General features: G+C 37.5%; 48 protein-coding genes (1 of these 48 running past the window's edge). 28 read left to right on the top strand and 20 right to left on the bottom strand.

The annotated features are described in order from the left end of the window. A protein-coding gene (locus tag AAFN87_RS18580) for a hypothetical protein (RefSeq protein ID WP_347792552.1) crosses the window boundary here: on the bottom strand, positions 1–102 show its start. It extends 621 nt beyond the left edge of the window; 102 of the gene's 723 nt are visible here — the first part of the coding sequence; it begins with the start codon at positions 100–102; its stop codon lies off the left edge, out of view. A gap of 331 nt (positions 103–433) precedes the next feature. Between AAFN87_RS18580 and AAFN87_RS18585 the strand changes: the two genes are divergently transcribed. From AAFN87_RS18585 to AAFN87_RS18595, 3 genes are read left to right on the top strand one after another with little or no spacing between them, the layout of a single operon-like run. Further along, positions 434–1,249, top strand: a complete 816-nt coding sequence (locus AAFN87_RS18585; protein WP_347792553.1) for a polyphosphate kinase 2 family protein — start codon at positions 434–436, stop codon at positions 1,247–1,249. Positions 1,250–1,263: 14 nt separating this feature from the next. Further along, complete coding sequence (locus AAFN87_RS18590; RefSeq protein WP_347792554.1) at positions 1,264–3,066, top strand: M3 family oligoendopeptidase; 1,803 nt, start codon at positions 1,264–1,266, stop codon at positions 3,064–3,066. 4 nt (positions 3,067–3,070) lie between these two features. Then, on the top strand, positions 3,071–3,628 hold the full coding sequence (locus AAFN87_RS18595) for a GNAT family N-acetyltransferase (protein ID WP_481886497.1): 558 nt from the start codon (positions 3,071–3,073) through the stop codon (positions 3,626–3,628). 20 nt (positions 3,629–3,648) lie between these two features. On the opposite strand, the gene AAFN87_RS18600 is transcribed toward AAFN87_RS18595, so the two are convergent. The 3 genes from AAFN87_RS18600 to AAFN87_RS18610 form a co-directional block, all read right to left on the bottom strand. After that, positions 3,649–4,215 (bottom strand): beta-class carbonic anhydrase, encoded by a 567-nt coding sequence (locus AAFN87_RS18600; RefSeq protein WP_347792556.1) that lies wholly within the window; start codon positions 4,213–4,215, stop codon positions 3,649–3,651. Between the two features lie 163 nt (positions 4,216–4,378). Continuing rightward, positions 4,379–4,528: a hypothetical protein gene (locus tag AAFN87_RS18605; protein WP_347792557.1), complete on the bottom strand. Its 150-nt coding sequence runs from the start codon at positions 4,526–4,528 to the stop codon at positions 4,379–4,381. Between the two features lie 131 nt (positions 4,529–4,659). Then, positions 4,660–5,895: an aminopeptidase gene (locus tag AAFN87_RS18610; RefSeq protein WP_347792558.1), complete on the bottom strand. Its 1,236-nt coding sequence runs from the start codon at positions 5,893–5,895 to the stop codon at positions 4,660–4,662. 199 nt (positions 5,896–6,094) lie between these two features. Here AAFN87_RS18610 and motA point away from each other — a divergent pair, with 199 nt between their 5' ends. From motA to AAFN87_RS18630, 4 genes are all read left to right on the top strand, one after another. Continuing rightward, complete coding sequence (gene motA, locus AAFN87_RS18615) at positions 6,095–6,895, top strand: flagellar motor stator protein MotA (RefSeq protein WP_347792559.1); 801 nt, start codon at positions 6,095–6,097, stop codon at positions 6,893–6,895. Continuing rightward, positions 6,879–7,646, top strand: coding sequence for a flagellar motor protein MotB (gene motB, locus AAFN87_RS18620; RefSeq protein WP_347792560.1), 768 nt, complete (start codon positions 6,879–6,881; stop codon positions 7,644–7,646). The genes motA and motB overlap by 17 nt, the downstream gene beginning before the upstream one ends. Before the next feature lie 101 nt (positions 7,647–7,747). Then, positions 7,748–8,836 carry a carbohydrate kinase gene (locus tag AAFN87_RS18625; protein ID WP_347792602.1) on the top strand — a complete coding sequence of 363 codons (1,089 nt, stop codon included), beginning with the start codon at positions 7,748–7,750 and terminating at the stop codon, positions 8,834–8,836. Continuing rightward, positions 8,833–9,741 carry a pseudouridine-5'-phosphate glycosidase gene (locus tag AAFN87_RS18630; RefSeq protein ID WP_347792561.1) on the top strand — a complete coding sequence of 303 codons (909 nt, stop codon included), beginning with the start codon at positions 8,833–8,835 and terminating at the stop codon, positions 9,739–9,741. The genes AAFN87_RS18625 and AAFN87_RS18630 overlap by 4 nt, the downstream gene beginning before the upstream one ends. A 78-nt stretch (positions 9,742–9,819) precedes the next feature. Here the strand turns inward: AAFN87_RS18630 and AAFN87_RS18635 are convergent, their stop codons facing one another. After that, positions 9,820–10,041: a DUF1128 domain-containing protein gene (locus tag AAFN87_RS18635; RefSeq protein ID WP_347792562.1), complete on the bottom strand. Its 222-nt coding sequence runs from the start codon at positions 10,039–10,041 to the stop codon at positions 9,820–9,822. A gap of 178 nt (positions 10,042–10,219) precedes the next feature. Between AAFN87_RS18635 and AAFN87_RS18640 the strand changes: the two genes are divergently transcribed. Further along, positions 10,220–10,543, top strand: a complete 324-nt coding sequence (locus tag AAFN87_RS18640; RefSeq protein ID WP_347792563.1) for a YtxH domain-containing protein — start codon at positions 10,220–10,222, stop codon at positions 10,541–10,543. A gap of 62 nt (positions 10,544–10,605) precedes the next feature. Next, the gene (locus AAFN87_RS18645; protein ID WP_347792564.1) at positions 10,606–11,505 is read left to right on the top strand and encodes a YihY/virulence factor BrkB family protein; all 900 of its coding nucleotides are present in this window, start codon (positions 10,606–10,608) and stop codon (positions 11,503–11,505) included. 284 nt (positions 11,506–11,789) lie between these two features. Here the strand turns inward: AAFN87_RS18645 and AAFN87_RS18650 are convergent, their stop codons facing one another. The 5 genes from AAFN87_RS18650 to AAFN87_RS18670 all read right to left on the bottom strand — a co-directional run bounded on the left by AAFN87_RS18650 (position 11,790) and on the right by AAFN87_RS18670 (position 18,272). Continuing rightward, positions 11,790–12,134 (bottom strand): hypothetical protein, encoded by a 345-nt coding sequence (locus tag AAFN87_RS18650; protein WP_347792565.1) that lies wholly within the window; start codon positions 12,132–12,134, stop codon positions 11,790–11,792. A gap of 98 nt (positions 12,135–12,232) precedes the next feature. Further along, positions 12,233–13,327, bottom strand: coding sequence for an NADH-dependent flavin oxidoreductase (locus AAFN87_RS18655; protein ID WP_347792566.1), 1,095 nt, complete (start codon positions 13,325–13,327; stop codon positions 12,233–12,235). 403 nt (positions 13,328–13,730) lie between these two features. Then, complete coding sequence (locus tag AAFN87_RS18660) at positions 13,731–15,629, bottom strand: heavy metal translocating P-type ATPase (RefSeq protein ID WP_347792567.1); 1,899 nt, start codon at positions 15,627–15,629, stop codon at positions 13,731–13,733. Positions 15,630–16,306: 677 nt separating this feature from the next. Further along, positions 16,307–17,842: a fumarate hydratase gene (locus AAFN87_RS18665; protein WP_347792568.1), complete on the bottom strand. Its 1,536-nt coding sequence runs from the start codon at positions 17,840–17,842 to the stop codon at positions 16,307–16,309. A gap of 238 nt (positions 17,843–18,080) precedes the next feature. After that, positions 18,081–18,272, bottom strand: coding sequence for an SE1561 family protein (locus tag AAFN87_RS18670; protein ID WP_347792569.1), 192 nt, complete (start codon positions 18,270–18,272; stop codon positions 18,081–18,083). Positions 18,273–18,754: 482 nt separating this feature from the next. Between AAFN87_RS18670 and AAFN87_RS18675 the strand changes: the two genes are divergently transcribed. Continuing rightward, a complete protein-coding gene (locus AAFN87_RS18675; RefSeq protein WP_347792570.1) occupies positions 18,755–19,933 on the top strand; it encodes an MFS transporter in 1,179 nt (392 codons plus the stop codon). 17 nt (positions 19,934–19,950) lie between these two features. On the opposite strand, the gene AAFN87_RS18680 is transcribed toward AAFN87_RS18675, so the two are convergent. Beyond that, positions 19,951–20,187, bottom strand: a complete 237-nt coding sequence (locus AAFN87_RS18680; RefSeq protein WP_347792571.1) for a carboxypeptidase — start codon at positions 20,185–20,187, stop codon at positions 19,951–19,953. Between the two features lie 159 nt (positions 20,188–20,346). On the opposite strand from AAFN87_RS18680, the gene AAFN87_RS18685 reads away from it, so the two are divergent. Beyond that, the gene (locus AAFN87_RS18685) at positions 20,347–22,062 is read left to right on the top strand and encodes an ABC transporter ATP-binding protein (RefSeq protein WP_347792572.1); all 1,716 of its coding nucleotides are present in this window, start codon (positions 20,347–20,349) and stop codon (positions 22,060–22,062) included. A gap of 185 nt (positions 22,063–22,247) precedes the next feature. On the opposite strand, the gene AAFN87_RS18690 is transcribed toward AAFN87_RS18685, so the two are convergent. Beyond that, the gene (locus AAFN87_RS18690; protein WP_347792573.1) at positions 22,248–22,643 is read right to left on the bottom strand and encodes a VOC family protein; all 396 of its coding nucleotides are present in this window, start codon (positions 22,641–22,643) and stop codon (positions 22,248–22,250) included. A gap of 175 nt (positions 22,644–22,818) precedes the next feature. Beyond that, entirely contained in the window at positions 22,819–23,424 is a 606-nt protein-coding gene (locus tag AAFN87_RS18695; RefSeq protein ID WP_347792574.1) for a C39 family peptidase, read from the bottom strand. Positions 23,425–23,723: 299 nt separating this feature from the next. Here AAFN87_RS18695 and AAFN87_RS18700 point away from each other — a divergent pair, with 299 nt between their 5' ends. Beyond that, a complete protein-coding gene (locus tag AAFN87_RS18700) occupies positions 23,724–24,407 on the top strand; it encodes a hypothetical protein (RefSeq protein ID WP_347792575.1) in 684 nt (227 codons plus the stop codon). Between the two features lie 236 nt (positions 24,408–24,643). Here the strand turns inward: AAFN87_RS18700 and rlmD are convergent, their stop codons facing one another. From rlmD to AAFN87_RS18715, 3 genes are all read right to left on the bottom strand, one after another. Continuing rightward, a complete protein-coding gene (gene rlmD / locus AAFN87_RS18705) occupies positions 24,644–26,023 on the bottom strand; it encodes a 23S rRNA (uracil(1939)-C(5))-methyltransferase RlmD (RefSeq protein ID WP_347792576.1) in 1,380 nt (459 codons plus the stop codon). Positions 26,024–26,210: 187 nt separating this feature from the next. Next, positions 26,211–27,011, bottom strand: coding sequence for a polysaccharide deacetylase family protein (locus AAFN87_RS18710; RefSeq protein WP_347792577.1), 801 nt, complete (start codon positions 27,009–27,011; stop codon positions 26,211–26,213). A 41-nt stretch (positions 27,012–27,052) separates the two neighbouring features. Further along, a complete protein-coding gene (locus AAFN87_RS18715; protein ID WP_347792578.1) occupies positions 27,053–27,949 on the bottom strand; it encodes a TIGR01777 family oxidoreductase in 897 nt (298 codons plus the stop codon). A gap of 116 nt (positions 27,950–28,065) precedes the next feature. Between AAFN87_RS18715 and recX the strand changes: the two genes are divergently transcribed. The 3 genes from recX to AAFN87_RS18730 are packed head-to-tail and all read left to right on the top strand — an operon-like array spanning position 28,066 to position 29,466. Then, complete coding sequence (gene recX, locus AAFN87_RS18720; RefSeq protein ID WP_347792579.1) at positions 28,066–28,869, top strand: recombination regulator RecX; 804 nt, start codon at positions 28,066–28,068, stop codon at positions 28,867–28,869. Continuing rightward, entirely contained in the window at positions 28,866–29,195 is a 330-nt protein-coding gene (locus AAFN87_RS18725) for a YfhH family protein (RefSeq protein ID WP_347792580.1), read from the top strand. The genes recX and AAFN87_RS18725 overlap by 4 nt, the downstream gene beginning before the upstream one ends. A gap of 1 nt (position 29,196) precedes the next feature. Then, the gene (locus AAFN87_RS18730) at positions 29,197–29,466 is read left to right on the top strand and encodes a YfhJ family protein (RefSeq protein WP_347792581.1); all 270 of its coding nucleotides are present in this window, start codon (positions 29,197–29,199) and stop codon (positions 29,464–29,466) included. Between the two features lie 137 nt (positions 29,467–29,603). On the opposite strand, the gene AAFN87_RS18735 is transcribed toward AAFN87_RS18730, so the two are convergent. Beyond that, positions 29,604–30,590: a metal-dependent hydrolase gene (locus AAFN87_RS18735; RefSeq protein WP_347792582.1), complete on the bottom strand. Its 987-nt coding sequence runs from the start codon at positions 30,588–30,590 to the stop codon at positions 29,604–29,606. Between the two features lie 129 nt (positions 30,591–30,719). Between AAFN87_RS18735 and mutY the strand changes: the two genes are divergently transcribed. The 9 genes from mutY to AAFN87_RS18780 all read left to right on the top strand — a co-directional run bounded on the left by mutY (position 30,720) and on the right by AAFN87_RS18780 (position 40,564). Next, complete coding sequence (gene mutY / locus AAFN87_RS18740) at positions 30,720–31,754, top strand: A/G-specific adenine glycosylase (protein WP_347792583.1); 1,035 nt, start codon at positions 30,720–30,722, stop codon at positions 31,752–31,754. 56 nt (positions 31,755–31,810) lie between these two features. Continuing rightward, a complete protein-coding gene (locus AAFN87_RS18745) occupies positions 31,811–31,996 on the top strand; it encodes a gamma-type small acid-soluble spore protein (protein WP_347792584.1) in 186 nt (61 codons plus the stop codon). A gap of 322 nt (positions 31,997–32,318) precedes the next feature. Further along, positions 32,319–32,903 (top strand): nucleoside tri-diphosphate phosphatase, encoded by a 585-nt coding sequence (gene ntdP / locus AAFN87_RS18750; RefSeq protein ID WP_347792585.1) that lies wholly within the window; start codon positions 32,319–32,321, stop codon positions 32,901–32,903. A 102-nt stretch (positions 32,904–33,005) separates the two neighbouring features. Beyond that, positions 33,006–34,751 (top strand): ABC transporter ATP-binding protein, encoded by a 1,746-nt coding sequence (locus tag AAFN87_RS18755; RefSeq protein WP_347792586.1) that lies wholly within the window; start codon positions 33,006–33,008, stop codon positions 34,749–34,751. A gap of 159 nt (positions 34,752–34,910) precedes the next feature. Next, a complete protein-coding gene (locus AAFN87_RS18760; RefSeq protein ID WP_347792587.1) occupies positions 34,911–35,924 on the top strand; it encodes an ABC transporter ATP-binding protein in 1,014 nt (337 codons plus the stop codon). Continuing rightward, the gene (locus AAFN87_RS18765; protein WP_347792588.1) at positions 35,899–36,873 is read left to right on the top strand and encodes an ABC transporter ATP-binding protein; all 975 of its coding nucleotides are present in this window, start codon (positions 35,899–35,901) and stop codon (positions 36,871–36,873) included. Before AAFN87_RS18760 ends, AAFN87_RS18765 begins: the two co-directional genes overlap by 26 nt. Positions 36,874–36,951: 78 nt before the next feature. Continuing rightward, on the top strand, positions 36,952–38,559 hold the full coding sequence (locus AAFN87_RS18770) for an ABC transporter substrate-binding protein (RefSeq protein WP_347792603.1): 1,608 nt from the start codon (positions 36,952–36,954) through the stop codon (positions 38,557–38,559). An 89-nt stretch (positions 38,560–38,648) separates the two neighbouring features. Next, positions 38,649–39,653, top strand: coding sequence for an ABC transporter permease (locus tag AAFN87_RS18775; protein WP_347792589.1), 1,005 nt, complete (start codon positions 38,649–38,651; stop codon positions 39,651–39,653). 14 nt (positions 39,654–39,667) lie between these two features. Next, positions 39,668–40,564, top strand: coding sequence for an ABC transporter permease (locus AAFN87_RS18780; RefSeq protein ID WP_347792590.1), 897 nt, complete (start codon positions 39,668–39,670; stop codon positions 40,562–40,564). 33 nt (positions 40,565–40,597) lie between these two features. On the opposite strand, the gene AAFN87_RS18785 is transcribed toward AAFN87_RS18780, so the two are convergent. Next, a complete protein-coding gene (locus tag AAFN87_RS18785; RefSeq protein ID WP_347792591.1) occupies positions 40,598–41,689 on the bottom strand; it encodes an FUSC family protein in 1,092 nt (363 codons plus the stop codon). Positions 41,690–41,777: 88 nt separating this feature from the next. Next, positions 41,778–43,064 carry a glutamate-1-semialdehyde 2,1-aminomutase gene (locus AAFN87_RS18790; RefSeq protein WP_347792592.1) on the bottom strand — a complete coding sequence of 429 codons (1,287 nt, stop codon included), beginning with the start codon at positions 43,062–43,064 and terminating at the stop codon, positions 41,778–41,780. A 114-nt stretch (positions 43,065–43,178) separates the two neighbouring features. Between AAFN87_RS18790 and bcp the strand changes: the two genes are divergently transcribed. From bcp to perR, 3 genes are all read left to right on the top strand, one after another. Next, entirely contained in the window at positions 43,179–43,646 is a 468-nt protein-coding gene (gene bcp, locus AAFN87_RS18795; protein ID WP_347792593.1) for a thioredoxin-dependent thiol peroxidase, read from the top strand. 1 nt (position 43,647) lies between these two features. Beyond that, positions 43,648–44,592, top strand: coding sequence for a D-2-hydroxyacid dehydrogenase (locus AAFN87_RS18800; protein WP_347792594.1), 945 nt, complete (start codon positions 43,648–43,650; stop codon positions 44,590–44,592). A gap of 203 nt (positions 44,593–44,795) precedes the next feature. Continuing rightward, positions 44,796–45,242 carry a peroxide-responsive transcriptional repressor PerR gene (perR, locus tag AAFN87_RS18805; RefSeq protein WP_347792595.1) on the top strand — a complete coding sequence of 149 codons (447 nt, stop codon included), beginning with the start codon at positions 44,796–44,798 and terminating at the stop codon, positions 45,240–45,242. 94 nt (positions 45,243–45,336) lie between these two features. Here perR and AAFN87_RS18810 read toward each other — a convergent pair whose 3' ends face one another. Then, positions 45,337–45,690, bottom strand: a complete 354-nt coding sequence (locus AAFN87_RS18810) for a YgzB family protein (protein WP_347792596.1) — start codon at positions 45,688–45,690, stop codon at positions 45,337–45,339. Between the two features lie 139 nt (positions 45,691–45,829). Here AAFN87_RS18810 and AAFN87_RS18815 point away from each other — a divergent pair, with 139 nt between their 5' ends. Further along, positions 45,830–46,723, top strand: a complete 894-nt coding sequence (locus tag AAFN87_RS18815; protein ID WP_347792597.1) for a nucleotidyltransferase-like protein — start codon at positions 45,830–45,832, stop codon at positions 46,721–46,723. The last annotated feature ends 339 nt before the right edge of the window (positions 46,724–47,062 follow it).

Raw genomic sequence — 47,062 nt, forward strand, 5'->3', positions numbered from 1 at the left:
AAGCTCAATTGTCGATTTTCCACTTAAACTACGCCAAAATGTTTGAATTGTAAATGCTGACATCACTAGTAAAAAACTAAAAAGTATTAAAATACGGCCCATTAAGCCCTCTCCTTTCTCTAGAATTATATACATTTCAACAGTTTTCAACAACAAATACAAAGTAAAATAATGATAGCATAAAATGATATTTCCATTTGAGGAGAGCTCTATTCGTGAAGTCATAATAAAAAGGTGTATTACCCCGTGAAACTTCTATCGGTGTAGAATACTTTCATCTACACCGATAGTTAGTAGAACCAATCGGACATTTACAGGCAGTTAAAAAAATCTGAAAATAAAGTTAAATATTTAGTTAATTACAAGTAAAAGGGTATTACTACCAGTTAATCTGCGATAAAATAGAAATAATACATAAAAAAGGGGGGATAAGATGGTGAAATTGAAAGATTTAGATTTGTCATTAGAGCTCGATAAAAAAATGTATAAAAAGAAAATAAAAGTCCTTCAATATGAAATGTTAAACGCGCAACAATTTTTGTTCAACAATAAGATTGGTTTAATTTTAGTATTTGAAGGTATGGATGCAGCTGGTAAAGGTGGGGCCATTAAACGATTAACGGAACGAATAGATCCACGTGGTTTGATTGTCCATCCAATTTCAGCGCCGCAGCCACATGAACTACGCTATAACTACATGCACCGCTTTTGGCGAAAGCTGCCACAGCACGGACAAATTGCAATTTTTGACCGCTCTTGGTACGGGCGTGTATTAGTGGAGCGCATTGAAGGCTTCGCTACAAAAGAAGAGTGGAGTCGTGCATACGATGAAATTAATGACTTTGAAAAATTATTAACTGATGGCGATTATATCGTGATGAAATTCTGGATACATATCGATTCAGATGAACAATTGAAACGCTTTAATGAACGTGCCGAAGATCCGTATAAAGCGTGGAAGCTAACAGATGAAGATTGGCGCAATCGTGAAAAATTTGATGATTATGTTGTAGCGGCAAATGAAATGTTCAAAAAAACGGACACTGAAAATGCACCATGGATTGTAGTACCAGGTAATGATAAATTGCATGCGCGTGTACAAGTATTGAAAGAGACGATTGCGCATATAGAAAAAGAAGCAACACGTCGAGGACTAAGCTTGACGAACATGTTAAATAAAGAGCAAGAAGAAGTGCAGGAGCAAGAAAGTACAAAAGAAAAAAGAAAACAAAAAAATAAGAGCATTTAATGGAGGAAAAAACAATGACAAAAACACTTTATCCAGAAGTATGGGACTTAGATGTATTTTTCCCTGGTGGTAGTCACTCGAAAGAATTTCACGCTTTTATTAATGCAATTCCAGAAAAGATTGCTACGTTAACGGCGCATGTCCAAGGCCTACAAGTACCAACTTCGAAAATTGAAGCAAATATTTTAGCGGATACACTTGAAAAATTTAAAGAAGTGAACGCAAATATGGGACAAGCTGGAGGCGTTTTATCTTGTTTAACAGCACAAGATATGACTGATCGACAAGCGCTATTATTACAAAGCCAGCTTAGTGCAATCGGTGCTACTGTTGCACCTGCTGCATTACGTTTTCACCAATTGCTAGGTGAAATTGATTCTGAAGTATTTGAAGAACTATTAACAACAGAAGAGCTTAGCGATTTCGCTTTCGTATTAACTGAATGGCGTGAAAAATCAAAACAAAGACTTTCTGAACAGGAAGAAGCATTAATTGCATCACTCGGAGTCGATGGTTACTCATCTTGGGGCCAAATGTACAATTTATTAATTGGTGATATTAAAGTTGAAGTCGAAGTGGATGGTGAAGTAAAGCAGCTATCTGTTGGACAAGCAAATAATTTAAGCTCACATCCTAATGCACAAGTTCGCCAAGCAGCTTTCGAGGCTCTTGAAAAAGTATTCACAGAAAAAGAAGAGTTTTTTGCAAAGACATTAAATCACTTAGCTGGATTCCGTCTAGCGACATATAAAAAACGTGGTTGGGAAGAAGTATTACAAGAACCATTACAAATTAATCGTATGAAACAAGAAACATTAGATGCAATGTGGGGAGCAATTACGGACAATAAAGAACCGTTTGCAAAATTCCTTACACATAAGGCGCAAATGCTTGGAAAAGAAAAGATGGACTTTTATGATTTTGATGCTCCGGTAACAACATCAACAGCAAAGCTATCTTATCAACAAGGGGCTGAATTTATTTTAAAGCAATTCGGTAAATTCGGACCGGAATTAGAAAAATTTGCACGTATGGCATTTGAAGACGGCTGGATTGAAGCAGAAGATCGTGATAATAAACGACCAGGTGGCTTCTGTACAGGTATGCCACTTGCCAATCAATCACGCATTTTCATGACTTATTCGGGTTCAATGTCAAACGTTTCGACGCTTGCACATGAATTAGGACATGCATTCCACTCATATGCATTACGTCCAGTGCATATGTTAAATCGTGGTTATGCGATGAACGTAGCAGAAACAGCATCCACATTTGCTGAAATGATTGTAGCGGATGCAGCAGTAAATGAAGCAGCTACTAAGGAAGAAAAAATTGCGTTACTAGAAGATAAAGTTCAACGTTCAGTAGCGTTCTTTATGAATATTCATGCGCGCTTCTTATTTGAAACACGTTTCTATGAGGAGCGTAAAGGTGGCATAGTATCGTCAGCTCGTTTAAATGAGTTAATGGAAGAGGCGCAACGTGAAGCATATGCAGGTGCACTTGGAGAAGCACATCCGCATTTCTGGGCATCTAAAATGCATTTCTATATTACAGGTGTACCGTTCTATAACTTCCCGTACACTTTTGGTTACTTATTCTCGTTAAGCATTTACGCAAAAGCACGAGAAGAAGGTAGCAACTTTGAAGAAAAGTATATAGCGTTATTACGTGATACAGCAGTGATGACAGTAGAAGATTTAGCAATGAAGCATTTAGGGGAAGATATAACGAAACGTGATTTCTGGGAGAAGGGCATTGCTCTATGTATAACAGATGTTGAAGAGTTTATTGAGCTTACTTCAAAAGAAGGGTGATTCAGTGATTGCAATCGAATGTGATCAGTGCGATTTACGTACTTTAGTTGAGTCTGATGCAACAAGTTTAGCGATACTTCTTTCTGATAATAAATATTTTTGGTCAACGTATGAACCGCTACATCGGCCGGATTTTTATACGGTAGAGGCACAGCGTAGAAAGATTGCTGAGAACTTAATGTTACTAGCTGAAAAACGCGAATTTTCATTTGGTATTTTTGCAAAAGGTACGAATAAATTAATTGGCCATATTTCGTTGTATGCGGTGAAACGCTTACCTTATTCAAGCGCATTTGTTGGCTATTCGATGGATGAACGATATGCAGGGCGGGGAATTGCGACGGCTGCAACACGAGCAGTTGTGCAGTTTGCATTTAATCAAGTAGGAGTGCATCGTGTAGAGGCGTATGTTTCACCGAGAAATGAGGCATCTATTCGCGTATTAGAAAAGACTGGATTTACTAGGGAAGGATTGCTACGTAAACTTCTTTTTATAAACGGCGAATGGGTCGACCATTTTATGTATGCGATATTGCAGGAAGATGAAAACGCGCGGAGATAGTTTCCGCGCGTTTTTCTTATTTAAAGATATTCACTACCATTTTGTACTAAATCTAGGCGTCCTGTGCTAGGGTCAATAACAAGACCATGTACAGGTATTCCTTTTGGCATTAGTGGATGTTTACGCACTAAGTCTACACTTTTTACTACACTTGTCGTTACATCGCCAAAGCCACGCAACCATTCGCGTAAATCAAATACCGAATAATTCACAGTGTCAATTGTCTCTTGTTTAATGCCGCGTTCTTTCATATGACTAAGCATCACATCAGGATCGATGGCGCTCATCCCACAATCATAGTGACCAATAACGTATACTTCTTCTGCTTGAAGCTCATATACCGCTACTAACAGACTGCGCATAATTCCTCCGAATGGATGATTAACGATTGCCCCTGCGCTTTTTACGATTTTTACGTCGCCATTCCGTAAATTCATAGCTTTCGGTAATAGCTCGACTAATCGCGTATCCATACAAGAAAGAATTACAATTTTTTTATCTGGATACTTTGTTGTAATAAAAGGTTCGTACTTTTTATCTGTTACGAACACTTCGTTAAAGCTTAAAATTTCTTGCAGTGAAGTCATTTCCTTACCCCTTTCCTTACATTACAATTTTAAAGCAAAAGAAAGAGAATTCAAACTATATCGACATATATGAGAAAATTTCTTGTGAAAATCGAGCGAACATTTATTAAAAAAGCATATAAATGAAAAAAAACAGTCGCTAAAACGCGACTGTTTTAAATAATTATTTTTTAGGATCGATACGTACAGAATCAGAAGAATTTAAACCTACTTGTAAGAAATGGATAAAGAACCATAAACAAATAAGAATAACTACCGAGAAACCTAGTACAGTTGTGTAGTACTCAGGTCCAAATGGATGGTGATGATTCATAATAGTGAGCCCCTCCAAAAATATATTTATTACAATAATTATACATTAAACAATCTAGCAATTGTAGTAGATTTTCGTATTAGTTAAATTTTACTAGCGTAACTGTGACGACATTATGAAAGAAGAGACAGCTAAAATGCCCAATTGCCTTTACGGAATACTGGTTCACTTTGACCATCAGCTGTAATTCCGTCGATGTTCATATCTCCAGAACCAATCATAAAGTCAACATGTGTAATACTTTGGTTTAAGCCATTTGCAGCTAGCTCATCTTGCGACATCGTTTTGCCACCTTCTAAACAAAACGCATAGGCGCTACCGATTGCTAAATGGTTCGATGCATTTTCATCAAATAATGTATTGAAGAATAATAAGTTAGAAGCAGAAATAGGTGATCCATGTGGTACTAATGCCACTTCGCCTAAATAGTGTGAGCCCTCATCTGTTTCTACAAGCGCTTTTAACACTTCTTCTCCTTGCTCTGCCTCAACATTTACGATGCGACCATTTTCAAATGTTACTTTAAAATTGTCGATAATATTGCCGCCGTAGCTTAGTGGCTTTGTACTCGATACATACCCATTTACGCCTGTCTTATTCGGCACAGTAAAAACTTCCTCTGTCGGCATATTTGCCATAAACTCATGACCACGTTCATTGACACTACCAGCACCACACCATAAATGTCCTTTAGGTAATTCGATTGTTAAATCTGTACCAGGAGCAGTGTAATGTAGCTTTGCATAATTTTTATTATTTAGGTAAGCTACTTTTTCATGTAAAGTTTCATCGTGCTTCTTCCATTCCTCAATAGGGTTTGCTAAATCTGCACGTGTCGCCTTGAAGATCGCATCCCATAAAGCATCTACTTGTTCGTTTTCTGGAAGAGCAGGGAATACTTTAGCTGCCCACTTTGCAGATGGTGCTGCAATAACAGTCCAGCTTATTTTGTCAGATTGAACGTACTGGCGGTATTTATTAAGAGCTGTTCCCGTTGCTTTTTGGTTAGCTGCAATACGCTTTGAGTCAATCCCTTTTAATAAATCCGGGCTTTGTGAAACGACAGACATAAAAGCAGCACCTTGCTCAGCTAACGACTCACGCTCTAATATTTTCCATTCAGGGAAGTAGTCGAATGAATCTTCGGGCGCTAATTCGTAACGAAGACGAGCGATTTCATCATCAGTAAAATCAACAAATACTTGCTTGGCTCCATTTTCATATGCCACCTTCGTTACTAAACGAACAAATGGTACAGTTTCAGTTGAAGCTTGGATATAAAGGTATTGGTCCTTTTGAATATTTATTCCTACCTTTACTGCTAATTCAGCATACTTTAATAAATTTTCATCAAAATTTGAGCTCATTGGTTTATTACCTCCGTTTTGGATTAATATAATTTTTGAAATATTGATTCTATATAATTAAATATACCGAATTTTACAAGAAAAAACATTAATACATCGAAAAAACATTGAATTGCTATTATACTAGATGAATAGAACTATTAAAAAACTGAAAATATGACCGAAGTAAATACAGAAATAGTAATTGGAGGTAGTACATATGGATATATCATCGGTTATAGGGATAGTAATCGCCTTTGCTGCATTACTAACAGGTATGGTGTTAAAAGGTGTTGGACTTGGTGCATTAATGAATCCAGCAGCTATTTTAATTATCATCTTCGGGACGATTGCGGCAGTAACTATTGCATTCCCTATGAAAGAACTAAAACGAGTACCAAAATTATTTAAAATCCTATTTACAGAAACAAAATTAGCAAATGATATTGATATTATTAAAATGTTCTCACAGTGGGCGGATTTAGCTCGTCGTGAAGGATTATTAGCACTCGAAAGTAAAGCAGCAGAAGTGGAAGATCCGTTTTTGAAAAATGGCTTAACACTTGCTATTGATGGACAAAACGCCGACTATATTCGTGATGTATTAACAGAAGAAGTAGAGGCGATGGAAGACCGTCATGCTAGTGGCGCAGGGATTTTCTCACAAGCTGGTACATATGCTCCAACTCTTGGGGTACTCGGAGCTGTAATTGGATTAATTGCAGCGTTAAAAGATATGAATGATATTGAAAAACTAGGACATGCCATTTCAGCCGCTTTCGTAGCAACATTACTAGGTATCTTTACTGGTTATGTATTATGGCATCCATTTGCAAACAAGCTGAAACGAAAATCAGCTATCGAAGTAAAACAAAAACAAATGATGATAGAAGGTATTTTATCTGTTCTTGAAGGGGAAGCACCACGTGTAATTGAGCAAAAACTTGCTTCTTACTTAACAATGGAAGAACGTAAGCAAATTACGGAAAGCGGGGCGGGTGGCCTTGGCAAAGAAGCATAAAAAGCATAAAAAGCACGAAGAACATATGGACGAGTCCTGGTTAGTACCGTATGCCGATATACTAACATTACTACTAGCTTTATTTATCGTACTATTTGCCTCCAGTTCTGTCGATCAAGAGAAAATGGATCAGATGGCAGCTGTATTCGGTCAAGTTTTTAATGGCGGTTCCGGTGTGATGGAAAACTCAGCAGTAGTACCGAATCCAAATGCGTCAAGCGAGCAACTTAACGATGCAGTTACTAAATACTTAGAAGACCAGGAAGAATTGCAACAAATTCAAGGCCGAGTAGATGAATTTATTGCTGTAAATGAGTTAGAAGAGCAGTTTGAATCAAAAATGACCGACGAGGGCTTGCTCATTACGATTCGTGATAGCGTTTTATTTGATCCAGGGAAAGCAAACGTCAAACAAGAGTATTTACCAATTGCCACGGAGCTTTCGAAAATTTTAGTATTTAATCCACAGCGCAATGTGGTTGTAACAGGTCATACGGATAATGTACCGATGAATAATGCAGAATTCAGGTCAAACTGGGAATTATCTGTAATGCGTGCAGTGAATTTCTTGAAAATTATTGTAGATAGTAATCAAGAGCTCGATTCAAAATACTTTAGCGTAAAAGGCTTCGGGGAATTTAATCCAATCGAATCTAATGATACTGCTGAGGGACGTGCGAAAAACCGCCGTGTAGAAGTACTTATACAACCATTAATTGCTGAAGATGGTACGGCAATTGTAGATCAATAATGAAAACAACATGTATCAATTTATTTTGATACATGTTATTTTTTTGACTTTATAAAAACAAAAGTTTATAATCTAAACAAATGTTCAAAAGGAGATACATGATGAATGAAAAAGAAAAACTAGTATTGCAATGTATTCATGATAATCCTTATTTATCTCAGCAGGAAATGGCGGATAATCTTAATATGTCTCGACCGGCCCTTGCCAATACTATTTCCAGCCTAATAAAAAAGGGAGAGATTATTGGACGTGCGTATGTGCTACCTCATAAGGGCACAATAGTTGCAATTGGTGGAGCAAATGTAGATAGAAAATTTCATATTACTGATGAAGTTCAGCTTGCCACTTCAAATCCTGCTACTGCAACTGAAAGCGTCGGTGGTGTAGCGCGAAACATTGCTGAAAATCTTGGCCGTTTAGGTAGTAAAGTAAAGCTATTAACAACAGTTGGGCATGACCAAGATGCAGAAATGATTGAACGTGCAAGTAGTGCATTTATCGAATTAGATTTAGTAGAAAAGCTAGAAGCGCAGCAAACAGGTTCTTATACAGCTGTATTAGACCGTGATGGCGAACTTGTCATTGCGCTTGCTAATATGGAAATTTATAATGCACTAACCCCGGCTATTTTACAAAAAAACGAGGCGACATTAATGAACGCATCGGGCATTATTATTGATTTAAACTGTCCGAAAGAAACAGTCATATACGTTCAGCAATTAGCACGAGATCGTGGTATTCCACTTACAATTGTCCCTGTTTCATCACCGAAAATGAATCGCATGCCAAATGATTTAACAGGTGTTACGTATTTCATTTGTAATCGAGATGAAGTAGAAGCTTATTTACAAGTCCAGCTTAGCGATGAAGCAAGCTATTTTGAGGCAGTAAGAAAGCTTCTAGAAAAAGGTGCTAAACATGTTGTATTAACGCTTGGAAATAAAGGAGTCATCGCAGGTAGTAAAGACGATTTGCAGCATTATCCTGCCTATAGTGTAGATCATATTATTGACGTAACAGGTGCAGGTGACGCATTTGTTAGTGCTTGTTTACACGGCATTATGCAAGAAGATGCGTTTAGTGATGCCATTGAATTTGGTTTATATCATGCAGCGAATACGTTACAAGCAGATACGACAGTGCGCCAAGTTGCACAAGACGAATATAAAAACTGGAGGAATTTAAAATGAAACAATATTTATCATATTCACAAGAAGTACTAGAGGCAAAGGAAAAAGGACTACCAATCGTAGCACTTGAATCTACAATTATTTCACACGGTATGCCATATCCGCAAAACGTAAAAACAGCGCGTGAAGTAGAACAAATTATCCGTGACAACGGTGCAGTTCCAGCTACAATTGCACTAATCGACGGTAAAATCAAAATCGGTTTATCTGATGAAGAATTAGAAATGTTCGGTAATGCACAAGGGGTAGCAAAAGCTTCTCGCCGTGACTTAGGTTACTTACTAGCTACGAAAAAACTAGGTGCGACAACAGTTGCTGCGACGATGATTTGTGCAGAACTTGCAGGTATTGAGCTATTCGTAACAGGCGGTATCGGTGGGGTACACCGTGGAGCTGAAACAACAATGGACATTTCAGCTGACTTAGAAGAATTAGCGATGACAAATGTTGCAGTAGTTTGTGCTGGTGCAAAATCAATTTTAGACATTGGCTTAACTTTAGAATACTTAGAAACAAAAGGTGTACCAGTTATCGGTTACGAAACGGATGTATTACCAGCATTCTACACACGTGAAAGCGATTTTAATGTCAATTTCCGTGCTGATTCAGCTGAAGAAGTAGCTGCAATGATGCGTGCGAAATGGGATTTAGGTTTACGTGGTGGAGCGATTATTGCAAACCCAATTCCAGTGGAGCATTCAATGGAGGCAAGCTTCATTAACGGCATTATTGCTACAGCTTTAAAAGAAGCAGAAGAACAAGGTATTGCAGGTAAAAACGTAACACCATTTTTATTAGGTAAAGTAAAAGAATTAACTGAAGGCAAATCTTTAGACGCAAATATTGCATTAGTTAAACATAATGCAAAAGTTGGCGCAGGCATTGCCGTTGCTTTAAACAAGTAATTATTTTGAAAGTCGCCGGTAAACCAAGAAAACTCAAATATAACAAAAAAATTGTGGACTCCCTAGAGTCCACAATTTTTATTTACGTAAAGAACCAAGCTCTGTTGCAATTGCTTGCATTTCGCTAGGGCTAAATGAATCGCGTTTCATAACCATTTCAAATAAATATAGTAAATCCTCGTAATGTTCTTCATTGAAGTTATCAGACTTCATCGCATCTACATTTACCATACGTAATTTCTCTTTAATTTGTTCTACCATATAAATCACGTTTTCTTGTGATGGTGTTGTTAAATTCATACGTTTACCTACCTTTCGATGTATACGAAAACATCATTTCATTTTGCTGGAACGTTGTCAACTGCTACTTTTATGTGTTCACTTTCAAAAACGGCGGAAGTTAGTTAAAATAAAAGTAGTAAAAGTTGTACATTATACAATATCGGGAATAATTCAGTATATATAGGAGGAGAAATTAATGAAGAGTAAATTAATACCAGCGATTATTTTAGGAGCTATAACTGGGGCTGCTGTTAGTATGTTTGACAAGAAAACACGTGAGCATACGGTTGATACATCGAAAAAGGTAAAAGAAACAGTATCTTACTATGCACAAAATCGCGATGAGTTGCAAACACTAATCGAAACAAAAATAGAGCAGGCACAATCGTTGTATACTACTACTTCGACGAATATAAACTCAATTATGAGCCATCTTGAAGATGCAAAAGAATTGCCTAAAACAGTGATGAGTTTAGTATCGGAAACAAAACAAGCCTTTTCAAATGATAACGTGCAGTGAATAAAAGGGGTTGAGGCTTTATAAAAGTGCGCAATAAAAACTCATCCAAGGTTATTACCTTCGTGAAATCCTTTGTTTCACCGAATGAGTCTGAAGTCGACGTAACAACGATAAAAGGCTTTACTATTGATATAGTGAATCGAATTAATCGTGCGGATATTTTAGGCATGGGAGCACAACTGGCATACTATTTTTTACTATCCATTTTTCCACTACTTATTTTTATAGTAACATTGTTGCCTTATTTAAAATTACAGCATCATCAAGTGTTTGCATTTTTAGGAGATATAATGCCTGCCGAAGTATATATGTTAACAGAAGATATCATTGTAGATGCTTTAACGAATCAAAATAGTGGGCTTTTATCTTTAGGTTTTATCGGGACTATGTGGTCAGCTTCAAGAGGTGTGAATGCGCTCATAAAAGGATTAAATCGAGCGTACGATGTTGAGGGGAAATCTGGATTTATAAATCGTTTTTGGTCAATAATCTTTACTGTATCTCTTGTAGTACTCATTTTTATTGCACTTATTTTCCCGGTTTTTGGTCAACAGCTTGGTAATCTGTTATTTTCCTATATGGGTATTGAAAGTTCATTCGAGTCAGTTTGGACATTTATACGTTGGATTACGCCAGTTGCTTTAATTATTACTGTCGTATCCGTTATGTATTGGATTGTGCCAAATACAGACCCACGGTTGACATTTAGTAGTATTATACCAGGCACTGTATTTGCAACACTAGGGTGGGTTATATTAACGTATGGCTTTTCATTTTATGTTAATAATTTTGCTAACTATAGTGCAACATACGGCAGTATTGCAGGGGTCATTGTACTAATGCTATGGCTGTATTTTACAGGCATTATTTTAATTTCAGGTGGATTATTAAATGCAGCCCTCCAAAATCGACAAATTGTGAAAATGGACAAACAAAAAGGGAATCTAAATATAGAGGGATAGGCATAATCAGTCTATTCCTCTTTTTTCTTTTTGCTGTCGAAAAGATTGTTGCTAATTAACTAACGAAGCAGTAGTTTAATAATCGTATTTAGTTTTGTTCAACAATAAGGCCAGATTATTGAATAACAACCTTTTATGAAAGGTTACCTAACGTTGATTTGGTAGCCTCTATAGAATCTCGAGGATAAGAAAAATAAAAAAACAGATAGAACGGTATCAATAAATAATACTTGTTCTACCCGTTTCATTAATCAAACTTTTCTTACCTCTAACTATACTGAATATTAAGCTACTGTTTTTGCCTGTAATAAATTGCGGTAATCCAGTAAATGCTTCACCATTAATACAACATTCATTAAGAAAATGCTGTATGCAGGGCAGCCTGTGAATGGCACTAAGAATAAATGAAACATCACCATATTAACAGATAGTGACATGAAAATAATTAACGCAAATGGCATAAAACGCTTTGTTATAAATGAAATCCCACAAATGATTTCGACAATCACTAGCATCGGTGCAAAATAACCTGTCGCCTCCATCGTATTCATATAGTATTGAGCTGTTTCGTTTTCATGTTCAGTTGGGAAGCCACCAGCGACAAACATAAAAATGCCTGATTCAATCATAATCAAACCAAGTACGAAACAGATAATCGTAGATAGTTTGTTCTTTATGTTGTCTTTTTTTAGGTCAGTTCGTCATAGCGTTTCCTTATTTTTTGCAATTATTTTACGCCAGGCACCCAACCAACATTACGTTTCATCATGTTCATTAGTGACTCTGGAATGTTATTATCACGACTCATATCCATTTCAGTAATAACTGGTTCACCAGCTGCTACTTTTTCTACCCAGTGTGGTTCAATTAATAACTCACGACCAAGTGCAAGTAAATCAGCACCTGTTTCCATCGCTTCTTTCGCATCTTCTGGTGAATAAATTGAACCAACACCGATAAACGGTACACGACCGTCAATCACGCGTTTTAAAATTTTAATACGGTTTTCTTTTTCACCGCTATAACGACGCGCTTCTGCACGGAAATCCCCTAATGAAATGTGTAAGTAATCGAGCTTTTCATCTGCTAAACGATCTACAAGTTGAACCGTTTCATCTAGAGTGATACCGTCTTCTTCAGGCTCTTCTGGGCTAAAACGATAACCAACGATAAATTGGTCATCGGCATATTGCGCTTTTGCACGGTTTACACTATCGATAGTTTCTAATAAGAATGTCATACGTTTTTCAACAGAGCCACCGTAACGGTCTGTACGTTTATTTGTAAAGCCTGAGAAGAATTGTTGGAATAAATATGTATTGGCACCGTGAATTTCCACACCGTCAAATCCTGCTTCAATTGCGCGACGTGTCGTTTCACCAAATGCTACGACTATTTCCTCAATTTCTTCTACCGTTAATGCACGAGCCACACCGCCATCTGCTGCAACGGTTTCACTTGCGCTTACGACATCGCCATTTGGCACTAGGTCACGTACTGCTTGGCGCCCACCATGATAAATTTGTAAAATTGCTTTTGCGCCACCGTCATGAATCGCATCTGCAATACGTTTTAAGCTCGGAATGTATTCATCGCTATGCGCCGAGATTTGACCTGGGAAGCCTTTCCCATTGGGAATCACGTAAGCACATGCTGTAATCACCGCACCGACGCCATATGAGCGCTCACGGTAATATGTAATCTCCGCATCTGATACTGTATCATCAGCATTTGCTGAGTAAGTTGTCATTGGCGCCATCACGTAACGATTACGAATAGTGACGCCGTTATTAAAAGTAAATGGTGTTAAATAAGTTGTCATGTGATTCACTCCTTCTAAAACAAGAGTAAATTTATCGGATTTAAAAGTCAAAGATCGCGCTTTACTACTACCTTTTATTTTCTGAATCATAATGAAAAAAGCAACAGAAAGGATGATTGTATAGAGAAAATTGCACGGCTTGCTGATTGGATGCGAGAGGCAAAAAGTAAGGTAAGATTTAATAGAAGGAAGAAGGAGATTAAGAAATGAAGAATAAGAATATGTTAAGCTTTCTTATTGTTGGATTAATAGGTATATTGATTGGTATGTTTATAGTGAGCCCATTAGTGAATTTATTCTCTTGAGATGTTTTTAAATATATATAATGAATTAGACCCTGATTAGACATACTTTTTTGTGTCACTAATCGGGGTCTAGTTCCTTTTTTTATTTTATTTCCCGTTTATACATTTTTCAACATACGTAACCCATTCAAAATAACTAAAATTGTACTGCCTTCGTGTCCGATAACGCCAAGAGGTAAATCAATCGCTTGAAAGAAGTTAGATGCGATTAATAACGTAATGACTGAAATCGAGAATATGATATTTTGCTTGACGATCCGTTGCATTTTACGTGATAGCTTTACTGCATAAGCAATTTTTGATAAATCATTTTTCATTAATACGACATCAGCAGTTTCTAATGCGACGTCAGTTCCGCCTCCCATTGCGATTCCGACCGATGCAGTTGCAAGTGCAGGTGCGTCGTTAATGCCATCTCCGACCATACCGACAGTTTTGTATTTTTCCATATATGATTTTATATAGTCGACTTTTGTTTCAGGTAAGCATTCGGCAATATAGTGATTAACGCCGGATTCAGCAGCGATGGCTTTTGCTGTTTTTTCATTGTCGCCTGTTAGCATCATAACGTCGATTCCAAGTTCTTGTAGCATAGAGACTGCTTTTTTTGCTTCCTCGCGCACTGTATCTTGCAACGCAACAAGTGCGCTAATACCTTCTTCGTCCTTAAGGAAAATAACCGTTTTCCCTTGTGCAGCGAGTTTTTCAGCGGCACTGTTAGCGAAAGTCTGTGATGACTCATAGCCTACAAAATCAGGTTTCCCAATACTATACATTTTGCCATCAATTGTTGCTTTAATGCCATAACCCGGAACGTCCTCAATCACTGCGTCGATAGAAGTAGCATGCTGTGCTTTCGCAAAAGCAGTAATGGCTTTTGCGAGAGGGTGATTCGATTGTGATTCAATCGCTGCTATAACTGCTAATGTATGTGTGCGATTTTTCTCGTCACGTACAATAAAATCTGTCACAACAGGTGTCCCTTGGGTTAATGTTCCTGTTTTATCAACAGCAAGTGCACGCAATATGCTTAAATGTTCTAAATGTAAACCGCCTTTAAATAATATCCCATTACGTGCACCGTTCGAAATAGATGCAAGAGTAGCAGGCATAATAGAGGCGACTAAAGCACATGGAGAAGCGACAACTAAAAGTACCATCGCGCGATAAAATGTCGTTGTCCAGTCCCAACCAAGTAAGTAGTAAGGCAGTACCATCATAATAGCAACTGCTGTTAATACTAATTTTACATATGTCCCTTCAAAACGCTCGATAAATTGTTGAGAAGGGGATTTTTCACTTTGTGCTGATTGTACGAGTGTAATAATTTTTTGGAATAGCGTTTCGGAACTTTGCTTTGTAACGTTAATTGTTAATACACCATTTAAATTTACCGTTCCTGCAAATACATCGTCGCCAACAATTTTAGTAATCGGCATTGATTCACCAGTAATTGCTGCTTCGTCCACATTGGAAGCACCTTTAAAAATAGTGCCATCTGCTGAAATACGCTCACCTGGTTTAACTAAAATATGGTCGCCAACCTTTAAAGAAGAAACAGCTACTTTAATCGGTTCAAAGCCACCCCGCACTAGCCAAGCTTCCTCGGGTTGTAATTCCATTAGCGCAGAAATTTCGCGATGGCTTTTGTTCATTGCGTATGTTTCAAGCGCACCACTTACTGCAAAAATGAATATTAGGATGGCACCTTCAGCCCAAAAACCGATAATGGCAGAACCAGTTGCAGCCAAAATCATTAATATTTCTACGTTGAGTGATTTGTTTTCGATCGTATCTTCTATGCCTTCTTTGGCTTTTGCATAACCACCAATCGCAAATGCACTTAAGTAAGCAATTATGGCAGCAGTCGTTTGTCCGTTTTTATCCATAAGCCATGCCAACCCGATAATAAATCCAGCGACAAGTGCGGCAATCAGTTCTTTATGTTCTATTATTTTCTCATTTACACTAACGTTTTCTCGATTAGAATACTCCATACTATACCTCCTTGATAATGATATTCACTATCAATAGCTAAATGAATTGATATTTGATAATGTTTATCATTTAGATTGGTTTTATTTCTAAGTTAGAATTATTATAATTAAGAGTATACGAGAGTACGGAAGTAAATGCAATATAAAAAAGCTTACGAATGGAAAATTTCCCTTCGCAAGCTTTTTTAGGAGCTCAAAGCGAATGCAGTTTTCGTAAAATTATTACGCGAATGCCCAACACCAACTATTAAAATGTAGACATAAATTATATGGTTCTACGTTAAATGTGGGGGGGCTGATTTTGAGGAATTAAAATTTATTGCACCCTTTTTGAATAGGGGCGTTGATTTCCATTCTGGGGTGGGCGCTTTCCTGGGGGCACGTCTCCAACTAAATTGTTTCGGATGGGACCGAAACAATTGGATTTTCCGCACGTGCGACTGTCGCTAAGCTTTCGCCGCAATAAACATTGCTTATCCCCAAGGAGTCACCGCCCCTCCATTCCAATCAACGCATCCTTAACCAAGATGAACGCCTACTTCTTTATATTCATGATCGGGTAAAAACTTTGCTTTTTTATGGACAAAATTGTGTGCATACCACAACAATTATAGAACCAATTATATACCAAAAGGGCCGCCTCATTTATGAGACAGCCCTAATTAAGGATTTAAGTATTAAAATACTCTTTCTGAGTACTGAGATAATTTCTCTAATGAAGATTTTTCTACATCGGCGTGTAATGAGTTACCGTGAGAGTCCATTGTTACAACTGCTGTAAAGCCTTCAACATTTAAGTGCCACATTGCTTCTGGAATACCGAATTCCATTAAGTCTACGCCGTCAACACCTTTAATGCAGTCTGCGTAGTACTGAGCCGCGCCACCGATTGCATTTAAGTATACGCCACCGTGCTCTTGTAGGGCAGCAAGTGTTTTTGGTCCCATACCGCCTTTACCAATTACAGCGCGGATACCGAATTTTTTCATAATGTCGCCTTGGTATGGCTCCTCGCGAATAGAAGTAGTTGGTCCAGCAGCTTTTACTGTCCAGTTTCCTGCTTCGTCTTTTGCCATTACAGGTCCACAGTGATAAATCACTTGTCCGTTTAAATCAACAGGTGCATCGTGGCTCATTAAGTGGTGGTGAATTGCGTCACGGCCAGTGAACATACGACCGTTAATTTTAACAACATCCCCAACTTTAAGTGCACGAATTTGTTCTTCAGAAATTGGAGCAGTTAATTCAACTAGTTCATTATCTGTAGATGCCGCTGTCTGTTCTTCGTCACGGAATGTAATTTTTTCTCCGTCTTGATAATGCCATTTAATAATTTCACCTGTAGCAGGATCGATATCAACAGCCATACGACGGTATGCCCAGCAGTTATAAGCTACTGATACATAGAATGAAGCTGGAATACGGTGCATCACGCCGATTTTACAGCCAAGTAAAGTTGCTTCACCGCCGAAGCCCATAGTACCAACGCCAAATGTATTTGATTTTTCTACGATATATTCTTCTAATTTTGCAAGATCTGGATTTGGGTTTGTATCTTCAACATTACGGAATAATTGCTCTTTTGCTAAATCATAGCCAGAAGAACGGTCGCCACCGATACCAACACCGATAAAGCCTGCAGAACAGCCTTGACCTTGTGCTTGCCATACTGAGTGAAGGATACATTTACGAATACCGTCTAAATCACGACCTGCACGGCCAAGACCTTCTAATTCTGTCGGTAAGCTATATTGAATGTTTTTGTTTTCACAGCCGCCACCTTTAAGAATTAGCTTAATTGTAATGTAATCGTTTTCCCATTGTTCAAACTTGATAACAGGAAGTCCGTCTCCTAAGTTGTTACCGCTATTTGCACCAGTTAGTGAATCTACTGCATTTGGACGTAATTTTGCATCAGCTGTAGTAGAAACGATTGCTTTTTTAATGGCTGCTTTAATTTCAAGTTGGTTTACGCCAATAGGAGTATACACTTTAAATGTAGGAAGGCCAGTATCTTGGCATATTGGTGATACGTTATCTTCGGCCATGACGATATTATTGGAAATAGTGTCTAAACTCATCGCAGCACGAGTACCTGCGTTTTCAGCTTGCTTCGCTTTTTTGATTGCACGGCGAACATCTTTTGGTAAGTTTGTAGACGTTTCAGTAACTAAGTTATAAAGACTTTTCTCTAATGTTTCTAAGTATGCCATGTTATTTTTCCCCCCAGAAAAATATAATAATATGAGTATTCACTCAAATATTATACTCTTTAAATGACATGAAAAAAAGGGGGTGTCCAGAAAGTAAACTTTCCTGACACCCCCGTCTCTCCTTAGTAATTATCCATAAAGACATATTGCTCCTGCGGTGGTCGCATCAAAATGCCACCGCCTTGCGAGCAGAGAATCCGTCTCAAAATCCTTTTTCAGACGGAACCTTTACGCCTCATTATTCAGTCGTTTCATTACGATGCTGGAATTGATCCATTTTTTCTTCAAGGTCATCCATCATTTGAATTAAACGATCGATATCTTCGAGTTCCGTTGTTTCCGGATCAATTGCGTCTAATACTTCTAGGAAAATTTCAAGACGCTCTTTTAAATACGTCACTTGCTGTTCTTTGTTTGTAATTGGATTCATAGTTGTCCCCTTATCAAATGATAAATGGGGTCCCTCCTTCACGATTAACATAGCTACATTATACATAGATTTTTGATGAATTGCTGTGTAGAAGTGAAGATTGGTGTAAAAAAATGCAGAAAATTGTGATGGATATGTAATGTTTTTTTACCTAAATACCAATTATGGAAAAACGTTGGGTCTTAATTACCCTTTTCAGAATATCTGTATTCTGAATATTTACATTATTCCGACTGTGTGTTAAAGTAAATTTAACAAATAGCGAAAGGGGCTGGTCGGAAAAAACATGTACTCACCTATACTTAATGTAAGGGAGGGAGTTTAAACTTTTTTCGGCAACATCAGCCGAGATGTAGTTTATACAAACGTAAGTGTATATAAGTGATATTTAAAACCCTAGTGAACTTTTAGAGATAAAGTTTACTGGGGTTTTGTGTTGTCTGCTATACTAATTTGTAGCAATTATTTTGGGGGCAACTATAGTGACAGCATCTTATGAACAGCGTAGATTTTGGATTTTAGTAATTATCGTATCTATTTCAGGTTTTTCACAAGGGATGTTACTACCGCTCATTTCAGTAATTTTTGAAACAGACGGAGTATCATCTACTTTAAACGGATTAAATGCTACTGGACTTTACATAGGGACATTGCTTATTTCACCATTTATAGAGCAGCCGTTACGAAAATATGGCTACAAACCGGTAATTATTGTAGGTGGGGCAATTGTCTTTTTATCGCTTGCAATGTTCCCATTATGGAAAAGTGTACTCTTTTGGTTCGCACTACGGATGCTCATAGGAATCGGTGATCACGCACTGCATTTTGCAACACAAACGTGGATTACTTCATCTACACCGCATGGTAATTTAGGGAAGAGCATGTCGATTTACGGCTTATCGTTCAGCATTGGCTTTGCAGTAGGTCCATTATTCGTCCCGCTTGTTAAAATTTCAGAAATATTCCCGTTTGTCATATCATCTGCAATGTGTTTACTTGCATGGTCACTCGTATTTTTTGTGGGCAATGAACGACCGGATGTCATTAAAGGAAATGTAGATAATCAAGGGAGCTTTACACGCTATAAAATGGCGTTCAAATTTGGTTGGATAGCTTTTTTACCGCCATTTATTTATGGATTTTTGGAGTCCTCACTAAATGCTTTATTCCCTGTATATGCACTACGTAAAGGTTTTGATGTGCCAATGGTTTCTGTTATGTTAGCAGCCTTTTCCGTAGGGGCAATTTTAACTCAGCTCCCACTAGGAATGCTTGGTGATAAAATTGGTCGACGCAAAGTAATTTTAGGTGGACTTTTTAGTGGTTCGGTGTTGTTTGCCGTTTGTAGCTTTTTTGAGTATTCAGCGACGATTGTAGCAGTATTATTTGCAATTACGGGAATGTGTATTGGTTCTATGTTCTCGCTCGGCATTACGTATATGACTGATTTAACACCAAAAGAGCTACTTCCTACTGGCAATTTAATTTGTGGGATTTTCTTTAGCTTAGGTAGTTTAAGTGGACCATTTTTAGGCGGACTATATTTACAACTAGTGAAAAATATAAGTTTTTTAATTTTAATAAGCGCTATGTTAATGATAATTTTTATTATTATTGCTAGCGCTCGGAAATTCGTACCTAAGAAACAGCTAGAAGTATAAAAAAAGCAGGCGTTCAATTACTTTGAACGTCTGCTTTTTAATGTAAAGAAGATAATGGAAGTTATAGCCATCGCTAACAAGATGTATATAAACTCCATTAAAAAGTTAATTCCACCAAATGTAACAGCTGATTGAAGCATAGAGCCACTTTGTGGCGAAGCCTCATGGTTAGATGTAATGACTAGTCCTGAAAGCCATTGAAGACCTAAAAAAGATAGAATAAAGATAACGGATACGATTAAGAAATTTTTCATTATGTATATACCTCCAATACTCTGCTTAATTTTACATGAAATTGTCTGAAATGTATTAAAGAAAGGTTCAAAAAATGAGAGTTGTTTTCGTGGACCTATAGTAAAACTATTACTTAATAGGTTATTATAGTAAATACGAATCTTAGAAAGGACTTTATTATGCTATCAAAATTTTTCTCTTATTATAAACCACATAAGCGTTTGTTTATGATCGACTTTTCGAGCGCAATTATCGTAGCTGTTTTAGAACTTGCTTTTCCGCTCGCTGTGCAGTGGTTCATTGATGAGCTATTGCCAGATGGGGATTGGGGCATGATTGTTAAGGTAAGTGTACTGTTATTATTTGTTTATATATTAAGTGCGGTACTAAACTTTATCGTCAATTATTTAGGTCATAAGCTCGGTATTAATATTGAAACGGATATGCGTCAGGAATTGTTTAATCATGTTCAAAGGCAATCATTCCGCTTCTTTGATAATACAAAAACAGGTCATATTATGAGTCGAATTACGAATGATTTATTTGATATTGGTGAGTTTGCTCATCATGGACCAGAAGATTTTTTCATTGCAATTATGACATTTATCGGTGCGTTTGCAATTATGTTCAACGTTAACCCGACACTTGCACTTATAGCTATTGTAATGGTGCCGTTTTTAACATGGCTTGTTACATTTAGTAATATGAAAATGAACAAAGCTTGGAAAGATATGTACGGTAAAATCGCTGATGTTAATGGGCGTGTAGAAGACAGCGTGTCTGGCGTGCGCGTTGTAAAATCTTTTACTAATGAAGAGTTTGAAATGGCTCGTTTCCGCGAACAAAATGGCTTCTTCCGTACAGCAAAGCTATATGCTTATAAAATAATGGCGGGCACACATTCAAGCATTTATATGATGACACGATTGTTAACGCTTGTTGTACTCATTGTAGGTGCATGGTTAAGTTTTAATGGCAAATTAAGTTACGGAGAGTTAGTAAGCTTCGTGTTATACACAAATGTTTTAATTAAACCAATCGATAAAATTAGCGCGTTACTCGAGTTGTATCCAAAAGGGATGGCAGGCTTTAAACGTTTCCGTGATTTAATCGAACAAGAGCCTGAAGTGCAGGACAAGCCAGATGCAATTGCTGTTTATGAATTGCAAGGCGATATTTCATTTAACCATGTAGATTTCTATTATGATTCATCAAAACAGGTGTTAAAAGATATTTCATTTTCTTTAAAAGCAGGGGAGACAATTGCCTTCGTTGGACCATCTGGAGCAGGGAAAACGACGATTTGTTCATTAATTCCTAGGTTTTATGATGTGAGCAGCGGGGCCATTACAATTGACGATATTGATATTCGTGATATGACTCAACAATCGCTGCGAGAGCAAATCGGGATTGTTCAGCAAGATGTATTTTTATTTACAGGTACAATTCGTGAAAATATTGCGTACGGTAAGCTAGATGCGTCTTTTGAGGACATTAAATCGGCTGCAGAAAGAGCACATTTAAAGTCATTTATTGAAGATTTACCAGACGGCTATGAAACACAAATTGGTGAGCGCGGCTTGAAATTATCAGGTGGTCAAAAACAACGTTTAGCAATTGCGCGTATGTTTTTAAAGAACCCGCCAATTTTAATTTTAGATGAGGCTACATCTGCGCTAGATACAGAAACAGAAATGATTATTCAGCAATCGTTAACGGAGCTTGCTGAAAACAGAACAACTCTTGTAATTGCGCATCGCCTTGCAACAATTCGCAATGCCGATCGTGTACTTGTTGTCACACCAGAGGGTATCGAAGAAGAAGGTACTTATGATGAATTAGTAGCAGCAGGGGGCGTGTTTGCGAATTTACATCATATTCAGTTTAAGAAATAGTAGTATGTCAGCATTCACTACTATTTCTGAAATTTTATCAATAATATTAAGTATCCACATTATTCCACGAGGATTTTCGAGAGAAATAGGAAAGAAGGCAGAAGGAGTTTAATCCCTCTGCCTTTTCTACTTTTTTCTTATAGGTAGTACAGTAATACTATAGAGCAATAATTGCACTTGATTACTTATTGTGCGTTCTCATCTGGTTGATGTATACCAAATATATTTCCTTCTGTATCCATAAAGTACCCTTGCCAAGCCATTCCAGGTAGTGCGTATTTAGGCATCGCAACATTGCCACCGTTGTTTAAAATTTTTGCTGCAGTGGAATCGTAATCTTCCACTCCCATTGTACAAACGTAGGAATTTAAGCTTTGACCCGTTTCTGGTGAAGCACTTTGGCGTTGCATTAAAGCGCCATTGATTCCTGGCTCTTTTTCATCGCCAGTCACTGCTCCGAAGTAAGGCATTCCAGCATAATTACTCCAATCCTCAAACTTCCAGTCGAATACCTCACCATAAAACTTTTTTGCTCTCTCCATATCGTTTACATGAATTTCAAAATGTATTAATCTTCCCATAATACCCTCCTGTTAAAAATAAATTTACTATTTAAAAAAACTCTCATTTTAAGCTTTTCTATAGTAAAAGGAGAGTTTATTAAATATTCTATTTTGGTGTTTTTAAATCCTTTTCGATTATATGAATACGTTAAATATTTCCCTAAATTGTTTTTTATCAAGTGATAAGTATTAGTTACCTTCCTGTAGTTATGTACGTGTTGCTATAAAAAGGTATTCGCAAATTTTTTATATTCCACAATTTTTTGAATTCATCAATGGAAACTTTGCGATTATAAATAGTGCTATCATCTTTACAATTTACTAAATGCTCCACGGATTCCGCGATGTATAAATAGTCCTTATCATATCCTATAACCGGGACAAAGTGTAAATCATTGCTCTTTTTATGTGCTTTAATAAAAACAATAACGGGATTTCCTTTACTAATCTGCTTTTTTAAAGTATTAATATTCCCTTTATAATAACTTGTTTTAAACTCTTTTTGATTTAAATAAGTTCGAATTCCTTTAGGATACACATATCCTGTTTTCATTTTGCTAGGGAAATTAGAGTATATATCAAATCCATCAGCTTCTATTCCGAAATGACGTAATACATAAGCAGTAGAAAATGCTGCACATTCATAATTTTTTTGTATATCAATTCTGTTTTTTTGATAAATCTGAAATTCTTCCGGAAACTTTCCCTTTTTTAACTCTAGCCTTGGTAATGTCATTAAATGTGCATTAATAATGGTATTTATAACTAGCCATATTAAAAGCGTATTAATTACGACCAAATTGATCCCCCTTAATAAAAAAATTCATATTACTATGTTTTTTTTCTAAGACCTTAAGCACAAAGTATTTGAACTCTTCGCTATGGATTATTATAAGGCAGTTCCCGTGATGACATATAATCCATGAAGTAACTACTCTACATATTAATAAAACCCTAATATAAATTTACCTAATAATACCATGTTAGTTTAGCGATAGAAAGCATTGCACACTGTGGTAGTATTATTGCCGTCGTTGTTTTACAACCTATTTTATAATAGTATTAAGGAGAATTTAAATAATCATTATTATGAGTATTATGGTTCGTATCACTGAATATTTATCTAGTAAGAGGAATTTATATTATGAGGAGGTAATCAAAATAAGGAAGTTTTTTGCAATATTTTTAGTTGTTGTTTCGACAATGGTGTTTTCTGCATGTTCAAACAACACAGATATACCAAAATCGCTCAGTAAGGAAGGCGTTGCACCCTATGAGTTATCAGAAAGTGATACATATCTTTTGGAGTCGTTAGGACTTGAAAAGGATACAAATATTGTATCTTTCAAAGCTCCTAAAACTGCAAAAAGCCTTAAAGTTAATGTTTATACTTTGAAAGATGACGACACTTGGAGTGTTATGGGAGGTGGACAGGTATTATTAGGGCCGGATGCCAATCCAGATGATAGCTTAGAAGGTACATTTGCAATGATACTTAAAGACAACTATGCAGTAGATTTCAACATCAACACAACGGGGATGGCTTCATATAAAACCGATACACTGGATGTCGATTATGAAATCTTAGCATCTTCAATAGGTTTTCTGACTGATTTTCAAAAGATTGAAATCAATAAAGAAATACCTGTTGCTATTATGATTTACGATGGTGGTTCCAGTATGAAAAGCTTTGCTATGGAAGATTTCTTTTCTCCTTCAAGATTTAAAGAAATGGATTTAGTCCAGGCAGTCACACTGACTTTTACCGATGAAAACCATTAGAATGTACTGACAAACACCTTCGCCAAATGAGCATACTCTACATTTTTAGTTAAGGTACAATATTAAAAAACGTTATATATAAGGAACTCCACTAAGCGAGTTCCTTTATTCGTTAGTTGATAAGATTACTTGTAGCCACAATGATGAAATTCGAATTCATTATACCTTCGAAAATCCTTTTAAAACGCTAAAAGAAGACAACAACCTAGATGGTTAGCTGTCTCCTTTTAAAAGGATTAGTTCTCTTCTTTTAATGTAAGTTGCGCCACACACTCCACATGAGCTGTCTGTGGAAACATATCTACAGGCTGAATATACTCAACGTTATAAAGCTTTGTTAATTCTTGCAAATCCTTCGCGAGTGTCGACGGGTTACAAGAAGTGTATACGAAGCGCTTTGGTTTGATTTTCATAACGGATTTAATAAAGCTTGCATCTAGACCTGTGCGCGGTGGGTCGACTGTAATAACATCAGGTGTGAATCCTTCACTATGCCAGCGAGCTAACCAACTTTCCGCTTTACCAGGGAAGTAACGAGCATGCTTGAAGCCGTGTTTACGCGCATTGCTTTTTGCGTCAGCAATACTTTCAGGCACGATATCCATGCCGCGCACTTCTTTTGCGTCTTTCGCTAACCATAAACCAATTGAACCTACACCGCAGTACGCGTCGACAACTGTTTCTTTTCCAGTCAATGCGGCTGCTTTTTTTATTTCATTATATAAATGTACTGTTTGCTCAGGGTTTAACTGGAAGAATGCGCGAGATGATAAGTCGAATGCTAGTTCTCCAAGCTCTTCATGAATTGTTTCTTTACCATCTAATACAATTGTTTCGTCACCGAAAATTAGTGAAGTTTTTTCACGATTAACGTTTTGTGTAATTGAAACAATTGATGGGTCAAGCTTTTTAATACGCTCGACTAATTCGGCTTTATGTGGCATTTCATTACGTGTTGTGACTAAGCATACTTGCGTTTCACCAGTGCGAATGCCCGTACGCACAACAATAGTACGTACTAAGCCGTTTAGAGTCTTACCGTCGTAAATAGGGATATTAAGTTTTTGCAATATTTTACGAGTACCGACAGTAATTTTTGAAGTTACAGGATGTTGCACTAAACAGTCATTAATATTAAGTAGCTTGTTTGAGCCTTCTGAAAATAGACCAGCATATACGCGCTTACCTTCTTTACGTACTTGGAATTGGCTTTTGTTTCGATAATTCCAAGGATTGTCCATGCCTAATGTTGGACGGATTTCTGTCGTTTCAGCAACTTTTGGTACGTATTTTTCAAGTGCTTGAATTACGATATCTCGTTTATTTTTCAGTTGACCTTCATATGACATATGCTGTAGCTGACATCCACCACACTCATCATAAACCGGGCAAGGAGCTTCTTGACGGAATTCACTTGCTTTTCTAATATTTATTACTTCTGCTTCTGCAAAATTGCGTTGTAGCTTTGTTACTTTTACGGTTACTTCTTCACCAGGAAGTGCACCTTTAACAAAGACAACATTACGTTTATAAAATCCGACACCTTCACCGTTAATACCGAGGCGCTTGATTGTTAAAGGGAACTTTTGACCAAGTTCCATTATTGTTTTATTCATTTTTCCACGTCCTTATTAAGTTCATCCAACAATTATAACGGACAGAAGTGTGAAAGGAAAGAAAGCAGATTATTATACATCAACGGGTAATAAAACAACTTTCTAAAGCAAAGAGCTACTTAGCTACTAGAAAAAATTCCAATAAAAAAGCAGTGAGAATTTGAGACCTCACTGCTAGCAATTTTATTTAAGGTAGAACCACGCCTTCAAATTCAAGTACGAGATCATCGAGTGAGGCAAATGTATAGCCCGCAGCCTTCGCATCTTTAATAAATTTCGGCAAAGCTTCAGCATTATCTTGTGCTACGGTATGCATTAAAATAACAGCCCCTGGATGAAGTTGTTGCATAAGTGCATCATATGCATACTTATAGCCTCGACGCTCATCTTTAAGCCAATCTTTGAAGGCAACTGACCAAAAAATATGACGGTATCCATAGTCATTACCAACTTTTAAAACTTGTTCGCTAAATATTCCTTCGGGTGGTCGGGTATAATAAGTGCGCTTTATCCCGGTTAGTTCATTCAATTTTTTATCGAATTTTTGCCATTCATCTACCATTTGATTAGTTGTTAACCGCGCCATATTTGGATGTCCATAGGAGTGATTGCCTATAATATGACCGTCATTAATCATGCGTTTCACTAAATCTGTTGCACTCGTTAAATAATGGCCTGTTAAAAAGAATGTTGCTGGGACTTTTTCGGCAGCAAGTGTGTCTAAAATGCTCTCAGTAAATCCGTTTTCATAACCATTATCAAATGTTAAATAGGCTATTTTTTTTTCGGGGTTTCCTTTATAAATGGCACCATATTTTTCAAGCGTTGCATCTAATTTTGCTCCTGCCTCGGCGGGTTCATTATTTGTAGAGCGTTTAAAACCCCAATGATATTCATCGGCTTGTGCAAAGGTACTAGGGAATATGACGAATGAAATGAGCACAATGCAGCTTATAAGTAATACGCCATATAAATGATGTTTCCACATAGCGCAACCTCCTTTTTACAAGTAGATTGCGCAAAATTGAGTTAGTTATACAGGTCATTAATGGCATTCTTTAGTGAAGTGAATTTGAAAATAAAACCAGAATCGAGCAATTTTTCGGGAACGACATATTGGCCTTCTAACACAAGGACACTTTTTTCACCGAGTGCGAGCTTCAAGGCGATGCTTGGTACAGGAAGCCAATGCGGTTTTGCTAACGCACGGGCAATTGTTTTGCCGAAACTCTTCATCCGTTTTGCATTCGGGGATGTGATGTTAATCGATCCGCTTAATTCAGGTGTTTCAATTGCATGCAAAATTGCACGAGCCACGTCTTCTACATGAACCCAAGATAGCCACTGTTCACCTGAACCGATAGTACCACCAACGAATAATTGGTATGGCAGTACAATTAGTGGTAGTGCACCTTCATTTTTCCCTAAAATAACTCCGAAACGGGTCAAGCATGTACGAATACCTAGTTGCTCTGCATGCATTGCTTTTTGCTCCCAGTCAGCTACGGTTTTGCCTAAAAAATCATGCGCTTGTTCAGAGGAATTTTCAGTGTAGACAGCTGTTGTTGAAGTTGGATAAATTCCGACAGCGCTAGCATTGACATACACGCTAGGACGTTCAGTTAAATTTTCAAATATACGAAGCACTTCATCCGTTGTATCCATTCGACTATTATAAATAGCCTTTTTTTGCGATGCAGTCCAGCGACCATCATTTAGAGATACTCCAGCTAAATTGACAAAGGCGTCAAGATCTTCAAGTGATTGCTCTGGTTTAGCACCGTTCATCCAGCGTAAATATTGCACACCATCTATATATTTTTCCTCGCCACGCGTTAAAATAAACACTTCATGTCCTTGTTCGCATAAAAGCTTTGTAAGCTCTTGCCCAACAAAGCCCGTTCCACCAGCAATTGCAATTTTCATTTAAAGACCTCCTTTATCAAAAACAGTTACCTTTGTTTAATATTTTACCCTATTATTTGTGTTCATGAAACGCTTTGAAAAAACATGTATACTAATAAGAAAAAGGGGGGAAGAGCATGTTCGTTATTTCGAGAATCGGGCGTCAAAAAAATAACCCCGAGCGCTACAATATATACTTAAATGACCAATATGCATTCGCAGTCGATGAAGGAACACTTATAAAGTTTGCTTTAACAAAAGGTAAAATGCTTGAGCAGTTTGAAATAGATGAAATTACGTATGAAGATGAGATTGCAAAAGCATTTAATAAAGCATTGCATTTTTTAAGCTTTCAAATGCGAAGTGAATATGAAGTGAAGAAAAAGTTAGTTGATGCAGGGTACGGCGAAGCAGTTGTGCTAGAAGCAATTCGAAAGTTAGAAACATTAGGCTTTTTAAATGATGAAACGTATTCGAAGGCATTATTGGAAACGAAAAAGAAAACAGCGAAAAAAGGTCCACGCGCGATAAAGCAAGATTTAATCAAAAAAGGTATTGATAAGAGCTTGCAGGAGCAAATACTAAGCTCATATACGCATGAAGAGCAAGTAGAAATTGCATTGCAGCTTGCAGAAAAAGAAGTACGGGCAGGTGCAAAAAAAACACCGTCGCAAGTAAAGCAAAAAATTTCGGATTTGCTCATGCGTAAAGGTTATTCATATACGATTGTAAACGAAGTACTTGACCAAATTGAGCTTGAGCGAGAAGATGATGAGTGGCAACATCTGATTGAGGCTCAAGGTGATAAAATTTGGCGCAAATATGTTGCGAAATTTACAGGCAGTGAGCTACGGATGAAAACGAAACAGGCACTTTACCAAAAAGGGTTCCCGGTAGAAGTAATTAATCGTTTTATAGAAGAGAAGGAGAATGAGGCATGATGGATAAAAACTACGCAGCAATGACAGAGCAAGAAATACGTGATGAAATTGCTATACTAAAAGAAAAATCTCGAAAAGCAGAGCAGCTAGGTATAGTCAATGAATTTGCCGTGTACGAACGTAAAGCACTAATGGCAGCAGCGTATTTAGTTGATTTAGATACAATTATACCGGGTGAAATGTACCGCATTAATGGCGCACCAGGCGAATTTTTTATGGTAGATCGTTTAAAAGGTCGCTTTGCATGGGGCCATCGTTTAGGCAGTGAACGCTATGAGGAGGCGCTGCCTGTTTCGATTTTAGAACCAATGAAAGTAGGGAAATAAAATGGAACAATATATTGAGAACTTAACAAAGGCGTTATTAGAAAAAAATCCAGCAATGCCAGCTGGACGTGCGCGTGTATGGGTAGAGCTTTTATGGAGTGACTTTGAAGCAACTTCGGCAAAAGCTGGCTACGAATTTCGAGGGCCACAATATACAGAAAAGCTTGTTAGTCAATTAATTGCAAGCTATGGAGATAAATTACATGAATTTGCAGGTAGAAATCCAAAATACGTACATTTATTAGATCAAAGTGAAGATATGATGCAATAATAAAAGGCTTGTCCAGAAAAGAAAAATTTTCTGGACAGGCCTTTCTTTTTGATAATAGGTAGTCACTAAAAACTATTACTTATGTTGTGATCACATCAAAATGTAACCATCTTTGTCGCGAAGGGGATGCGCCAGCGTTAATCACTCGCACCCACTTGGAGTTTCCTTTGTAATTTATCTTCAGTAAAAATCCAACCAGTATAGGAATTGACGATATTTAAATCCCCGTCTAAATGAACGACTGCTACGAACGGATAACGATTATTACTGCGATAGCGTAAATCAATTAACCGTACTTCTGTTATATTATTTTCAAGCTCTGATATTTCCCAACGATAAATTGGTGAAAATGATATGAACGATTGAAAGTTTGAATCTAACATTGCTTTTTCGACTAATGGTGTTTTAGGTAGCGGATGAATTTCGAATTTATCATAAATATTAACAGTACGGCGATAAGCTCGACCGACATAGTAGTGCGTTTTCGATGCTGCGGCTACACGCCAATAGAAAAAGCGCATTGTAGGAGCAACGATTACAAATTCCTCGTCTTGTATAGTTGCGTGCACGGCGCGTTTTACTGCCTTTTGCAATGCAAAACGTGCAATATAATAAAGAACAATAATAAAGTACATAATGCTAAATGTTAGTACCGGATTTGCACCGAATATCCAAATTAAAATCCCAATGCAGTGTAGTCCAAAAATGTACGGATCGAATGTATTAATAACACCGAGAGCTACCCATTTTTTCGAGAAGGGGCGAAAAGCTTGCGTCCCGTACGCATTAAAAATATCGACAAACACATGGAGGAAAACAGCGAGCTGTGTCCAAAACCATAAGTGCAAAGTGTTGGCGTCTTGTAAAATTAACGATAAAATAGCCGTTATAAGAAGCGGCCATAATAATGTAGCAGGAATGGAATGGGTAATACCGCGATGATGACGAATGTAGATTGCGTTATTACGCAGCTTTAAAACCGTATCGACATCAGGTGCTTGCGAGCCAATAATTGTACCTGCTATTACTGCGGTAAATGTAATTGGATGGCTTGCGACTACAGGATCAGCAAATGCTAATCCGCCTAGTGCGATACCCATTACAAGATGTGTGCCTGAATCCAATGTATCAACTCCTTGAATGTTTAAGTGCAATATTCGACAGCATTTTTCGCGGGGAATTATGTTAGATTCACTATACATAGTATACCCCCATTTACATGAAATAAAATCTAAAAAAAAGTGGAGGAAATCGTGAATTACGAATATAAGAAACAATTTCGACAAACTTTAGTCGATTGGTTTAATAAAGAAAAGAGAGATTTACCATGGAGACAAACGAAGGAGCCATATAAAATTTGGGTGTCAGAAGTGATGCTACAGCAAACGCGTGTAGATACTGTAATCCCTTATTACAATCGCTTTTTGGAACGCTTTCCAACAGCTGAATCATTAGCATATGCACAAGAAGAAGAGCTGCTGAAAATGTGGGAAGGACTTGGCTATTATTCGCGCGCACGCAATTTACAAGCCGGTGTGAGAGAAGTGGTCGAAACATATAATAGCGTTGTCCCAAATAACCGCACAGATATTTCAAAGTTAAAAGGTGTGGGTCCATATACAGCAGGTGCCATTCTTAGTATTGCATATGGCAAGCCTGAACATGCAGTAGATGGCAATGTAATGCGTGTATTAAGTCGTGTATTACATATTTTCGATGATATCGCTCAACCTAAAACGAAAAAAGTATTTGAAGAGGCAGTTACAGAGCTGATTGATCCACATAATCCATCGGCGTTCAACCAAGGTTTAATGGAACTTGGTGCATTAATTTGTACCCCGACTTCACCGAAGTGTTTGCTATGTCCTGTTCGTGATTATTGTGCAGCGTTCGAAGCTGGTAATACAGAAGAGCTACCAGTAAAATCAAAAAAAGTGAAAATGAAAAATATTAGCTATGATGTGTTTGCGGTACGCGATGATGAAGGGCGTTATTTACTTGAAAAGCGTCCAGCTGAAGGTTTGCTTGCTGGAATGTGGCAGTTTGCAATTGTAGAACATGGCAAGGAAGACTTAGTGTCGAAATATGGTGTCGAAGTCGAAAATAGTGCTCATATACTGAAATTTAAGCATATATTTTCACATTTAACATGGCATATCGATAGCTATGAGGTGCAAGCAGTAAAAATAAATACATTACGTGACAACGTACAGTTTTTCACAAAACAGCAAATTGAAAGCTTACCGATGCCTGTACCGATGTTAAAAATTTGGAAATATCTAAAATGATTTTTTACGTATAATTAATTACTCTCTGTGCACAATAATGAGCATGGAGGTGATTCATGATGAAGCGAAATCAAAACAACCAAAACAATACTCAAAATCGTCAAAATGAGGAATTCGGTACTGATACTGACTTCCAAGAAGTGCAAAAGCAAAACCAACAATCGGAGATGAAAAAGCAACAATCTTCGGGTCAATTTGCTAAGCGCAAACAGAGCAATGAGAACAATAACAGCAATTTCTAATTGTTCTAGGAAGTTCTTCAAAAGTGAATTTGCCTACTAAAGCAATCGGTGTAGACGAAATGTCTACGCCGATTTTCCTTTATATATTTTGGAGAATCCTTATCTAAAAAAATAAATTGGTTGAGATACGATTAAGTGGAGGCAAAGGTACAGGAATGAAGGCAATAACTATTTTAGACGCCTTACCCCAAATTTGAAGTAGAACCTTTTTGATATGTAATATGAAATTTGTGGTTTTCTAACTACACGTTTTCCTGTAGCATTGCTATAATAAAATAAAAACGTGAATTATCCAGATGTAGACGAAAAGGTGGGCTTCAAAATGGCATTACCAGTAGAAGGAGAAACGATACAAATACATAGTTATAAGCACAATGGTCGTATCCACCGTGTCTGGCAAGAAACGATGGTTTTAAAAGGGACGAAAAACATTGTCATTGGGGCAAATGAGAAAACGCTTGTGACGGAATCAGATGGTCGCACTTGGCTAACAAGAGAGCCGTCTATTTGCTATTTCCACGCAGAGCACTGGTTCAACGTTATTTGTATGCTGCGAGAGGACGGCGTTTATTATTATTGTAATATGAGTTCGCCGTTCGTATATGATAATAATTCCCTCAAGTATATAGACTATGACTTAGATGTGAAAGTTTTCCCCGATATGTCGTACACACTTCTTGATGAGGATGAATATGAGCAGCATAAACAGGAAATGGGATATCCAGAAGTTATAGACAAAATTTTGAAACGTAATGTAGCAAAATTAATTAGCTGGATTCAGCAACGTAGAGGACCGTTTGCACCAGATTTCATCGAAGTTTGGACAAATCGGTATGAATTGAATCGAGAAATTCAATCCAACCAAGACGTCCAACTAAATCGAGAAATCCAATCGAATCAAGAATAGCAAGGGACCTGCTAGAACATTCTGGCAGGCTTTTCTTTTGTTTTAAGGTATAATCAATAATTGGACCTTTACTTGTTCGAAAAATAGAAGGGGAGCTTTACATTGGATAGTATAAAAAGATATATGCGCTTCGTAAAACCGTATCGTTGGGAACTACTTTTGACGATCGTTATTGGGATTTTAAAATTTGCTATCCCACTATTTATCCCGCTACTTATTCAAATTGTTATTGATGATATAATTGGCTCGGATATTTTGACGGACTCTGAAAAAACGAAGCAGCTATTTTACTGGCTAGGGGGCACAATTATTGTGTTCTTTATTGTGCGACCGCCTATCGAATATTACCGTCAATATTTTGCACAGCAATTAAGTAATGAAATTTTGTTTGATATACGGAAAGAACTTTACGGACATTTACAACGCTTGAGTTTAAAGTATTACGCGAATACACGTGTTGGAGAGGTAATTTCGCGTGTCATTAATGACGTTGAACAAACGAAAAACTTTGTGATGACAGGACTTATGAATTTATGGCTTGACTTAGTAACGATTATTATTGCCATTGTTATTATGCTTTCAATGGATGTTAAGCTAACACTTGTATCACTTATCGCATTTCCGTTTTATGCCTTTAGTGTGAAATACTTCTTCGGTAAACTACGTGATTTGACGCGTAAACGTTCACAAGCTTTAGCTGGAGTGCAAAGTTATTTACATGAACGTGTTACTGGGATGAGTATTATTAAAAGCTTTACACTAGAAAAACACGAACAGAAAATTTTCGATGAAACGAATGGCGAATTTTTAGAAAAAGCGCTAGATCATTCGAAATGGAATGCGAAATCATTCGCTGTCGTCAATACGATTACCGATGTAGCACCGTTACTTGTAATTGGTTATGCGGGCTATCAAGTAGTGAATGGCGATTTAACAGTTGGTGTAATGGTGGCGTTTATAGCATATATTGAACGACTATATGGACCACTTCGCCGCCTTGTTAGCTCATCAACAACGCTAACACAGTCAATTGCATCTATGGACCGTATGTTTGAACTAATGGACGAGAAATACGATGTAGAAAATAAAGAAGATGCATATGAGCTAAATAATGTTAGCGGAAAAGTTCATTTCGATCATGTGTCTTTTAGCTATGGAGAAGATGGTAACACTGTACTCAATCAAATCGATTTCACAATAAACCCTGGCGAAACAGCGGCATTTGTCGGAATGAGTGGTGGCGGGAAATCAACGATCGTCAGCTTAATACCTCGATTTTACGATGCTGTTGATGGGGCTGTGAAAATTGATAATAAGGATGTTCGCGATGTTACAATTCAATCACTGCGCTCACAAATAGGTATTGTTTTGCAGGATAATATATTGTTTAGTGATTCTGTAAAGCAAAATATATTAATGGGTAAACCAAATGCAACAGATGAGGAAGTAATTGCTGCAGCTAAAGCCGCTAATGCACATGATTTTATAATGAATTTACCGGAAGGCTACGATACGAAAGTCGGAGAGCGCGGTGTGAAATTATCTGGTGGGCAAAAACAACGTGTAGCTATTGCACGCGTATTTTTGAAAAATCCACCAATCCTTGTATTGGACGAAGCAACATCGGCACTTGATTTAGAAAGTGAAGCATTAATTCAAGAATCGCTCGACCGTTTAGCACATGACCGTACAACAATTATTATTGCACACCGTTTATCCACAATCACACATGCGGATAAAATTTTCGTTATCGATCATGGACAACTTGTCGAAGAAGGCAATCATGTAACGTTAATGGACAAGCAAGGCGTGTATTATAATTTATTCCAAGTACAAAAATTAGATTAATAAAAAAGCGAAATCCTAAATTGGGATTTCGCTTTTTTTTATGTATAGGATTTATTCAAGTAATTGTTTACATGTGCATATGATTAATATGTGCATTTTCTAAATTTGTCTATTTCGATGCACTTTACAATTCTATTTCAGAAAAAGGGAGGAAACTAGATGAGCCGAAAATACATTCTTGAAGTTAAAGATTTGGAAACTAGTTTCTTTACGGATGACGGCAAAATTGCTGCCGTAGATCATATCAATTTTATAGTGGAAGAAGGTGAAATATTAGCTATAGTAGGTGAATCTGGTTGCGGAAAAAGCGTGACTTCCTTGTCTATTATGGGACTAGTTTCGAGCCCGCCTGGAAAAATTACTTCAGGAGAGATATTACTAGAGGGGAAAAACTTAGCGACTCTTTCTGAGAAAGAGATGCGCAAAATTAGAGGGAAGGATATAGCGATGATTTTTCAAGAACCAATGACATCGTTAAATCCTTTATTCACAATTGGGAATCAGTTAATTGAGGCCATTTTAATTCATAATAAAAAATGGACAAAAAAGCAGGCAAAAGAAAAAGCGATTGCCATGTTAAAGCTCGTTGGACTACCTCGCGCAGAAGAGTTGATTAATGACTATCCGCATCAATTATCAGGAGGTATGCGACAACGTGTCATGATTGCGATGGCATTAGTTTGTGATCCTAAAGTATTAATTGCGGATGAACCTACGACAGCGCTTGATGTAACGATTCAAGCGCAAATTTTAAAGTTAATAAATGATTTAAACGACAGGCTGAATACAGCTGTATTGTTAATTACTCATGATTTGGGAGTTGTTGCTGAAATATGTGAGCGCGTTATTGTAATGTATGCTGGGCAAATTGTGGAGCAAGCACCTGTTGAGGAGATTTTTAAAAACCCACAACATCCTTATACGAAAGGTCTTATTCAATCTGTTCCAGATATGCGTTTCAAAAAAGATACGTTGTACTCCATTCCTGGACATGTTCCGAAACCAGGTTCTATTCAAACTGGTTGCCGTTTTGCGCCTCGCTGCGAATTTGCATTTGAACGTTGCCGAGTTGAAAATCCTTCACTTTATCCTACATCGAGTTTGCAGGAAGCACGGTGCTTTTTACTAGAGGGAGGGGGAGTAGAACATGTCGAACGTATTACTGAAAGTTGAAAATCTAAAAAAGTATTTTCCACTTCGTACAGGCATGTTTTCAAGAAAATCAGGAGATGTAAAAGCGGTCGATGATATTTCCTTCGATGTATATGAAGGGGAGACACTTGGTATTGTTGGAGAATCTGGCTGTGGTAAGTCTACTACGGGAAGAGTTATTATGCGCTTACATGAGCCTACCGATGGAAAAGTAACATTTAAAGGAGTGGAATTAACAGCGTTATCGGAAAAAGAAATGCGACTGGCGAGACGAGATATTCAAATGGTGTTTCAAGATCCGTACGCATCACTTAATCCACGTCATACTGTTGGAAAGATATTAGAAGAGCCATTAATTGTTCATGGTATTGGCACCCAAGAAGAACGGAAAAGCAAAGTTCATGAGTATTTAGAAATCGTTGGTTTAAGTGCTTATCACGCAAAGCGATATCCTCATCAATTTAGTGGAGGGCAACGACAACGTATTGGTATAGCACGTGCCTTAATGACAAATCCCAAGTTGATAATCGCAGATGAACCTGTGTCTGCGCTAGATGTATCTATACAAGCGCAAGTTTTAAATTTAATGCAAAAACTACAGAAGGATTTAAAACTTACGTATATATTTATTGCGCATGATTTAGGAGTTGTTCGTCATATTAGCGATCGTGTTGGAGTAATGTATCTTGGTCGTATAGTTGAATTAGCAGAAAGTGAAATGTTGTATGAGGCACCACTTCATCCATATTCACAGGCGCTACTGTCTGCAGTACCAATTCCTGACCCTATTTATGAGCGTGAGCAAGTCATTTTAAATGGTGATATTCCTAGCCCTTCTAATCCTCCAGCAGGGTGTGCATTTCATACTCGCTGCCCATTTGTAATGGATGTTTGCAAACAACAAGTACCATCATTTTTACAAGCCAAACCTGGTCATTCTGTTGCATGTCACCTATATAGTGGCAAGTAGCAATGATAATAGAAACAAAACTTAGGAGGGGATCGTTTGAAAAATAAGTTTAGGTCACTTAGTTTATTTTTATTATTAATGCTTTCTATAGTATTAGTAGCTTGTAACACGGCTACGAAAGAAAAAGAAGGTGGGACAACAAGCGAAACTGAAACTGATACGGAAACGGATACTACAACGACTGAAACACAAGAAAATACGCCAGCTAAACCTCAAATTTTAGTATTTGGCCGTGGTGCAGACTCGGTTTCTCTGGATCCTGCGATTGTAACAGATGGTGAGTCATTTAAAGTTACACAAAATGTTTTTGAAACGTTACTAAATTTTGGACCACAAGACACGACTATTCAGCCAGGACTAGCAAAAACATGGGAAGTAAGTAGCGACGGCTTATCTTACACATTTACTTTAGAAGAAGGCGTTAAATTCCATGATGGTACAGATTTTAATGCTGAAGCTGTCATTAAAAACGTGAACCGTTGGAAAGCGGGTACTGCTGAAGACTTTTACTACTTCAACTCGATGTTTAAAGCGGAAGGTACGGACATTATTACGGATGTGAAGGCAGATGGCGATTATAAAGTTATATTCACATTGTCTCGCCCGCAAGCACCATTCTTAAAAAATATTGCAATGAGTCCATTTGGTATTGCCTCACCAACTGCATTTGAAGCAGCAGGTGATGCGTTTGGTGATAAGCCAGTCGGAACTGGACCATTCAAATTTGTTGAATGGAAACGTAATGATTCAATTACAATAGAAAAATTTGAAGATTACTGGGAAGAAGGATTACCGAAGCTGGATAAAGTTATTTTCCGTTCAATTCCTGATAACTCAGCTCGTTTGAATGCTTTAAATGCTGGAGAAATTGATTTAGCTGATGGTATTAATCCTTCTGATGGTAAAGGAATTGAAGCAAACTCAGCGCTTCAACTAATTGAGCGTCCATCTATGAATATCGGTTATTTAGGCTTAACGAATACTCGTAAACCATTTGATAATGTACTAGTTCGTCAAGCCGTGAATTACGCGATTAATAAGCAAGGGATTGTAGATGCGTTCTTCGAAGGCCGTGCACAAGTAGCGAAAAACCCGATGCCACCTTCGATTAGCGGCTATAACGATGAGGTTGAGCCATATCCGTATGATCCAGAAAAAGCAAAAGCTTTACTTGCTGAAGCAGGTTATGATGGCGCACCAATCGAACTATGGGCAATGCCTGTACCTCGTCCGTATATGCCAGACGGAGCAAAAGTAGCAGAAGTAATTCAGAAAAACCTTGAAGACGTAGGGATTCCTTCGAAAATTGTAACGTTTGAATGGGCTACTTATTTAGAAAAAACGAAAAACGGTGAAGCTGATGCATTCATGCTTGGCTGGACTGGAGATAACGGGGATGCAGATAACTTCATTTACACGTTATTAGATAAAGACAATATCGGAAGCAATAACTATGCGTACTACTCAAATGACAAAGTGCATGATTTATTAATCGCGGCACAATCTGAAACTGATGAAAATGTACGTATCGATTTATACAAACAAGCGCAAGTAATCATTCACGAAGATGCGCCTTGGGTTCCACTTGCTCACTCAACACCATTACTAGCTGCAAAAGCAGAGGTGAAAGGTTTCTTACCTCACCCAACAGGTTCTGACCGTTTGTTAAATGTTTCTATTGAATAATTAATTGATGTAGAAGGGAGCTCTGTTCCGTCACTGACGGAGCAGTGCCTTCTTTTAAGGTAATAGATTTCAAAGAGAGGTGAAGAATCATGCTTCACTATATTGGAAAAAGATTACTGCATTTAATTCCAGTTCTACTCGGAATGACATTTATTGTATTTTTAATTATTCGTGCGATCCCGGGTGATCCAGCTCAAGTTATACTAGGTCAGCAAGCATCGGCGGAGTCAATAGCTGCACTGCGCGATAAACTTGGCCTTAATAATCCATGGTATGTACAATATTTCGATTATTTAAAAGGAATCTTAACAGGGGATTTGGGAGAATCATTGCGGACAAGACAAGAAATTACTACCGAAGTATGGCCGTATTTAGCGGCAACATTTGAACTGGCCATTTTTGCAATGATTTTAGCGGTTATTATTGGAATGAACGCGGGCATTATTTCTGCCTGGTTCCAAAATTCATGGTTCGATTATATTGCAATGGTTGTAGCACTTGTTGGTGTATCCATGCCCATTTTCTGGCTTGGATTAATGGAACAATGGATTTTTAGTATTAATTTAGGATGGCTGCCTACGTCTGGTCGGGAAGAAGTGCGAGATCCAGTAACTGCTATTACGCATTTATACTTAATTGATACCTTGTTACAAGGTCGATTTGATCAATTTGTCGTATCGTTAAAGCATTTAATTTTACCTGGTGTAGCACTTGCTACAATACCGACAGCGATAATTGCGAGGATGACGCGTGCCTCCATGCTAGAAGTAATGCGTTCGGATTTTGTCCGTACCGCACGTGCAAAAGGACAAAAAATGTTTATTGTCATTTACAAACATGCTCTAAAAAATGCACTTATTCCGATTTTAACGGTTATTGGTTTACAAACAGGGCTGTTATTAGGTGGGGCGATATTAACAGAAACTATTTTTAGCTGGCCAGGTATTGGTCGGTATATTTATGAAGCGATTGGCTTCCGTGATTATCCTGTTATTCAGTCCGGTATTTTAATAGTGGCTTTTTTATTCATAATGATTAATTTGATTGTTGATGTTTTGTATACAGTGATTGATTCTAGGATCAAATACAACTAGAGGGGGCGGAGAATATGTCTGAAATCGTACCGAAAGCATCAGCTGAAATGGTCACCTTTCAAGATCGGTCAGTTGGACCTTGGAAAGAGGCTTGGCGAAGTTTTCGTAAAAGTAAATCGGCGCTCGTTGGAACTGCGATTGTCGTATTTTTTATCCTTCTAGCAATCTTTGGTCCTTTATTGGCACCTCAAGGAATCAATGACCAAAATTTATCGCAACGCCTGCTACCGCCATCGAGTGAGTTTTGGTTTGGCACAGATGATTTAGGACGAGATATTTTTTCTCGGATATTGCATGGTACTAGAATCTCATTATCAGTCGGATTTTTGGCGGTTGTGATGTCTGCTGTTGTCGGAAGTTTTTTTGGTATAATTGCTGGCTATTACGGACGTTGGGTGGACACGATTATTTCAAGGGTTTTCGATATTATGCTTGCTTTTCCAAGTATTTTACTAGCTATTGCAGTTGTATCGATTTTAGGGCCATCGTTAAGTAATGCTTTAATTGCGATAGCTATTATTAATGTACCAAACTTTGGTCGCCTAATTCGTTCAAGGGTGTTAACGATTAAAGAAGAAGAATACATTCATGCAGCAAAAGCAATAGGTATGAAAAATTCGAGGATTTTATGGAGGCATATATTGCCAAACTCCACGACACCGGTAATTGTTCAAGGAACACTAGCGATTGCAACAGCAATTTTGGAAGCAGCAGCACTTGGCTTTTTAGGGCTAGGAGCGGAAGCACCGCAACCAGAATGGGGCAAAATGTTAGCAGATGCACGTATTTTCTTATTAAATGCTCCGTGGGCAATGCTTTTTCCAGGCCTAGCGATTATGTTAACGGTTATTGGCTTTAATTTAATGGGGGATGGTTTGCGGGATGCACTTGATCCAAAAATGAAAAACTAAAAGGTTGGAGGCATAAGAGCCTCCAACCTTTTCTTAATAGAACTCAGTTTCTAAATCTATATTCTTCTCTTTACTATGATAGCGGCGATACGAATCGATTAGCGTATCTAAATGCTCCAAGTTTTCCTCGTAATCTAAAAGTCGCGATAACATGTACAACAAGTGATAGCTTGAAAACTCTTCTTCGTCTTCTGTTTCCTTCGCAATTGTTATTTGCTCAATGAACAAATCCATTACTTCTGTACGCTGCAAATGTTCTTCGTGACGAGTCCAATTTGAGTGTCCTACACGTAATTTTCCTGTATATTTCAACAGCAGCTGCTCGTGATATGTGAGTAATAAATCAAGTCGCTCTTGAATTAACAATAATATTTGCTCCGGTAAATTACCGAGTTCGTTTTCATGCTTATGCAGCCGTTGTAACAACTCTAAGCTTTTCTTCGAAGTAATAATCATTTGACGATAAATAACGAGTTTTCGTGCTTTAACAAATTTTTTGTTTTTGAAATATTGACGTTCTTCTTTATACAATTCATAAAGAGTGTCGATTTCTAATAATCGTGTTTTAAGTTTTGTTAATGCCATTTTTGTTGATGTATGTTCACTTGCTTGTCGAACAGCAAGACGTGTCCAACGAATAATATCGTCTTGTACAGAATTAATGCGCTTAAATAATTTAATTTCATAGCGAGGAGGTAAAAATACTAAATTCACAACAAATGCTGCGAAAACACCAACCATGACCGTAGTAAAACGAATAAGTCCGAACGTTAAAAAATCATCCCCTTGCACTTCCATAATCGCTACAGCGGTAACGAGTGCAAGTGTTATTGATTTCTCTAAGTTCATTTTAATCATGATACCGATTACGATAATGGCAGCAATTCCTATCGCCACTAGTTGATGACCAAAGAGTAAACCGAAAGTTACCGCAATGAATGCGCCGATTAAATTGCCTTGTATTTGCTCCAAAATCGTTAAATACGAACGATATATCGTTGGCTGGATGGCGAAAACAGCAGCGATCCCGGCGAACACAGGAGAAGGTAAATGTAATAATTCAGCTAGAAAAAGCGCAAAAACAATTGCGACACCTGTTTTTAAAACACGGGCACCTAATTTCATGAAAAATTAAGTCCTCTCTTTCTTTATTTAGTAGGGAAATTATCACTTTACCGAAAAAGTGTTAGCTGGTCAACCGGGATGAACTGAATTAAAGCTGTGAAAATGCATAATCAACCGCAGCGATTGTTTCGATAATATCTTCTTCCGTATGCTCTGTCGTTAAAAACCATGCTTCGTATTTAGAAGGTGCTAAGTTCACACCTTTTGAAATCATAAGCTTGAAGAAACGACCGAAAATTTCGCCGTCAGATTTTTCTGCTTGGCCATAGTTTTCAACTTTTTCATTTGTAAAGTAAATTGTTAACGCACCTTTTAGACGGTTTACAGTAATTGTTACATTATGCTTCATAGCTGCGTCTAAAATACCTTTTTCTAAAATAGCTCCAAGTCGATCCATTTCATCGTAAATGCCTGGCTGTTGTAAAACTTCAAGGCATGCAATACCAGCGAGCATTGATGCGGGGTTACCTGCCATTGTACCAGCTTGATATGCAGGACCTAGTGGAGCGACTGTTTCCATAATCTCTTTTTTACCACCGTAAGCACCAATTGGTAAGCCACCACCGATTACTTTACCCATCGCCACTAAATCAGGAGTTAAACCTAGCATTGTATGTGCTGCACCGTAATGGAATCGAAATGCTGTAATAACTTCGTCGTGAATTGTTAACGCACCGTATTCAGCAGCTAATTCGTGCACTAATTCTAAAAAGCCTGGATTCGGCTGGACGATACCGAAGTTACCTACGATTGGCTCAATTAAAATACCCGATAATTGATTGCCCCAACGTTCCATTGCAAATTTGAATGCTTCGGGATCATTGAATGGTACTGTAATGACTTCTGTAGCAACACTTTCAGGAACACCTGCTGAGTCTGGTGAGCCAAGTGTTGCAGGACCTGAACCAGCCGCTACTAAAACTTGATCGAAATGGCCGTGGTAGCAACCAGCGAATTTCATTATTTTCGTACGCCCTGTGTAAGCACGGGCAACACGTACTGTTGTCATTACTGCTTCTGTACCTGAGTTGTTGAAACGTACTTTATCTAATGTAGGAATAGCTTCTTTTAACATTTTCGCGAATTTTACTTCATGTTCTGTCGGTGTGCCGAACAGCACGCCCGTTTCTGCTGCATGTGCAATTGCTTTTGCGATATGCGGATGACCGTGACCTGTAACAATCGGGCCGTAAGCTGCTAAATAATCGATATAGCGGTTATCATCTACATCGTAAAAGTAAGCCCCTTTTCCACGAGCCATTACGATGGGTGCCCCACCACCAACTGCTTTATAAGAACGTGACGGGCTATTAACTCCACCAACGATATGTTCAAGAGCTTCTTTGTAAATTATTTCAGATTTTGTATGATTCATCATTTTACCTCCAAATGGTTTATTCTTATCTATTGTAGACGGAATTTCATTTTCGTGCCAAAGAATTTGAAAGCAAGGAATGAGTTCGGTACGATAAAGTAAAGGGGGAGTATAATGACATTATTACAAAAGCAAGCACCTGATTTTTCTTTGTTAAACGAAAAAGGAGAAACGGTGCGACTTAGCGATTTTTTAGGAAAGTCTGTTGTACTATATTTTTATCCGAAAGACATGACACCAGGCTGTACAACTGAAGCATGTGATTTCCGAGATGCATATGGCGATTTCTCGGAGCTAAATGCTGTTATTTTAGGTGTGAGCCCAGATGATGCATCGAAGCACACAAAATTTATCGATAAACACGGCTTACCATTTTCATTACTAGTAGATGAAGATCATGCTACTGCTGAAGCTTACGGTGTATGGGTACTGAAAAAAATGTACGGTCGTGAATTTATGGGGATTGAGCGTTCGACATTTTTAATAAATGAGCAAGGAATCATTGTGAAAGAATGGCGTAAAGTCCGGGTGAAAAATCATATTGAAGACGTCTTAAATTATTTACGCGAAGGGGAGCAATAATATGAAAGTTTATTTTACGTTTGAGCCGAGAGAAGATTTACGTGAACCTTTAGTAGCGGAATTTCCGGAAGTCGAGTTTGTGTTTGATGCAAAGTTACAAAATGAACAATTAGCAAAAGCTAATATTTTAGTTACATACGGCGAAGATTTAAATGATGATAATATTGCATTTGCAGAAAATTTGCAGTGGATTTTCGTCGCATCTGCAGGTGTAGAAAAAATGCCAGCGCGTGCGATTACAGAGCGCGGTATTGTCGTATCAAATGTACGGGGCATCCATAAAAAACCGATGACTGAATCAATTCTGGCGCATATTTTGTCATTAAAACGTGCACTGCCTTTTATTTATGAACAGCAAGCAAAAGGTGAATGGAATAAAAAAGCGCATCTTTCAGAGTTAAATGGTTCAACTGCACTAATTATCGGGCCCGGTGCAATCGGTGCGGAAATTGGGCGTATTTTGCAAGCATTCGAAGTGCATACGATTGGCTGTAATAGTAGTGGTGCGCCTGCTACGTTTATGAATGAAACGTATTTAATTACCGAACTAAAAGAGCATTTACCGAAAGCAGATATTGTTATTTCTATGTTGCCGAGCACAGCTGAAACAAAGCATTTATTAACGTATGAGCATTTTAAAGCGATGAAGCCTGAAGCGATTTTTATGAATTTCGGTAGGGGAGATGTTGTCGCGGAGGATGTTTTAGTAAGTGCACTACAAGAGAAATTAATTTGGCACGCGGTTTTAGACGTTTATGAAGTAGAGCCATTACCAAAGGAAAGCATACTTTGGCAATTAAAGAACGTCACGCTATCACCGCATTTTTCAAGTCATTCATCTCGTTATGTAGAACGTAGCTTAGAAATTTTCAAACCAAGCTTAGCGAGTTGGCTAAAAGGTGAACGTGAATTAGAAAATAAAATGAATTTAATGCGCGGATATTAGTTCTAATTGAGAATCATATAGCTTAAACTGATAGAAATAGCCGATCCTATTTTCAATTACAATTCATAATTGTTGATTAATTATCTATTTATTCAAATGTTATTTGCTTGAAATAAGCAATTGTTGACAGAGTATAGGTAAATTAGATACACTATTTATAACAATTATAAATTAATAATCCGTATGAAAAGAGGTGCATGGCGATGTCTGAAATGCATTTAAAGGATGCTCTAGACACGTTAAAGACTACTGGTGTAAGGATTACCCCGCAACGTCATGCGATTTTAGAATATTTAATTCAGTCAATGATTCATCCGACAGCAGATGATATATATAAGGCGCTAGAAGATAAGTTTCCAAACATGAGTGTGGCGACGGTATACAACAATTTACGTGTATTCCGTGAAGTAGGCTTAGTGAAGGAGCTTACTTACGGCGATGCAGCAAGTCGTTTTGACTTCGTAACAGGCGATCACTACCATATGATTTGCGAATGTTGCGGTAAAATTGTGGACTTCCACTACCCAGGCTTAAACGAAGTAGAGCAGTTTGCATCACAAGTAACAGGTTTCCAAGTGAACTCGCATCGCTTAGAAGTGTATGGTACTTGCCCAGATTGTATTGGGAACAAAGATAAACAGGCGCTATAATGTTTTGACCTAGTAACGTAAATGTTGCTAGGTTTTTTTGTGGTAAGAAAAAGCTGTCCCGTAAATAGAAACTTACAGAACAGCTGGAGCATGCTTATTCACTCTGACTTTTATTATTGTAAGACTGGTCAAACTCTTTTCCTTCAAGTGTTGGATCAAGTGTAAGTGGCTCGTTACAGTACATGCACATATCAACTCGGCCAATTACTTTTGTATGCTTACCACATCCCGGACAAACGACTTGTACCGCTCGAGTGGATAGTAAACCAATCCAACCATAAACAACAGTACTACCAAGTATGCAAAGCAATCCAATCGACATAAAAATGATTACTAAAATTTGATTTTCGCGGAAGAAAATCGCACCATACATAATGATGAAGCCAATAAAAATAAGCGATAATGCGAATGATCGGATTTTATTTATTTTATTTTTATATTTTTTCATGTTGTTTTGCCTCCCAATCTATTGTCTACTATACCATAGAATGGTTTTATTTAGAAAAAACCTTTTTTAAAAGGGATTCGGTTAATGGCTGTCGAAACAACAATACATGAACATGTAATTTGATTTAGGGGGAAATACTATGGAACATATTTTACGTCCAATCTATCAGGAGCGCGCAAGTCAACCTGAAACATTAGGTGTAATTTTAATAAATAAACGTGAAGATGCCATGAACGTAACAGATACATTTGATTATGTGCTACTTATTATTGTAAAAGACGCAGAACAACCCATTTTCACGAAGCATTATATGTATGAAGATAAAAAGATGGTCATGCATACAGTAACTGAGCAACGATTAAGAAAATGGTTGTTTATTGGCACAAATAAGCGATTAGTAGACTGGATTTTCACCGGTAAAGTGATGTTTGATCGTAATGACTTCTTATATAAGCTTCGTTCAGAGCTTCAGGAATTTCCTTTCTTCGGTCGTAAAATTAAAACAGGAATTCAATATAGCAAACTTATTCGTCGTTACTTAGAAGGAAAAGAGTTTTTCGAAAGTGGCAATTATTTAGATGCATACAATCATGTAGTTGACTCACTACATCATTTAGGCCGCCTTTCAATTATTGATAGTGGTTTATATCCTGAAGTAACAGTATGGTCGCAAGTGAAAAAAATTGAGCCTGCAATTTACAAGTTATATGAAGAACTCATTTCAAATAATGAAAGTTTAGATAAGCGTTTAGAGTTATTATTTTTAGCTATTGAATTTTTAATCAACTCTAGAACACATGACGGAGCGCAACATATATTAGAAACTATGCTTGCTAAGCCGTCTTGGACAATTCAAGAATTACACGATCATGAAGAACTTAGCTACTATTCAACAGAGCTAGAAGTGTTTGTGGAATATTTAATTGAAAAGGAATATATATTAGTAGAGCCTGTCGTAGCAAAAAACGATGCAGTATTCCATAGAAACTATAGTGTAGATTTGCAGTTTGTTGAAAGTGAATACGGCTTGTAGTATAGTGTTCGAGGCGCTTATATAAAGCACCTCGATTTTTTTTGAAATAAAGTGTTGACTTTATAGAGTATAGTATTGTAATATATTAAATGTCGCTAAGACGTGATGCATTTAACAAACGAAAATGAGTTTTGAAAGTCGATAAAAACTTTTTTAAAAAAGTTGTTGACAAACGAAAACGAAAATGTTAAATTAGAGAAGTCGCTGAAAACAAGCGAAACAACATGAACCTTGAAAACTGAACAAGCAAAACGTTAATCAATAAAGTTTCATTTAATTATGAAACAAAAATTTTGGACATCAAAATTGATGCCAGCAAATGTTTTTATGTATCGAAAG

This window comes from Solibacillus sp. CAU 1738 (assembly GCF_039888725.1).
Classification (GTDB): Bacteria; Bacillota; Bacilli; order Bacillales_A; family Planococcaceae; genus Metasolibacillus.

Excerpts from the sequence above, each read along its gene's own strand:
- recX (WP_347792579.1), top strand. The coding sequence starts at position 28,066 with ATGTTCGTTATTTCGAGAATCGGGCGTCAAAAAAATAACCCCGAGCGC.
- AAFN87_RS18670 (WP_347792569.1), bottom strand. The coding sequence starts at position 18,272 with ATGAATCCAATTACAAACAAAGAACAGCAAGTGACGTATTTAAAAGAG.
- AAFN87_RS18760 (WP_347792587.1), top strand. The coding sequence starts at position 34,911 with ATGAGCCGAAAATACATTCTTGAAGTTAAAGATTTGGAAACTAGTTTC.
- AAFN87_RS18650 (WP_347792565.1), bottom strand. The coding sequence starts at position 12,134 with ATGATTGAATCAGGCATTTTTATGTTTGTCGCTGGTGGCTTCCCAACT.
- AAFN87_RS18800 (WP_347792594.1), top strand. The coding sequence starts at position 43,648 with ATGAAAGTTTATTTTACGTTTGAGCCGAGAGAAGATTTACGTGAACCT.
- AAFN87_RS18665 (WP_347792568.1), bottom strand. The coding sequence starts at position 17,842 with ATGGCATACTTAGAAACATTAGAGAAAAGTCTTTATAACTTAGTTACT.
- AAFN87_RS18780 (WP_347792590.1), top strand. The coding sequence starts at position 39,668 with ATGTCTGAAATCGTACCGAAAGCATCAGCTGAAATGGTCACCTTTCAA.
- AAFN87_RS18605 (WP_347792557.1), bottom strand. The coding sequence starts at position 4,528 with ATGAATCATCACCATCCATTTGGACCTGAGTACTACACAACTGTACTA.
- AAFN87_RS18700 (WP_347792575.1), top strand. The coding sequence starts at position 23,724 with ATGGTTCGTATCACTGAATATTTATCTAGTAAGAGGAATTTATATTAT.
- AAFN87_RS18730 (WP_347792581.1), top strand. The coding sequence starts at position 29,197 with ATGGAACAATATATTGAGAACTTAACAAAGGCGTTATTAGAAAAAAAT.
- AAFN87_RS18785 (WP_347792591.1), bottom strand. The coding sequence starts at position 41,689 with ATGAAATTAGGTGCCCGTGTTTTAAAAACAGGTGTCGCAATTGTTTTT.
- AAFN87_RS18610 (WP_347792558.1), bottom strand. The coding sequence starts at position 5,895 with ATGAGCTCAAATTTTGATGAAAATTTATTAAAGTATGCTGAATTAGCA.
- AAFN87_RS18745 (WP_347792584.1), top strand. The coding sequence starts at position 31,811 with ATGATGAAGCGAAATCAAAACAACCAAAACAATACTCAAAATCGTCAA.
- AAFN87_RS18775 (WP_347792589.1), top strand. The coding sequence starts at position 38,649 with ATGCTTCACTATATTGGAAAAAGATTACTGCATTTAATTCCAGTTCTA.
- rlmD (WP_347792576.1), bottom strand. The coding sequence starts at position 26,023 with ATGAATAAAACAATAATGGAACTTGGTCAAAAGTTCCCTTTAACAATC.
- AAFN87_RS18630 (WP_347792561.1), top strand. The coding sequence starts at position 8,833 with ATGAAACAATATTTATCATATTCACAAGAAGTACTAGAGGCAAAGGAA.
- AAFN87_RS18600 (WP_347792556.1), bottom strand. The coding sequence starts at position 4,215 with ATGACTTCACTGCAAGAAATTTTAAGCTTTAACGAAGTGTTCGTAACA.
- AAFN87_RS18660 (WP_347792567.1), bottom strand. The coding sequence starts at position 15,629 with ATGGAGTATTCTAATCGAGAAAACGTTAGTGTAAATGAGAAAATAATA.
- AAFN87_RS18710 (WP_347792577.1), bottom strand. The coding sequence starts at position 27,011 with ATGTGGAAACATCATTTATATGGCGTATTACTTATAAGCTGCATTGTG.
- AAFN87_RS18815 (WP_347792597.1), top strand. The coding sequence starts at position 45,830 with ATGGAACATATTTTACGTCCAATCTATCAGGAGCGCGCAAGTCAACCT.
- perR (WP_347792595.1), top strand. The coding sequence starts at position 44,796 with ATGTCTGAAATGCATTTAAAGGATGCTCTAGACACGTTAAAGACTACT.
- AAFN87_RS18810 (WP_347792596.1), bottom strand. The coding sequence starts at position 45,690 with ATGAAAAAATATAAAAATAAAATAAATAAAATCCGATCATTCGCATTA.
- AAFN87_RS18690 (WP_347792573.1), bottom strand. The coding sequence starts at position 22,643 with ATGGGAAGATTAATACATTTTGAAATTCATGTAAACGATATGGAGAGA.
- AAFN87_RS18765 (WP_347792588.1), top strand. The coding sequence starts at position 35,899 with ATGTCGAACGTATTACTGAAAGTTGAAAATCTAAAAAAGTATTTTCCA.
- AAFN87_RS18655 (WP_347792566.1), bottom strand. The coding sequence starts at position 13,327 with ATGACAACTTATTTAACACCATTTACTTTTAATAACGGCGTCACTATT.
- ntdP (WP_347792585.1), top strand. The coding sequence starts at position 32,319 with ATGGCATTACCAGTAGAAGGAGAAACGATACAAATACATAGTTATAAG.
- AAFN87_RS18635 (WP_347792562.1), bottom strand. The coding sequence starts at position 10,041 with ATGAATTTAACAACACCATCACAAGAAAACGTGATTTATATGGTAGAA.
- AAFN87_RS18640 (WP_347792563.1), top strand. The coding sequence starts at position 10,220 with ATGAAGAGTAAATTAATACCAGCGATTATTTTAGGAGCTATAACTGGG.
- AAFN87_RS18625 (WP_347792602.1), top strand. The coding sequence starts at position 7,748 with ATGAATGAAAAAGAAAAACTAGTATTGCAATGTATTCATGATAATCCT.
- AAFN87_RS18585 (WP_347792553.1), top strand. The coding sequence starts at position 434 with ATGGTGAAATTGAAAGATTTAGATTTGTCATTAGAGCTCGATAAAAAA.
- AAFN87_RS18770 (WP_347792603.1), top strand. The coding sequence starts at position 36,952 with ATGCTTTCTATAGTATTAGTAGCTTGTAACACGGCTACGAAAGAAAAA.
- AAFN87_RS18725 (WP_347792580.1), top strand. The coding sequence starts at position 28,866 with ATGATGGATAAAAACTACGCAGCAATGACAGAGCAAGAAATACGTGAT.
- AAFN87_RS18790 (WP_347792592.1), bottom strand. The coding sequence starts at position 43,064 with ATGAATCATACAAAATCTGAAATAATTTACAAAGAAGCTCTTGAACAT.
- bcp (WP_347792593.1), top strand. The coding sequence starts at position 43,179 with ATGACATTATTACAAAAGCAAGCACCTGATTTTTCTTTGTTAAACGAA.
- AAFN87_RS18685 (WP_347792572.1), top strand. The coding sequence starts at position 20,347 with ATGCTATCAAAATTTTTCTCTTATTATAAACCACATAAGCGTTTGTTT.
- AAFN87_RS18680 (WP_347792571.1), bottom strand. The coding sequence starts at position 20,187 with ATGAAAAATTTCTTAATCGTATCCGTTATCTTTATTCTATCTTTTTTA.
- AAFN87_RS18590 (WP_347792554.1), top strand. The coding sequence starts at position 1,264 with ATGACAAAAACACTTTATCCAGAAGTATGGGACTTAGATGTATTTTTC.
- motA (WP_347792559.1), top strand. The coding sequence starts at position 6,095 with ATGGATATATCATCGGTTATAGGGATAGTAATCGCCTTTGCTGCATTA.
- AAFN87_RS18715 (WP_347792578.1), bottom strand. The coding sequence starts at position 27,949 with ATGAAAATTGCAATTGCTGGTGGAACGGGCTTTGTTGGGCAAGAGCTT.